The organism is Neobacillus cucumis (assembly GCF_002860255.1).
GTDB lineage: Bacteria > Bacillota > Bacilli > Bacillales > Cytobacillaceae > Neobacillus > Neobacillus cucumis_A.
The window spans coordinates 1-56,596 of the sequence record NZ_PGVE01000074.1 but is presented as its reverse complement, the minus strand read 5'-3'; the positions used below and the strand labels follow the sequence as shown (position 1 = coordinate 56,596).

Annotated in this window: 41 protein-coding genes and 1 pseudogene; 23 read left to right on the top strand and 19 right to left on the bottom strand. The window is 39.0% G+C overall.

All coding sequences use genetic code 11. The annotated features are described in order from the left end of the window. Positions 1-134: 134 nt before the first annotated feature. The 4 genes from CVD27_RS20415 to CVD27_RS20400 form a co-directional block, all read right to left on the bottom strand. Positions 135-1,709, bottom strand: a complete 1,575-nt coding sequence (locus CVD27_RS20415) for a PucR family transcriptional regulator (protein ID WP_257984446.1) — start codon at positions 1,707-1,709, stop codon at positions 135-137. Between the two features lie 174 nt (positions 1,710-1,883). After that, positions 1,884-2,687, bottom strand: a complete 804-nt coding sequence (locus CVD27_RS20410) for a carbon-nitrogen hydrolase family protein (RefSeq protein WP_180960384.1) — start codon at positions 2,685-2,687, stop codon at positions 1,884-1,886. Beyond that, complete coding sequence (locus CVD27_RS20405; protein WP_101649947.1) at positions 2,644-4,092, bottom strand: APC family permease; 1,449 nt, start codon at positions 4,090-4,092, stop codon at positions 2,644-2,646. Before CVD27_RS20405 ends, CVD27_RS20410 begins: the two co-directional genes overlap by 44 nt. Positions 4,093-4,106: 14 nt before the next feature. Beyond that, the gene (locus tag CVD27_RS20400) at positions 4,107-5,021 is read right to left on the bottom strand and encodes an acetamidase/formamidase family protein (protein WP_101649945.1); all 915 of its coding nucleotides are present in this window, start codon (positions 5,019-5,021) and stop codon (positions 4,107-4,109) included. Between the two features lie 1,101 nt (positions 5,022-6,122). Between CVD27_RS20400 and CVD27_RS20395 the strand changes: the two genes are divergently transcribed. Beyond that, positions 6,123-8,582, top strand: coding sequence for a bifunctional YncE family protein/alkaline phosphatase family protein (locus CVD27_RS20395; RefSeq protein WP_101649943.1), 2,460 nt, complete (start codon positions 6,123-6,125; stop codon positions 8,580-8,582). A 139-nt stretch (positions 8,583-8,721) separates the two neighbouring features. On the opposite strand, the gene CVD27_RS20390 is transcribed toward CVD27_RS20395, so the two are convergent. After that, positions 8,722-8,904, bottom strand: coding sequence for a hypothetical protein (locus tag CVD27_RS20390; RefSeq protein ID WP_101649941.1), 183 nt, complete (start codon positions 8,902-8,904; stop codon positions 8,722-8,724). A 46-nt stretch (positions 8,905-8,950) separates the two neighbouring features. After that, positions 8,951-10,339, bottom strand: a complete 1,389-nt coding sequence (locus tag CVD27_RS20385; protein ID WP_101649939.1) for a sigma-54 interaction domain-containing protein — start codon at positions 10,337-10,339, stop codon at positions 8,951-8,953. 248 nt (positions 10,340-10,587) lie between these two features. Here CVD27_RS20385 and ahlS point away from each other — a divergent pair, with 248 nt between their 5' ends. The 4 genes from ahlS (at position 10,588) to CVD27_RS20365 (ending at position 14,716) form a co-directional block, all read left to right on the top strand. Beyond that, positions 10,588-11,436, top strand: coding sequence for an AhlS family quorum-quenching N-acyl homoserine lactonase (gene ahlS / locus CVD27_RS20380; protein ID WP_101649937.1), 849 nt, complete (start codon positions 10,588-10,590; stop codon positions 11,434-11,436). Between the two features lie 14 nt (positions 11,437-11,450). Then, positions 11,451-12,575: a zinc-dependent alcohol dehydrogenase family protein gene (locus tag CVD27_RS20375; protein ID WP_101649935.1), complete on the top strand. Its 1,125-nt coding sequence runs from the start codon at positions 11,451-11,453 to the stop codon at positions 12,573-12,575. A gap of 29 nt (positions 12,576-12,604) precedes the next feature. Continuing rightward, positions 12,605-14,044, top strand: coding sequence for an NAD-dependent succinate-semialdehyde dehydrogenase (locus CVD27_RS20370; RefSeq protein ID WP_101649933.1), 1,440 nt, complete (start codon positions 12,605-12,607; stop codon positions 14,042-14,044). 207 nt (positions 14,045-14,251) lie between these two features. After that, complete coding sequence (locus CVD27_RS20365; RefSeq protein ID WP_101649931.1) at positions 14,252-14,716, top strand: competence protein ComK; 465 nt, start codon at positions 14,252-14,254, stop codon at positions 14,714-14,716. A 143-nt stretch (positions 14,717-14,859) separates the two neighbouring features. Here CVD27_RS20365 and CVD27_RS28320 read toward each other — a convergent pair whose 3' ends face one another. From CVD27_RS28320 to CVD27_RS20350, 3 genes are all read right to left on the bottom strand, one after another. Then, positions 14,860-15,138: a hypothetical protein gene (locus tag CVD27_RS28320; protein ID WP_180960383.1), complete on the bottom strand. Its 279-nt coding sequence runs from the start codon at positions 15,136-15,138 to the stop codon at positions 14,860-14,862. Between the two features lie 558 nt (positions 15,139-15,696). After that, positions 15,697-17,637: a PTS fructose transporter subunit IIABC gene (locus tag CVD27_RS20355; protein ID WP_101649927.1), complete on the bottom strand. Its 1,941-nt coding sequence runs from the start codon at positions 17,635-17,637 to the stop codon at positions 15,697-15,699. Between the two features lie 158 nt (positions 17,638-17,795). Beyond that, entirely contained in the window at positions 17,796-19,712 is a 1,917-nt protein-coding gene (locus tag CVD27_RS20350; RefSeq protein ID WP_101649925.1) for a BglG family transcription antiterminator, read from the bottom strand. 270 nt (positions 19,713-19,982) lie between these two features. Between CVD27_RS20350 and CVD27_RS28855 the strand changes: the two genes are divergently transcribed. The 3 genes from CVD27_RS28855 (at position 19,983) to CVD27_RS20335 (ending at position 22,881) form a co-directional block, all read left to right on the top strand. After that, positions 19,983-20,705 (top strand): cell wall anchor protein, encoded by a 723-nt coding sequence (locus CVD27_RS28855; RefSeq protein ID WP_257984445.1) that lies wholly within the window; start codon positions 19,983-19,985, stop codon positions 20,703-20,705. 4 nt (positions 20,706-20,709) lie between these two features. After that, on the top strand, positions 20,710-21,357 hold the full coding sequence (locus tag CVD27_RS20340) for a class D sortase (RefSeq protein WP_101649923.1): 648 nt from the start codon (positions 20,710-20,712) through the stop codon (positions 21,355-21,357). Between the two features lie 171 nt (positions 21,358-21,528). After that, positions 21,529-22,881 carry a hypothetical protein gene (locus CVD27_RS20335; protein WP_101649920.1) on the top strand — a complete coding sequence of 451 codons (1,353 nt, stop codon included), beginning with the start codon at positions 21,529-21,531 and terminating at the stop codon, positions 22,879-22,881. A 789-nt stretch (positions 22,882-23,670) separates the two neighbouring features. Here CVD27_RS20335 and CVD27_RS20330 read toward each other — a convergent pair. The 3 genes and pseudogenes from CVD27_RS20330 to CVD27_RS20320 all read right to left on the bottom strand — a co-directional run. Beyond that, positions 23,671-24,099 (bottom strand): annotated as a pseudogene (locus CVD27_RS20330) (L,D-transpeptidase family protein); the annotation flags it as partial. Between the two features lie 87 nt (positions 24,100-24,186). Next, positions 24,187-24,915 (bottom strand): CBS domain-containing protein, encoded by a 729-nt coding sequence (locus CVD27_RS20325; protein ID WP_101649918.1) that lies wholly within the window; start codon positions 24,913-24,915, stop codon positions 24,187-24,189. A gap of 55 nt (positions 24,916-24,970) precedes the next feature. Beyond that, positions 24,971-26,917: an NAD-binding protein gene (locus tag CVD27_RS20320; protein ID WP_101649917.1), complete on the bottom strand. Its 1,947-nt coding sequence runs from the start codon at positions 26,915-26,917 to the stop codon at positions 24,971-24,973. Between the two features lie 162 nt (positions 26,918-27,079). Here CVD27_RS20320 and CVD27_RS20315 point away from each other — a divergent pair, with 162 nt between their 5' ends. The 5 genes from CVD27_RS20315 to CVD27_RS20295 all read left to right on the top strand — a co-directional run bounded on the left by CVD27_RS20315 (position 27,080) and on the right by CVD27_RS20295 (position 35,849). Next, positions 27,080-28,282 (top strand): hypothetical protein, encoded by a 1,203-nt coding sequence (locus tag CVD27_RS20315; protein ID WP_101649915.1) that lies wholly within the window; start codon positions 27,080-27,082, stop codon positions 28,280-28,282. Positions 28,283-28,776: 494 nt separating this feature from the next. Then, entirely contained in the window at positions 28,777-30,144 is a 1,368-nt protein-coding gene (locus CVD27_RS20310) for a hypothetical protein (RefSeq protein ID WP_101649913.1), read from the top strand. 2 nt (positions 30,145-30,146) lie between these two features. Then, the gene (locus tag CVD27_RS20305) at positions 30,147-30,869 is read left to right on the top strand and encodes an ankyrin repeat domain-containing protein (RefSeq protein ID WP_101649911.1); all 723 of its coding nucleotides are present in this window, start codon (positions 30,147-30,149) and stop codon (positions 30,867-30,869) included. Between the two features lie 20 nt (positions 30,870-30,889). After that, positions 30,890-31,411, top strand: coding sequence for a DUF2304 family protein (locus CVD27_RS20300; protein ID WP_101649909.1), 522 nt, complete (start codon positions 30,890-30,892; stop codon positions 31,409-31,411). Further along, positions 31,395-35,849 (top strand): DUF4062 domain-containing protein, encoded by a 4,455-nt coding sequence (locus CVD27_RS20295; protein WP_101649907.1) that lies wholly within the window; start codon positions 31,395-31,397, stop codon positions 35,847-35,849. The genes CVD27_RS20300 and CVD27_RS20295 overlap by 17 nt, the downstream gene beginning before the upstream one ends. Before the next feature lie 34 nt (positions 35,850-35,883). Here CVD27_RS20295 and CVD27_RS20290 read toward each other — a convergent pair whose 3' ends face one another. Next, a complete protein-coding gene (locus CVD27_RS20290; protein WP_101649905.1) occupies positions 35,884-36,564 on the bottom strand; it encodes a hypothetical protein in 681 nt (226 codons plus the stop codon). 43 nt (positions 36,565-36,607) lie between these two features. Here CVD27_RS20290 and CVD27_RS20285 point away from each other — a divergent pair, with 43 nt between their 5' ends. Beyond that, complete coding sequence (locus CVD27_RS20285; RefSeq protein ID WP_101649903.1) at positions 36,608-36,985, top strand: hypothetical protein; 378 nt, start codon at positions 36,608-36,610, stop codon at positions 36,983-36,985. 2 nt (positions 36,986-36,987) lie between these two features. Here CVD27_RS20285 and CVD27_RS20280 read toward each other — a convergent pair whose 3' ends face one another. After that, complete coding sequence (locus CVD27_RS20280; protein ID WP_101649900.1) at positions 36,988-38,289, bottom strand: hypothetical protein; 1,302 nt, start codon at positions 38,287-38,289, stop codon at positions 36,988-36,990. Between the two features lie 79 nt (positions 38,290-38,368). Between CVD27_RS20280 and CVD27_RS20275 the strand changes: the two genes are divergently transcribed. The 4 genes from CVD27_RS20275 (at position 38,369) to CVD27_RS20260 (ending at position 42,175) form a co-directional block, all read left to right on the top strand. Continuing rightward, a complete protein-coding gene (locus CVD27_RS20275; protein ID WP_101649898.1) occupies positions 38,369-38,668 on the top strand; it encodes a RyR domain-containing protein in 300 nt (99 codons plus the stop codon). A gap of 62 nt (positions 38,669-38,730) precedes the next feature. After that, positions 38,731-39,615 carry a hypothetical protein gene (locus CVD27_RS20270; RefSeq protein ID WP_101649896.1) on the top strand — a complete coding sequence of 295 codons (885 nt, stop codon included), beginning with the start codon at positions 38,731-38,733 and terminating at the stop codon, positions 39,613-39,615. Positions 39,616-39,899: 284 nt separating this feature from the next. After that, positions 39,900-40,913 (top strand): lysophospholipid acyltransferase family protein, encoded by a 1,014-nt coding sequence (locus CVD27_RS20265; protein ID WP_101649894.1) that lies wholly within the window; start codon positions 39,900-39,902, stop codon positions 40,911-40,913. A 278-nt stretch (positions 40,914-41,191) separates the two neighbouring features. Beyond that, on the top strand, positions 41,192-42,175 hold the full coding sequence (locus tag CVD27_RS20260) for a hypothetical protein (RefSeq protein ID WP_180960382.1): 984 nt from the start codon (positions 41,192-41,194) through the stop codon (positions 42,173-42,175). Positions 42,176-42,340: 165 nt separating this feature from the next. On the opposite strand, the gene CVD27_RS20255 is transcribed toward CVD27_RS20260, so the two are convergent. The 5 genes from CVD27_RS20255 to CVD27_RS20240 form a co-directional block, all read right to left on the bottom strand. Next, entirely contained in the window at positions 42,341-43,954 is a 1,614-nt protein-coding gene (locus tag CVD27_RS20255) for a hypothetical protein (RefSeq protein WP_101649892.1), read from the bottom strand. 255 nt (positions 43,955-44,209) lie between these two features. Continuing rightward, the gene (locus CVD27_RS28315; RefSeq protein WP_180960381.1) at positions 44,210-44,371 is read right to left on the bottom strand and encodes a hypothetical protein; all 162 of its coding nucleotides are present in this window, start codon (positions 44,369-44,371) and stop codon (positions 44,210-44,212) included. A 539-nt stretch (positions 44,372-44,910) separates the two neighbouring features. Continuing rightward, entirely contained in the window at positions 44,911-47,328 is a 2,418-nt protein-coding gene (locus CVD27_RS20250; RefSeq protein WP_142384118.1) for a UvrD-helicase domain-containing protein, read from the bottom strand. A 1-nt stretch (position 47,329) separates the two neighbouring features. Then, positions 47,330-47,902 (bottom strand): YecA family protein, encoded by a 573-nt coding sequence (locus tag CVD27_RS28310; protein WP_180960380.1) that lies wholly within the window; start codon positions 47,900-47,902, stop codon positions 47,330-47,332. A gap of 144 nt (positions 47,903-48,046) precedes the next feature. Continuing rightward, positions 48,047-48,328, bottom strand: coding sequence for a hypothetical protein (locus tag CVD27_RS20240; RefSeq protein WP_101649889.1), 282 nt, complete (start codon positions 48,326-48,328; stop codon positions 48,047-48,049). Between the two features lie 180 nt (positions 48,329-48,508). Here CVD27_RS20240 and CVD27_RS20235 point away from each other — a divergent pair, with 180 nt between their 5' ends. From CVD27_RS20235 to CVD27_RS20215, 5 genes are all read left to right on the top strand, one after another. Next, complete coding sequence (locus tag CVD27_RS20235; RefSeq protein ID WP_101649887.1) at positions 48,509-50,461, top strand: cold shock domain-containing protein; 1,953 nt, start codon at positions 48,509-48,511, stop codon at positions 50,459-50,461. Between the two features lie 771 nt (positions 50,462-51,232). After that, on the top strand, positions 51,233-51,454 hold the full coding sequence (locus CVD27_RS20230; RefSeq protein WP_101649885.1) for a helix-turn-helix domain-containing protein: 222 nt from the start codon (positions 51,233-51,235) through the stop codon (positions 51,452-51,454). Between the two features lie 403 nt (positions 51,455-51,857). Next, positions 51,858-52,376, top strand: a complete 519-nt coding sequence (locus CVD27_RS20225) for a competence protein ComK (protein WP_101649883.1) — start codon at positions 51,858-51,860, stop codon at positions 52,374-52,376. Between the two features lie 889 nt (positions 52,377-53,265). Further along, positions 53,266-54,612, top strand: a complete 1,347-nt coding sequence (locus tag CVD27_RS20220; protein ID WP_142384117.1) for a hypothetical protein — start codon at positions 53,266-53,268, stop codon at positions 54,610-54,612. Positions 54,613-54,707: 95 nt separating this feature from the next. After that, complete coding sequence (locus CVD27_RS20215; protein WP_101649878.1) at positions 54,708-55,886, top strand: acyltransferase family protein; 1,179 nt, start codon at positions 54,708-54,710, stop codon at positions 55,884-55,886. Positions 55,887-56,596: the final 710 nt, after the last annotated feature.

Here is a 56,596-nt window from a genome sequence, read left to right as displayed (position 1 = left end):
CTTTAACCTTTTGGACGGATTGGCTGTAGACCATAGAGGGGCTAGGCGCTGGAGCTGGACAATTCTCAAAGTCGAATATTTTTATAATTTCTTTTCTCATTAAAAAAGTGAAACCAAGGAATGGTCTCACTTTTTCACTGGGAATTAGAATAGGTTTGATAGTGATAAGCCGTTATGGCAAATTCAATCGCTTGTCGCTTGTAGCTGCTCATAAAATCGTCTCCAAGGAGCTCAGATAATTTTTGCAGACGTTGGTAAAGTGTTTGGCGGACAATAAATAAACTGGAAGCCGTTTCTTTCTTTGACCCATTACACATAAAGAAAACCTTTAAGGTTTCTATTAATTTCCCATTATACTCCTGATCATATTTAATCAGCGGCCCAATGTAATCCTCAATAAAATCTTCAAGGACCCCCTGATCCTTAACAATCGAAATCAGACGATAAATATAAAGGTCCTCATAGAAAGATGGCAGGAAATCATTCGTCTGACTATCTTGAATCATCAACGTCTCTTCCGCGGTTTGGTAACTTTTTTTAACCTCCGTTAATTGGTTAACCATCCTGCCAACAGCGATTTCCACCTCCATCTCCATCGCTTTTTTCATTTCGTCGATTCCTGCTTGAACTCTTACCTTCCAATCCACTTTTTTTCGATGATTGACCAAGATTAAAATCAGCTGTCTTTTTCTTGTCGTAAAAAAGACAGAAAAACCTTTTGACTGGAAGATGGATCTCAATAGTATATTCAAATAAGGAAGGTCAAGGCTGCTTTCATCCGCTTGGTTTATTTTTAAAAGAAGAACCACACTGCCGTTCGTGATCATATCTGGATCAGAGGCTTTTAGGTATCTGGTTAGTTTGTCTTCACTATGTATTCCGTCCAGCCAGCCTTGTACCCACCCTGACTCACTGGCTTCTCTCCGTACCTCAAAATATAATTCACGTAAGGTGTTTTGTGCTAAAGCGGTAGCCGTCCGATCGACGATCAGTTTTTCATAATCAGAAATAGGAGCTGAATCCGAAATGATAATCAATTCAGCTAACTGTTGATTTAAAGCTTGAATGGTCTGCCGTACAATCCTTTCGTCATTTTTCCTATCATCTTTTAACTGGGGTAAGATTTGATCGATTATTTTTCGTGTTTGTTTTGAAAAAATGAGGGGTTCCCCTTGTTTAGGAATAAAAAGAACGGACATTTTTACATGCTCATGAAGGGACATTAAAATTTTTTGTTGAGAATTAGACGTTAATAACAGTTGATTTAACCGATTGGAATACTCCTCTAATTCGGAGATCATCTGATAGTGCTTATTAATTAATAGTGTATTGATATCTTGAGTAATATCTACAAACCGTACCTTCCGGTTAAAAACGATGATAGGAAAGTCATGTCGATTAGCCAATTCAATGATTTCCTTAGGAACAGCTTGGATATAGGTACCTAATTCTAAACAAATTCCCGCTGCCCCGAATTCAATTAATTGTTTAAAAAAGGAAAGAAAAAGTTCTTCATTTTCACTCATGGCAACCCCTGTAGAGAGGATAAACTCGCTCCCATTCAGCAGTTCTTCAATCGCCGTCACTTCCATAATATGAATCCATTTGACAGTGCGGTGTAGTCCATTCTTCCCTGCAAGCACCTTTGCATGTTGAAAATTTCTATTTTGTAAAATTTCTTGTACAGTCAATCTTACGGCAGGGTTCATCACTGGACACCTCCTGTTATTTTTCATACTATTCAAATAATTATCAAATCTATTTTACATTTTTACTAGAAAATATACTACTTTAACTTTTTGGAGATAGGAGACATTGGAATCAAACAAAAAAGCCAGGTGCCTGAATAAATTCTTGGCACTCTGGCTTATAGCAAGTAGCTTTTATTTAATCCCTTCCATTTCCTTGCTTAGGGAATAATGCTGTGGACGCCGGTCCTTTAAATAGAATGGAAATTTCCTAGATTCTTTCACCACATTCAAGTCCATATCCACCAATAATTCTTGTTCTTGATCCCCTGCTTTTACGAGAAGCTGCCCATACGGATCAGCTGCTGCACTTTCTCCAAAAAACAAGGTAGATTCTTCTGTTCCAATTTGATTGGTTGTCGCAACAAAAATTTGATTTTCTGCAGCCCTTGTCTGTATATAAAGCTGCTGAACATGTTGGAATGGGGTCATATTGGCCGTTGGAGCAAGAATGATTTCTGCTCCATTCACAGCAAGGGTGCGTGCGGATTCAGGAAATTCTGTATCATAACAAATCATGATCCCAATTTTTCCTATATTCGTATCCCAAACCGGAAAGGACGATCCGGCTTCAAAATACTTTGACTCTTCATCCCAAAGATGAACCTTCTGGTAAGTACCAAGAATTTCACCTTTTTCATCAATGAAACAGGCAGAATTATAGAGGCGGTTCTCTTTCTTTTCTGGGAAACCAAACACCACCTTGATCCTATATTGTTTGGCCATGTTCCTGATTTGCTGAATCGAAGGTCCATTCAGGTCTTCAGCCATTTCTCTTGTATACTCTCTAGTAAAATAGCCAGTTAAAAACAGTTCAGGAAACAGAACAAGATCTGCCTCTTGCTTGTAAGCACTCTTTATAAAACGTTCCATTGTTTCTAAGTTACTTTTTTTATCAAGTAAGCGGGGCTTCGCTTGAGCTAATAGAATTTTGGGCATCGAGTGGCTCCTTTCCGTATCCTTTTTCTGAGCCTGGGGTCGGTTGCTGTTCATTTAACACCCAGTGTGTTTGGCTCCGAGGTTTTAGATACAAATAATAATATAAAAGGGCAATGGCAAATGCAATCACACTTGTAATCAGATCTTTCCCCGCTTGTTGTGACAGGGCAGCAATCGACCCTATAATAGCGATGATGGGGATAACAGGAAATAACGGTGATTTAAACGGACGATAAAGCTCCTTATCCCGTACCCGACTGATCATCACGCACACAGCAATGGTAGCGTATAGCAAGACTATGGTTACGGAAGTAAAAGTAACCATACTTACCAAGTTCGAGTTAAAACAAGCAAGTGCCCCCAACACACCCATGAATATCGTTGCTAACCAAGGGGTTTTAAATTTGGGATGTATCGATGTAAGAAATTGATTGATTTTTTCTGGAAACGCCTTGTCACGGCCTGCACTATAATAGACCCTGGAAAACTGAAGAATGACGGCAAGAACACAGTTAATCATGGCAATGGCCGCTCCGATATTTAAGAACAGTGTCGCACTTTTACCCATATACATTTCGCCAATAAGATTAATGGGAGACGGCGAAGAAAGAAAACCCTTCACATCAGGAACGGACAGCAGGATACAAAGTAATGGAATAATTTGTGCAATAACACCAATGAAGGCAGAAGTAAACAGCGTCTTACCGATATTCGCTTTCTGATCCGTTTCCTCCGAGAAATTAATCGAACTATCGTATCCATTATAGGAAAAAAGAGCAACCGTCACAGCGGCAAAGAGTGTAGACCATGATACCGGGATCGTCGATGTTTGGTCAGCATTCAGTGCTACTGGATGGAAGAGACTATCAATTCCCTGGTTAAAATGAAAACTAGCAGCAATAGCGATGACTCCGACAACCACCAATTCTAATATGAGAAAAACTTCAACGAACTTCGCGTTCCATTTCATGGATAGAATCGTAACAATGGTGCAAGCAACCATCACTCCAAAAGCCGTCCAATTTTCGGTCCAGCTTGGAAAAATTTTAACTAAATAGTCTGCTGCCCCAAAGGCAATCGTGGCAGGAAGGAAGATTCCTTGAATAAGATAATTTAAAAGAGCAAGAAAACCTAGCGGACGTCCTAATACACGGTAAACGATACTGTATAATCCACCAGCACCAGGGTATAATGCTCCCAATTCGCCCATACATAAAGCCACACATAAAGCAATCATGGCTGCTGCAAGGAAAGAGAGAAACGACCCTGTTCCAGCAGTTAGTAATACGGAAGGAAACATTAAGAAAACACCTGTGGTTGGACTAATATCGCTGACAGAAATAGAAATGTTACCTAAGAAAGAAAGGGATCTCGTTAATTCCTTCGATTTATGTGCTTCAGACATCTACACACACTCCTTTAAACAAGTTTATAATGATAGTCTTCTAATACTGATAAAGGCAGCTCCATTCGTACCGTCATTAACGGATCGACCACTTGGCAAATCCTAAGGTCCCCCACAAGGCTAAGCAGCATAGCCGCTTCATTGAATTCCATTCCCAATTCATTCGTTAGAAAGCTATGCATTTGAATAGTGGCTTGCTTCGCAGCCAAATCTACAGTCTCGGCAGAAGCAATCGCCATAAGATGGTCCCCTTCCCTTAACATCGGTAATGGAAGGATCTTATCCTTAATCGCACTGACCCGTATGGTCACTTCCCCAGGAATTTCAAGTCCACAAATGAGGACCTCCCCGTCCCCCATCACTGCGTGCAGATCTCCCATAGATAAAAGCGCACCTGGAACATGAACAGGTAAATAAAGAGTGGCACCTTCCACAATCCTTTTACAATCCATATTTCCACCATGCTGACCTGGCGTACCAGTAGGGATTTCTTCATTAGCAGGGGCTGTTCCAATCACACCGATCATTGGCCTCACTGGTATTTGAATTCGTTCATTAAACAGCACTTTCCCATCTTTAATTCGAAATACCTTTGTTTTCTCTTCTTCTAATAAATCCCCAAATACGCCAAATTTAGGGGCAGCCGTCATCACCCCTTGATCAGCAATGTTAATTTTTAAAATTTCTACTTTTAATACATCCCCCGGCTCCGCCCCTTCCACAAACAAAGGGCCTGTTGCAGGGTTGATCTTATCCCATCCAACAGAACTGAACAGCTGATCCTCCTTTTGGATGAGATTACTAAAGCAGTCACAAGTTTCGAATGTAATCGTTGAACCGCTTTTGATTACCTGTACAGGCGGGTTAGATGGTGAAAATTTTAAGATAACTTGTTCTTTCGGAATGATAATTGGTAAACTCGTAGACATAGTACTCCCTCCAATTTTAAAATACTCTCAATATTCAGATATTTTTGCGTGTAAAACGAATGATGACTCTATTTTACTTTTCCTTTTATCTATTGTATAAAGGGGATGTCCTTATATACAATTGACATTTTGTTTAATAATCTAGAAAATTGCGTTACATTTTGTACTATATTAACTATTCCTTTATTTCCAACCAACGAATTAATAGTATAGTATAAGCACCGGACAGAACTATATTTATGTTAGGTAAACTTACATATTTTTCACATTGCGGACTACCGCCTGATGGCCTCTTATAAAAGAGGAAGAATAATACATCCAATCGCACTCGGGAATACATAATGGATCAAAATCCATGTCTTATCAAGTCATGGCAAAGGAAATTCGTCTAACTTCCTATTAAATTAAGAAGGTTTCTGCTTATTCGAGTAACAATAAAATATAAGAGGAAATTTTTCGGTTAAATGCAGAATGGGGCTTGTTTCGAGATGCATAAGCGGAGGTTTTCCGGTTAAATGCAGAATGAAGCTTGTTTCGAGTTGTATAAGCGGAGGTTTTCCGGTTATGCAAAGCAAAGCCCCCCATTTTCGCAGTTTTAAAGTCAATAGGCGGATTCTCTCCGTCTATTCAAGCTAATTTCAAGCCAATTTACTAATTAAGAGAAATTTTTCCGTCTATTTATTAGACCGGATGCTTAACCTGATCCCCCAACCGATAAGAGCAGACCCTTATGGTCCTAGAGCGGGAATCAGCATTTTCTTAAAACCCATTTACTTATGATACGGTTCACCGTAACGCATCACATATTTATTAAGAATTCAAAAAATATATTAATTTAACGTAAAGATTATAAACAGGGTTTTAAAAAATATAGGGACTATAGTCTGAATCTTCTTTCATTCCGTATCTCGTTCCATCCTCATTTCTTTAGACATCCTATTTTAAGTATTTTAAAACTAGTAAACAGGTAGGAAAGCGTTCTACTATAATAGTTCATTTCTCCTGAAAACCGGATTTTATACTATTTTAACAGTGGATTTACATTGTTCTGGTAGGATTGATGAGAAAGAAATACATATATTTTAGGGGGAAAATATAGGAATGAAGATGAAAAAAAAGATAGCAGCCGCTGTGTTGGCAACTACATTGTTGGGTTCTGGTACAGCTATGGCCTATTCATTTACCACAGCAGGCCCAAAGGCTGATGGCACAGGTGTGACTCCACATGGTTGGACCCTTACACCAGCAGGTAAACAGATGGCATTGGGTGACTTTCCGATGGGTGGTTCCATTAGTCCAGATCACCGCTATTTGGTCGTGTCCAATGATGGACAAGGCACCCAGTCATTACAAGTTGTAGATCTACAAAATCAAAAGGTAGTACAGACCATTCCATACAACAATGGAGAGGGTTTATATTACGGGACGGCATTCAGCCCGGATGGCAAGACATTCTATGCATCTGCAGGCGGGAACAATAAAATCCGTGTGTTCAGTTTTAACAATGGTACCCTTACAGAACAATCGCCAATCCTAATGAACAATCCAAACATTAAGACTCCAATGGGAATCTCCGTTTCTCCGGACGGAAAGTTCCTTTATACAGCTAATAATGAAGCCAATTCAGTATCAAAAATTGATCTTGCCTCTGGACAAATGATTGCCACCACATCTGTTGGTGCGGACCCGTATACCGCACAAATCACAAAGGATGGCAGTGCCATTTATGTCTCCAACTGGGGCGAAGACACTGTTACGGTGTTAGATCCCAACGATTTAACCGTGGTGAAAAGGATTCCGGTTGGATTGCATCCGAATGCGATTGCGGAAAATCCGGAAACTGGATTAATTTATGTGGCGGATTCGGACAGAGACACCATTTCTGTCATAAATCCTAAGAAAAGAGCGGTGGTTCAGACCATCTCTGTTTCTGCCAATAAAGATGCAGCACTGGGAAGCCAGCCAGTTGCCCTGACGTTTAGCCCTGATGGAAAAACCCTCTATGTAGCTAATGCCGGGACCGATGCGATTGCCGTTATTGATATTGGGAATGGCACCAAAACAGCTCAAGTCAGCGGTCTTATTCCGACGGCTTGGTATCCATCTGGTGTTTATACAAACGGAAATAAGATTATGGTCCTAAACGCCAAAGGTCTTGGAGCAGGCTCGAACGCTCAAGGTCAGTATATCGGCAACATGATACAGGGAACGCTGTCATTCATAGATGTACCAGATCAAAAGCAGTTGAAGGACTACACCAAACAGGTTGAAAAAAATAACCCAATGAACGAGATCAATGGAAATAGCTGGTTTGGAAAACAAAATGAGGAAGATGATTTCCCTATACCAAGGACTTACGGTCAAAAATCCCCTATTAAACATGTCATTTATGTCATTAAAGAAAACCGGACCTATGACCAAGTATTTGGAGATTTAGGAAAAGGAAACGGCGATCCAAGCTTAACCGAGTTCGGAAAGAACCTTACTCCGAACATTCATAAACTAGCCAATCAATTTGTTACCCTTGATAACTTCTATACAGATGCAGAAGTCAGCGATCCAGGACACCAATGGGCCATATCAGGTAAATCGAATGACTACTCAGAAAAGACATGGCTGCCGGATTATTCCGGACGTAAGGGGTATGGAGTGGATAAACCCGCCCTTAAACCTGAGGAAGGATATTTATGGGACAATGCCAAAAAGTATGGTGTATCCTTCCGTGACTACGGTGAATACATCAATTATTGGGAATCTCCAACCGATGGAAAGTGGGTTCCGGATGATCCGGGTATTGGTGATAATTATGATCCAAACTATCCTGGATGGGATTTATCTATCTCTGATATGACCCGTTACAACGAATGGGAGAAGGAATTTAAACAATTCGAAAAGAGTGGAAACTTACCCGAGCTTGAAATGGTTTATCTTCCAAATGACCATACAGCTGGTACAGCACCAGGATATGATACTCCACAGGCAATGGTGGCACAAAACGACTTAGCCCTCGGCAAGCTTGTTGACACGGTGAGCCATTCGCAATATTGGAAGGATACAGCCATCTTCGTCATGGAAGATGACGCGCAAGCTGGCCCTGACCATGTCGATGCACACCGTACTGAAGCTTTAGTGATCAGCCCTTATACGCAAAAGGGAACCGTAGACAGCACGTTCTATGATCAAGATTCCATGCTTCGTACAATGGAGTTGATTCTGGGAATGAAGCCAATGTCTCTATTTGATGCTTCTGCCGTACCGATGTTAAATTCTTTCACCGCTCATCCAATCTTTAAGCCATTTGATGCGGAACAAGAAAATTATCCAGTTGATTGGAAGAATGGACAGCCGGCACCTGCTAATTTAACTTCTGATGAGCAGAAGACACAGCCTGCTGCAAATGCTACTGTCCAACAGTCAACAACAGCTGCGCCTTCCTCTCAATTGAATTTTTCAAAGCCGGATACTGCAAACCAAGAAGAGTTGAACCGACAAATTTGGAAAGCCACAAGAGGACACGCCCCATATCCCGAAAAAGCAGGCAAGGGCTTAGATAAAAAATAATTGGATCAAGAAGAATTTTTATGACGAGAAGAAAGGACGGGGAACCCCCGTCCTTCCTTCTCTGTTTAAAATTACATAGCTTACTCCATCTTCGAATTCTTCTTTAGTAATTTTTAATGTTTCCATTAAGCTTTCCTCCTTAGGAAAGTTTCTTTTCCCAGTATACGCTAAGTTCAGAATCAAGATGTCTTGAATAAGCACCTTCACCATTAAGCACATTATCCCCACTTACTTCTAAGTGATCAAAATTTCTTGTTTGTACCTTTTCCTCTTTTATCCCGCAATCTATGGTGGGAAAACGCCTTAGAAACTCTGCTGTCAATTAATCGTTCGCTCCATTTTTTTCATTAAAATTGTTTCTTGTTCCCCTACTCAGAAGCACGAGAACCGTCCCCATGCTTCCAGTCCCCATGCTTCCACCTCTGCAGCTTTTTCACTAATGTAGTGTGATCAATTCCCAGGGATTTGGCTGCTTGGCGCAATGATGAATGGTTGGCCATCGCCTCATTGACGATTCGTTTTTCCAGCTGTTCTAATCTGCTTTTCAAATTTGATGTCGGTCCATTCTCGATCTGTTGAAGCTGATATGGTAAATGATAGGGTTCAATCGTTGACTCAAATACAGAAGTAACAAGGTTCTCCATGATATTCTTCAGCTCTCTCACATTTCCAGGCCAGCGATATTGAATGAGGGAACGCTTTACCTCAGATGACAAGACTTTTTGAATTTTGTACCGTTGACAATAATATTCAAAATAATGATCAACCAGTAACTCAATATCTTCCTTGCGCTCCGATAAGGCCGGAATACGCAGTTCAATCACCGATATCCTGTAGTATAGGTCTTCCCTAAACTTCCCTTGACTAATTAAGTTCCCGATATCCTGATTGGTGGCACCAATCACACGAATATTTACAGAAATGTCTGCCGTTCCCCCAATTCTACGAATCTTCTTTTCTTGCAGCGCACGCAGAAGCTTGACTTGCAGCTGGATAGGCATCTCCCCTATTTCATCAAGCATAATGGTCCCATTATTGGCCAATTCCAACAACCCGAGTTTTCCTTGCCGGCTTGCCCCTGTGAAGGCACCTGCTTCATAACCGAAGAATTCAGACTCTAAAAGATTCTCCGGGATTGCTCCACAATTCACTTTGATAAATGGCTGATCCTTCCGATCGCTGAAATCGTGAATCAGGTTAGCAATCACCTCTTTCCCTACTCCAGAGGGGCCGGTTAATAAAACACTAGTAGGAAATGGAGCAATTTGGGTCACTTTATCATAAATTTTCTTCATTTGAATATCACGGAAAAGAAATCTATTATCTTCTTCATCGGTTGTAAAGGTATATCGATAGTTTTGCATTTTTGAAAAAGTGTTTGCTTTGCTTAAATCCTTTTGCAAGGAATTTAGCTGGGTAACATCTCTTACACTCGTTACAACCATTTCAATGGTTCCATCCTCTGCAAGAACGGGATTTCCCGTTACAATTACTTCCTTTGTGTGAGCGATAGTTTGCAATAAAGAAATCTTTTTCTTCTCGTGGAGGACATTAAGGGAAACCGATTGATCAATGAAGTCGTCTTGAATTAAATCTTTCATATGTCTTCCAACAAGTTGTTCACGGGAAAAACCAGTGATCTGTTCATAGGCTTGATTGACGAAAAGAGTCATTCCATTCGAATCAACAACATAAATTCCATCCGTTGAAAATTCAAGAATCGCTAACATTTGTTTATTATTCAACGTTTCAACCATTAATCTTCACCCTCATACAAAATATAGGTGGTGAATTTTTCTTATTATGCTGAATTTTTTCACCATATGTTAAGTATGAGGTTCTATCGCTGTTTTGTAAACATTTTCACCATATATCGGTGAAATTCTTCACCATTCTAATGGATAAAAAACAAGTAAATCACCGTGATAATAGCATTTTATAAGTTGGCATGATACTTGCAATAAAAAAGATGAACGATTTTTTATGCAATAGAAGGAGGCTTAACATGGCAAATATTATCACACCAAAACCGAAGCTTTATGTAATGGACAATGGAAGAATGAAAATGGATAAAAACTGGATGATCGCAATGCATAATCCAGCAACTACTGATAATCCGACGATGCCTTCTGAAATGGTAGAATTCCCAATCTATACGGTCCTGATTGATCATCCGGAAGGTAAAATTTTATTTGATACTGCCTGTAATCCGAACTCCATGGGGGCAGAAGGCCGCTGGACAGAAACGACACAAAAAGCTTTCCCATGGCAAGCTAGCGAAGAGTGCTACCTTCATCACCGGCTGGAACAATTGAGAGTTCGTCCGGAAGACATTAAATTTGTCGTTGCTTCGCATTTGCATTTAGATCATGCCGGCTGTTTGGAAATGTTTACGAATGCAACCATTATTGTGCATGAAGATGAGTTCAATGGCACGCTTCAATCCTATGCCCGCCATCAAAAAGAAGGCGCCTACATTTGGGGTGATATTGATGCCTGGATTAAAAATCAGCTGCAGTGGCAAACCGTCAAGCGGGATGAAGATTTCCTTGAACTAGCCTCTGGTATTCGCGTCTTAAACTTTGGCAGCGGACATGCCTGGGGAATGCTTGGGCTGCATATAGATATGCCTGAGAAAGGTGGAATAATCTTAGCTTCAGACACCATCTATACAGCGGAAAGCTTTGGGCCTCCCATTAAGCCTCCAGGTATTATCTACGATTCCGTCGGTTACGGAAAAACCGTTGAGAGAATTCGCCGCCTGGCAAAAGAGACGAATTCAGAGGTCTGGTTTGGCCATGATTCTAAGCAATTTTCCAAGTTTATCAAATCCACTGAGGGTTATTACGAATAAAAGGAGAATGAGCGATGAAAATACGTGCAGCAGTACTACATGAATTGGGGTTGCCTGCCCCTTATGCAAAAAGTAAACCTATCAAAATCGAAACACTGGAGTTGGACCCTCCTGGACGCGGAGAAGTATTAGTACAAATTAAGGCCGCTGGTCTTTGTCATTCGGATCTTTCCGTAATTAACGGCAGCCGCCCCCGCCCCATGCCAATGGCTTTGGGTCACGAGGCAGCGGGTGTTGTGGTCGAAGTTGGCGAAGGAGTCACAGACCTTCAACCAGGAGATCATGTGGTTTGTGCTTTCGTTCCTAGCTGCGGCCATTGTCTTCCTTGTCAAGAAGGACGTCCTGCGCTATGTGAACCGGGGGCTAAAACCAATACAGAAGGAACATTGTTAAGCGGTGAACGGCGGATTCATTTAAATGAAGAAACGGTTCATCACCATCTAGGTGTTTCTGCATTCGCCGATCATGCGGTAGTCTCAAGAAATTCCCTTATCAAAGTCGACCCTGAGATTCCATTTGATAAAGTCGCTGTGTTCGGATGTGCGGTTATTACAGGAGTAGGAGCGGTAGTCAATACAGCACAAATCGAAATGGGAAGCACCGTGGCTATTGTCGGACTTGGCGGTGTGGGACTAAGTGCGCTTCTTGGGGCTGTCACAGCCGGAGCAAGCCGCATTGTCGCAGTAGATGTGAATGATGGAAAACTTGAGGAAGCACGTAAATTAGGGGCTACAGATACATTTAACTCAAAAGATCCTGAAGTGGTAACTCTAATCCGTGAAGCAACGGGCGGTGGAGTGGATTATGCATTTGAAACAGCAGGTGTTGTCCCTGCCATGAACGTTGCCTACGGCATTACGAAACGCGGTGGTACGACGGTTACAACCGGATTGCCACATCCTGATCATCTCTTCTCTTTCCCGCAAGTTACCTTAACGGCGGAAGAGCGTACGCTTAAAGGATCCTACGTTGGAAGCTGTGTGCCTGCACGGGATATTCCTCGGTTTATTGAATTGTATAAGCAAGGCCGTCTGCCTGTCGATAAGTTATTAACGGACCGTTTATCGTTGGATGAGATTAACGAAGGCTTCGACCGGCTTGCTAAAGGGGAAGCTTCTCGATTGGTCGTTGTATTTTAGTTCAACAAGAGGAGAAAGGCGGAAGCAATTTGAAAAAGTATCAGTTATTTATTGGCGGAGAATGGGTGGATAAAAAGGAAACATTTGATGTGATCAATCCAGCAACGGAAGAAATTATTGCACAGGTGCCAAATGCTGCACAAGAAGAAATGAGACTTGCCGTTGAAGCGGCTGTACGGGTTCAGACAGAATGGGCAGACACGGTTGCGTCCGAACGTGCCAATATTCTTTTGGAAGCCGCGAAATTGATGCGTGCAAGAACAGAGGAACTTGCGCGAATTATGACACTAGAAGAAGGAAAACCGCTTGATGAAGCACGTGGTGAAATCGGGTATGCTATTTCTTTTTTGGAATGGTTTGCTGAAGAAGCTAAACGTGTCTATGGGGATACCATCCCATCCAACTCTAAGGATAAACGGATATTCGTGCTCAAGCGTCCAGTTGGTGTGACAGCGGCCATCACCCCTTGGAACTTTCCAGCGGCGATGATTACAAGAAAAATTGGACCGGCGCTCGCTGCTGGTTGTACCATGATCGTCAAACCATCTGAATTGACGCCATTATCTGCGCTTAAGATTGCCAGTATTTTTGAAGAAGCAGGTCTACCCAAAGGTGTCCTATCCGTCGTCTCAGGAACAGATCCTGCTGAGTTGACACAGGTGTTAATGGAAGATACCCGTGTTCGTAAAATTTCCTTCACAGGATCGACAAATGTTGGAAAGCTGTTAATGAGACAGGCTGCTGATACAATGAAACGGGTTTCTTTTGAATTAGGGGGACATGCTCCGTTTATTGTCTTCCCGGATGCTGATTTGGACGAGGCCGTTTCTCATGCCGCATTGGCAAAAATGAGGGGGATGGGTGAAACATGCGTGGCGGCTAATCGCTTCTACGTGCATCAGGATATTCTTCAAGAGTTTACCGAAAAATTAACGGAACGCCTCCATGCAATGAAAGTGGGAAATGGTCTTGAAGAAGGAATCACGGTTGGGCCTCTGATTGAACCATCTGCCGTACAAAAAGTAGAAGAACATGTGCAAGATGCCATTTCAAAGGGTGCCAAACTTTTATTAGGGGGAGAACGTGAAGGTTTTGAAACAGGATTCTATTATCCACCAACGATTCTAGAAGGCGTTACTGAAGAGATGAAGATATCCTATGAAGAGACATTCGGCCCTGTTGTAGCCATCCTTTCTTTTGAAACGGAAGATGAAGTCGTCCACAAAGCTAATGATACTCGTTATGGATTAGCCGCTTACTTCTTTACACGGGATGTTGGCAGGATTTTCCGACTCGCTGAGCGTTTAGAATTCGGTATTATCGGTGCGAATGACGGTATGCCATCCACTGCACAAGCCCCATTCGGCGGTGTGAAGGAATCTGGATTAGGACGCGAAGGCAGTAAATACGGAATCGAAGAATATCTCGATATTAAATATTTATCCCTTGGTGGGATTTCTGTAAAATAGGTTATAACAACGAACAAATTAAAAAAAGCCGGTCCCTCATGCTGCTGAAACATGAGAACCGGCCCCTTTTATTTATCTATTAAGTATGCGAAACAATAAACTCTGCCTGCCCTTTCAACACATACTCCCGTACCCCATAAGGCAACACAACGATTAATCCCAAACCCTTAGTCCTGTTAAAAACTTAGAAGCACGAGAACCGTCCCCATGCTTCAGGTGAACCGGTCACCAATAGAGGTAATGGATGTCACATTGAAATACATAGGCTTCGATTTAAAAGGAGCTATTCAAGGCAGCAAACACATACTTGGCAAAATCCATATGTGCCCCATTATAGTCAATCCTTATAAAAGTATCTGTCTATTCCCATATAAATCTACCAGAAAAGAAGATTGTGTATGGTTTAATCCGGAACATATTGTCAAAAGCAAGGCACACCGCTTCAAGACAGAAGTGGAACTTAGCAATGGGGTATCCATCATTATCGATTTGAAGAGGTTTTATTTGATCAACAAGATCCAAGCCGCGCTTCAATTGAAAAAAATAGCTAGCGAAAGGGGAAACCATCCACATTCCCTCTCCGACTACCTAGCACTAGAAAAGGTGAAACCAATTACCAAACTAAAAGAAGGCAAATACAACTTTCAATCTTTAGTTGAATTTAATGGATAAGGTCCTTATATTATAGAGGCTCTTGTACATAGAAAAAATCTATCCACTATTTAATGACAAGGCGGAGAGTTTTTCTCCGCTTTACCTTGCTGTTAAAATAATAATCTGTTGTATTTAGCAATCAAAAAATAAATTCCTCTTTTTTATTTTCTTATAAGTTTTAGCGTCCAAGGAAGAACAATTCCAAATAGCAATAAATAAAAAGGAATTGAATACACAGGTTTCCAACCTTTCAATTTTAAAAACCCTAATTTTCCTAAGATATATTCAATAAGAAAAGAAAAGATTGAAAAGAAAAGAACCCTAATTAACTTTGTAGGAGTATTGTAGCGATTTAAAAACAAGATTGCTGTTGCAGCTGGTCCAATTACAAACATAAAAATATCAGGTATCTCACCAATTGCTGGTTTTCCTGAATCCATAAAGTCGAACAAATAAAATAAGATGATATCAAGCATCCATCCATAAAAACCAACCATCCCAAAAAGTAGAAACCACTCTTTTCTTGAAATATTTTTTGTTATTGTTAATGAGAGAAAAAGCAAAATGGAACCTATGATGTAAATAAACCACGATCCTTTTGCAAATATACCCATTCTTGTTAATACACCATTCCAATACAACTCATATCCCTCTTTTCTATATAAAACCTTTATTATTTTTTATTACTGACTTTTTTTTATGCAGAAAAGCATAGAAAGAATTACCAAAGTCTATATTTTGCTGGCTGTTAAATTTTTTTGATATAAGTGAAGAAGTAAATCAAAACGTTAACAATTATGTCAAAACTACGTGGTCAATTCCCTACCCAAATAATGTGATTGGGGTAAAAGGGGAATCTCCCATGGAAAACCATGAACTATCGGGCATTGGAGACTTAATCGTACAAAAAAGGCGAGTTATAAAAATGACGCAGGAAATAGTACAAAGGGACGGTTCTCATGCCTCGGAGCATGAGAACCGTCCCTTTGCTTCATCTATTAAATTGTTTCTAGTAACTGATAGGCTTCTTCTTTAGAGGTAACATTTAGTAATTGGTCTCTAAACTTATCATCCATCAACCTGCGTGATAACATTTGTAGAATTTTGAGGTGCGCATCTCCGGCCGCTTGTTCTGGCACGGCGATCATAAAGATCAACTTTGCATCGGTACCATCTAAGCTCTTCCAGTCCACACCACTTCGCTTTATCCCAAAAGCCACAGCTGGACGCTTCACCGCATTGGATTTCCCGTGAGGAATGGCAATATTCATTCCAAGCCCGGTCGAGCTCTCTCCTTCACGGTTTAGAATGGCTTGTTTATACTCTTCTTTAGAAGTTAAAATCCCACTTGCATCAAACTTGGCAATTAACTCATCAATGACATCATCACGAGTCGTCCCTGTTAACTCCGTTTCAATTAACCCTAAATTCATAATATCCGTTAACTGACGAATAGCAGCGATAGGAGCACTTTCTACTTTTGGTTCCAGCTTCTCAGGCACACTCCCCCTTGAAACGGGTCCTACACCAGCAGCAACTGGTTCCGCTTCTACATTCTTTTTCAAGGCTGTCACGAGTAAGGCCGTCACAATCACACCCACAATAACCGCCACAAAGAACATGACCACGTGATCCACTGCACCTAATACTGCAACAATCGGACCTCCATGGGCAACTCTGTCACCCACACCAGCAAGCATGGCAATCACAGAACCGACCATAGAACCAACGACAATACTTGGGATCACACGAAGTGGATCTTGGGCAGCGAATGGAATCGCCCCTTCCGTAATTCCGAATAAGCCCATCGTAAACGATGCCTTCCCCGCATCTCTTTCTGTTTGACTAAACTTACGCTTGTTAATAAAAGTCGCAAGACCAAGACCAATCGGAGGAATACAAATCGCTGCTGCAATCGGCCCCATAATTTCATAGTTTCCTTCCCCAATCATGGCAGAACCAAAAAGGAACGCTACCTTATTAAATGGACCACCCATATCGACTGCAATCATGGCACCAAGAATCATCGCTAATAGAATAGAGCTTCCTCCCTGCATTCCTGCAAGCCAGCTTGTTAAAGCAGCAAACACACTTGCTACTGGGTGGCCAATAACAAAAATAAATAATAATCCGACAATCACACTGGATAGAATCGGAATAAAGATAATCGGCATAACCGGTTGAACCGCTTTTGGTACTTTAATTTTCTTAATCCCCAGCGCCACATAACCTGCTAAGAAACCAGCAATAATCCCACCGATGAATCCAGCACCAGCTGTACTTCCATAAAAACTGCCATTTGCCGCAATATAACCGCCAATCATACCAGGTACTAATCCTGGACGGTCAGCAATACTTACCGCAATGAAGCCGGATAAAATCGGCACCATGAACATGAAAGACGTAGCACCTAGGCTTTCAATATGCTTCCAAAAAGATCCATCTGGAATTTTAATTCCCCCTGGCGTTTGCTCTCCCCCAAGCGTCAAGGCAATCGCAATCAATAATCCCCCAACGACAATGAATGGAACCATGTACGATACCCCATTCATTAAATGTTTATAAATAGGATTTTCCTTTGAGCGGCTCTTTTTCGAACCTGCCAATGCACTAGCCTCTGGTTTATAAACCGGAGCATCCCCATTTTGAATCCGCTTAATTAATTCTTCCGGGTTACGGATCCCCTCCTGGACGCCGGTTACAATGAGTTTTTTACCAGCAAAACGGTCCTTTGCCACCTCTTTGTCCGCCGCAATAATAATCCCATCTGCTTCAGCAATCTCTTGCTCCGTTAATGCGTTTTCAATTCCAATCGAACCTTGTGTTTCCACCTTTATATCGACGCCCAACGCTATGCCGGCTTTTTGTAAATTCTCTGCGGCCATATACGTATGCGCAATCCCAACCGGACAAGCTGTAACAGCTAATATTTTCGCCATCGTGTTTCCTCCTGCTCTAAAAGTAATCGCTTACCTATATAATAAACCCTGCTTGTCCCATTAATTTTTTATCTTTTTACCATATCCTGCGGTAAAATGAAATTATTAAAGCAGACAAAAAAAGGGTGAACATCGTATCCACCCTTTTCCCCTGATTCTTAATAATCGATCATTTTTAAAAATTCCCGATAATCGCTTACAGCCGATAACGCGTGAACAAGTAACGGAGTCTCACTAAGTGAAGCAATCTTCCCAATAATCCCACGAACCTTACTTTGGTCTTCCTTCGCGATGGCCAGCATAAAGACAAGCGATACCTTTTCATTCCCCCACTCCAGCCGTTCCTTCAAAATGGCTGCAGCAATAACGGACGTATGAACCATGGAAGGATTACCATGAGGAATGGCAATTCCCCCGCCAATAGCTGTAGCAGAGCTCCGTTCACGATTGACGGCACTATGGATATAGTCTTTACTCACATACCCTTTTTGAAAAAGGGCGTTAGCAAGCCTCTCGACCACTTCATACCGGTGGGCTTTCTCCACATGAGGAAAGAAAGTCTCTTCATTTAGAAATTGCGAGAAAACACTTGGCTCGAGAAGTTTGTCCTGCCTTTGCTTGAATCCCTCCACAAACTGACTTAATCGGTTCTTTTCCTCTTGTCCAAAAAGCGGCGAAATCACGATGTGTTCAATGTTGATTTTTTCAAGCGGAATCGTCGAAATAATAAAATCGATCTTATGCTCTTTTAAATAATCCTTTACTTCTGCTTTGCCGATGCAAGCGATGATCTCAATTTCCCGGTATTGCTGTTCAATCTTTGCCTCTAATAAATGAGACATGCCAATCCCCATATGGCAAACAATCAGTGCTTTCCTTGCCTGCTTCTTTCCCAGTCTTTCCAGGGAGGCTTGAAAATGGAGAACCATATAAGCTGCCTCATCTTCCGGTATCTCCATCTGAAAGGTCCTCTTGATATCATGGAGTGCCATCATTACCATATTGAACATGTAGGGATACATCTTTTTAATATTCGTCAGTAACGGATTCGTAATCGGAAAGCCAAAGTTAATTCGGTTGATAACAGCCTGCATATGAACAGTAAGACCATTGTTTAAAATAGGATCACTTTCATAGGGAGCCGATGTCAGCTTTCCCATTTTCTCCATAAGAACACGGATCATTCGAGTGATTTCTTCATCCACCTCTAGGAGCTGGTCCATTCCTTCTTCCGTTCGCTTACTGCTGATCAGGTGCCAGGTAAAATAGACCTGTTCCTCTTCAGGAAAGGCTAATCCAAAAGCCGATTCCAGAACCTCAAACAACCAAGTGGTATATTGATATTCTTTTCGCTTACAGGCCTCTTCCTTTGCGTCACCCTTTACAAATATAGGTGAACGCTGCCGAGTCCTTTTGACCATAATGAGCGCATGAACTAACAAGCTGTCCATCGAACTGTCGCTAATCGCTAGAGAAAAAGTATCCTGCATATCATTCAGTGCTTTTCTGACAATGGAAATCTCATAGGGTAAAAATAAATCCAAGACCACATTCTTTTCTGGTGAAAGGGAGGAATGAAGTTCAGATAAATGCGCTAGGGCATTTCGCTTTTGTAACTCCGTTCCTTCAATGATATTGCCAACCCGCGGCTTGGAGACAAGCTCCAGTCCATACCGTATAAACCAGTTAGAAATCAACTCAATATCCTTTTTAATAGCCGCCTTTGCGACATAGTAACGTTCCGCAAAATATTGTAAGGTAATGGCCTCTCTGCTGGTTAAGAGCTGATAGGCGATTTCAACCAGCCGTTCTTCCTTGGTTTTAGGTTCACTAGAAAGTAAACTCCCCAGGATGCTGGAGCGTTCCGCTTCCTCCATTTCAATGGTTATTCCATAGCCAGGTTTTCGGATTAACCCTGCACTAGGATAGTCCAACAGATATTCCTCTAAACGGTCTAAATCATTTCGAACTGTTTTTTCCGCACACTCGAGCCGCTCTGACAGGTCCTTAATGTGGAGAAATCCTTCTTTATGAACAAGGAGGATTCTAAGTAATTCTTTCTGTCTATCATTCATCTATTGCACCTGCTCAATTTCAAACATATATAAGATTTTATCTTTATTTTTCCATGTAATCAATTCGATAAAATCCAACAATTAAAACCTTTATCCTACAAAATCATTTTGCGTTCTCTCTTTTGTTCAGGGGCTTTTCTAAAATTATTTACAATTCAAATTATTAAATTTTACATTTTTCTATTTTTTGCAATTCCCTATTCATGTATTTATTGGTAAAATAGTAGGATACGAGGAAAAATTTACAAAAAATAATAGAAGGTGGTCACAATGAATTTTAAGTCAGCATTAAAAAAAGGTTCAATCATTTCTGTACTTGGTTTAGGGCTTTCCGTATCTGCTGCAGCACTTCCAACGAATACAGCCCTTGCAGCTGGAAACACCAATACGAATGCACAAAAGTTAGTAGATTCCCTAAAGGCATTAAATATTGATCAAGTCGATTATTTATATGCTTATTTACAATCTATTACTTTAAGTAACAGTGAGTATAATGGGATTCTATCAAATGCGAAACAAGTTAGTAAGATATTAAATGGGAAGAATCCAGAATCCCTCCCATCAGCACAAAAGGTGAAAGTTTTACGTTTATTCCTAGACAGTGTAAAATTAGCCCATCTTCAGGCGTCTGTCGTAGATGAGCAAGGAAATCCGATCGATATCCTTACATATAAAGCTGGTTCTTCCACACTCGTCATTCAATTAAAAGATCTAAAAGGCAATGTTTTAGCAACCATTGACCCTAAAAAAGAAGACTTAAATCCTGGTGCGATTTTAACTAAAATCAATGCACTAGTGACAGCTGTGAATGCAAAAAAACAACTCGACCAAGAGAAGGGCTTTGTCCCAATGCCAGCAGGTGATCTCCCAAATACGGCTACAAATGATCCTGAATATATTGCCCTTGGTGTTTTATTAATGTTAATGGGTGGAATCGCTGCTGTCCCTGCCGTACGTCAGATAAGAAAATCAAATGAGGTAGTTGAGGCATAATTCAATGGAACAAAAAAAGCGTAAAAGGCGTAGAAGGCGTAAGAAGAAACACGTATGGGCCCTTCTGAGCATCCCTATTTTCTTCATCCTCTTAGGAGGCGGCCTTGTCCTATTCTTCGGTTTAGACCTGTCTAAACAAAGCGTCTTACTTGCTCATACAGCTGTTAAAGAGTATAAACCAGAGTTACCCAATAAAAAATTCAAACAAGTTTGGCCCGCGCTGCCTGACCCTGGTACACATATAGGAGATTTAAAGTTTACTTCTGTCGATTTAAACGTTCCGATTGTTCAGGGGACTCATGATAATGAGCTAAAAAAAGGGGCAGGACATTATGCTGGAAGCGCATTGCCGGGTCAAGGCGGGAATGTGGTTCTAAGCGGACATCGTGATACCGTTTTTAGAAAGCTTAAGGATATCCACACTGGTGACAAAGTTACATTTACCACTCCTTATGGGGACTTTGTATATCAAATAACGGGTACAAAAATCGTTCATGCAGATGATAAAAGTATTATCGTCCCAACAGACTATGAAACTCTTACATTAACCACTTGTTATCCCTTTAATTATATTGGGAATGCACCTGATCGATTCATCGTCTATACCAAGCTGGTTTCACAACCTGACATGCTAGAGACAGGTAATATTTAGTTTAAGAAAGGATAGATAGCTTATAAGAGCATCTATTCTTTTTTATTTGTGGTCACAGGGACGGTTCTCGTGATTATAAGGAGGCATTTGTCCCCACCAAACGCACCGGAACCGTCCCCATGACATACCCATGACATTATTTTAAATTTCAAGAAAGTCGGTGACTTTAAAATGGTGAGTCAATTTTTAGCCTTGTGTAAAGGTTATTATAGGAATCTATGCAGAAGTGCTTTATGGAAAGGGGTAACCTTTTTCATTTATGCTGCCATTCTTTTTTCTATTCATCTTTGGAAAAAGAATGATGTTTGGGCAGCAAACACCAAAATTCCTGAAAACGATATTGGGAGCATAGCGACGATTATCTTTGGTATTACAAGCGGGGTTTTAGCCTTAATTGGACTAGTGGCCATATTTGTTTCGTTAAATAGCCAGCATAAAATCCAAAAATGCAGAGAGCTTTATTGGGAGATTATCAGTCTTTCAAATAAAAAAATGGACCTGTTGGAATTATCCTCTCAAATGACAGAATTATTATGGCATTATACGAAGATCTCTGCTTATGATGACCAAGACTTTATAAAATCGATCATTAAACGAGCACAGTGGACGATTTTAATCGTTTTAATCATGTGGTCTTCCTTTGTTCCATTTATTCACTACTCACTGTTAGAAGAAGTCATTACTTGGATAGGCTTTACCGGTGGTTTGGCTGTATTGTTATTTTTTCATAGTATCCTTGGACGGCTAGACAATTTAATTGAAATTGGGAAATTAAAAGAGCCTAAGGACATTTTTAATATAATGGAAAATAATGATTTTCGAGGTTTGGTCCTTCTAATACATAATCTGCAACTGCAAGTCTGGAAAATGTCTAGAAACAGTTTTACCATTAATCTTAATTTAACTGCACCCTTACAAGGAATCAAAGCGACCGTAATGGGGGTTGGGTTTATAACTTGGAGCAGTGCGCACAAAGCCGTAGATAAACGTATAGGAGTGAATGTCGATTTAATCCCAAAATACACATCTGACACATCCTATACTCTTGGTTTCAGTGAATTAACAGAAGTAAATTTTGATATTTCAAGCATCGATACATCCCTAAGCGAATGGGTTGATAGCGGGATATTCTGGACCATGGAATCGGAAGACATTCTTAAAATTAAACGGACTGACGATAGATTTGGATTTTATGATCCAAACGAAAAACCAGGTTATACAACGATCTCCCTTGATCATGGTTCAGAAATAACGGAAGCGGTCGTTCCTCATGATACATATGCTGTCAGAATATACATACTTGCCAGCTTAAAGGAAAGTACAAATCAAGAAGAACAAATTAAAATAGTTTGGGAGATTCCACTGGATCTAGATGTTGAACCAAGAATTGTCAGCATTTCTATGGAAGGCAGCAACGGAAGACAATTAAAGGTAAACTATTGGGAACTAGCTCAAATAGAAGAAGACTTTGAAAACTTTGAACGTAAGCAAAGAGAGAAGGACGATAGGTGGGCACGAACCTGATTCGTTTCAGCCACAGGCTATATACGAAAAACCAACAGAAAAATACTTAAAGGATTCCGTTTTCGGGTGTTTATTAAAAGAAACAAGAATTGACGTATGAATTGGCATACGTCTTTTTCTTTATTTATCAAGGTTTCTACGAAATTCCATTAACTTTGACATAGCAATTGACATCATTATTATATGTACAATACGTATTGTACAATTAATAAAAGAGGGTCAAAACTACTGACATTTGAAGGGCCGTTTTGAATACCAATTTTATTGATCTTTATAAGCTGGTCGATAAAAAGCTGCTGATTCCCCCTTTAGGTTCAAGAGGGTGCGCACTTAACGGTTGGGGAATCAGGTTAATCACCCGAGCTAGTAATAAACGGAAAAAATCCGCTTAATTAGTAATTTTCATTAAAAAAAGCTTAAATAGACGGAGAGATTCCGCCTATTGCCTCGAAAAACGTGAAAATGGGGGATTTTGTTTTGCATAATCGGAAAATCTCCGCTTATATACCCCGAAACGGGCTCCCTTCTCCATAAAACCGAATTATCTCCGCTTATTTTACTTTTGCTGGTTATTCGATTAAGGACTACCGTATCACAAGTAAGTGGGGTTTAATATAAATTATTCCTAATAAAGAAACTCGCCAATTATTACTATGGCGAGATCTACTTTTTTATATACCAATAACAATGCCAATACGACTGTCATTTCGTTACATATTTTAAGAAAAGCACCTCAAAACGGAACCCTTTAAAAAATACTCTGTTGGTTTTTTGTTTCTAAATGGAGAATCAATATTTGTTTAGCTCCTGAATCGGAGTTTGAATGATGACTGGATTCTTTTTAGGATCCAACCATTTCAAGATGTTTACAACATTCGTTTGAGAAGTGGACGTACATCCCAGCGTATAGCCACTTCCAATGTGGAAGAAGATCGCACTGCCTTTATACGGCGTTCGTTGGGTATTGTAGTTAATAATGGAACCGTAGGTATATGCAGCGATATTCATGTTTTCAGCACTCTTCCATTGACCTTGTGTTTTCCTTCTTGATTGCCAAGTGTTGTACAGTTTTGAAGTTGGATCATCTACCCAAACATCATCGCTTGTGATTTTTCTGTAAGGCATTTTGGTTCCTGGATTTCCATAACGTCCAAATGCCGTTCCAATGGAATACTTCCCAATGGGAGACCTTTTACCGCCTTCACGCATACTTGTGGCAGAGGCAAATACCTTTTTCAACATTTACTTTACCTCTCCATTCTTGTCATGATCCATTATCTATATGAAATATCCGATTAACAAAAATTAATCAGCCGTATAATCAATTTCAATTAAATCCCAAGCCGTGATTAGCCCGATTGGCGTTTCATTGCACTTGCCATTTTCCGTAATGATGACAGCTTCTAGATCCTTATTTTCAAGATGCTCTTTTTCAAAAATACTTTCCACTTCAAAAATATTAATACTTTTTGGTGCAAATTTCACAGGGAGAGCCTTCTCAGCCTGCAGTATATCGCTCACAAGAATATTCGTTAAATAGATCGCACTGCTTTGGACATTTGCTGCCATCCATTTCACAATTGCCCCCGTTGATAAAAGACCGACACACTCTTTGTTTTGATAAATGGGGTATTGTGAATAACCATACTCTTTTATTGCATGAATGACATCTAAGATTTTGTCATCCATATTAAAATAGACCACTTGCTTTGTGGCAATCGTTAGGGCATAATTAGGCCTTCCCATAATCGACGCAATTTTTTCAATTCGTTCCACCACTGAACGATTCGGCTCGGCAATATAATAACCGATCTCTGTCTTCTCATGCACGATGGCATTTCTCAGCTTTGCATACTGCTCTAATTCTTCTTTATATGTATCCACAATTTGAAAATTTCTAGCCCCTGCTTTAACTAAAACAACAAATCGATCATCTTTAATTTGGACTATTTTCCTAAGTGATTCATGAATTTGATTAAACGCCACTTCAAATCGCTCTGATAAAAGCGGCGTTTGGTTCCTCTCTAACAGCATATAACTCTCCCCGTTTCGTACTCTAGATCTTATACCCAATTAACAATAAGGAATATTATTTCCATGAGTCTTTCACGATCTTATACCCTAATCTTTTCATCGTATCATGCAAATCCAAGACGACGTCACGATCATATTTTTGATAATCTTCACCCGTAAGCTCATATATTTTCATTAGGTCGTTATAGGTAACCAAGCAACCATGGAGCTTCTTGTCCGTATCCTTTATTCCGTTAGATATATCTTCAAGAATGTCCCATCCTCTTAAAAAATGGAAGATATTCCAGCGTTTATGCTCCGCTTCGGCAATAGGTTCCAACAGTTTTTTGGCTTCTGCTTTAAACTCTAGTTCAGTCACTGCCCCTAAACCGCTTTTACTTTCCTCGTACACCGGTACTGCTTTCAAACCCAGAAGCATAAGCTTGGTAAACGCATGGGTAATCTGATTGCGATTGGATTCCTTTGTGAAAGTAGAAAGCTCACGCCACTCTTTCTGTTTTGTATTGGATTCCAATTCTTTGCTTTTTTGATAGCTTTCATGAACCTTTTTCGCCAAATCTTCAAGCTGATCATTAATCACATAATCGTAAGTGAGAATCATATCATGATTTCCAAACAAATGGAGATTGTGATACTTCCCCTCATGGCGATGGAGCCATAGGCTAATTTCCGCTTCCTCATTTACCTTTAAAAAGATGGGAATATCGGAGATTTTCTTTGCTAGACGGATTCCTTCCTTGAGGTCATGCGAATCCTCCTTCAGGCAAACAAATAAATGGGTAAATGCCAGCGGTTGTTTTTTCAAGAAATCAAAGGTGGACTCGATCTCAATATTCATGGAATGAAATTGAATATCCACCACCATTTTGCTGTTCGGGTAATTATCCTCCCACTCCTTCTTTACCCTCCCTGCATTCTTATCCAAGACAGTAATCTTCAATAACTTCTTCGTCAGAAAAGCCGATCGTTCAATGGCTTGAACAGCAAGCTGCTGACCCGTTTGGCCAAACCCGATGAATAAAAGATGCAGCGGCTCTCCTTGAGGGTCACGGACCCTTTTCTCGTAGTTTTTATACAAAGGAATTTGATCAAACAATTCATTCGCAATCAGTCGGTGAACATTAATAGGTTTTAAGGATACATTTGTATGAAAATCTAATTCCTTTTCAAGGTCTTCAAATAGCTCCATCGATTGATGAGATTCAAGATGAAAGATGACTTGCTTCATATGTAAGAGGGACCTTTTGTTATTCACATAATGATTTAATGCGAGAATCTCATTTAAGTTTCTAGAGTCATCCTCATGATAGATAATAAAGTATTCAGCCCGCTGAAGCTTGCTTTTTTTATATAACGAGGGGTCTCCTTGCCGGCCGGCAAAAACAATCACACCTAACTCCTGCAAATAGCTGCGCTGAGCTTCAGAGATTTCTTCTGCCAATAAAACCACTTTTTTGTCCTCTTTTTTTAGATTCTCGACCAACGTCATGCTTTTCTTATGAAAACCAGAAACCACAATATGTTTTCCGAGAATTCCATACCAAATTAATCTAATCTTTTGATTAAACAAAGAATAAATGATGGAAAATAGGGTGGAAATCGTATACGCTGCGGCAGACCAGCGGGCAATTTCCACAGCAAGTGGATATCTAGTAAACACACTTCCATCCTCTGGAAATACCGGGTCCAAATCTAGCAGGAATAATCGAAACGTTGAGTACATGGAGTTGAGTACCGAGTACTCCTTAATAGCTAAAAATTTAAAACCATAAAACCCTGTGGTTACCGCCACCAAAAACATTAACACTTGCAATCTATTTTTCTTAATAAGCCCGGTATAGAAGACAGACACGTACGCAACCAAATCGATGGTTAACAACGCGGTTAAAGTCAGACTTGGTGTCCCAGATATAAAATAAAACCCCCAGATACATAGTAAAATGATGATAGCAAAGGCCGTAAAGATTACTTTTGCTAAGTGCTGATCAACCAATTTTTTCATTGATCTTTTTCCTCCAATAATTATCAAATGAACCGACTATAGTACCATATTATAACAAATCCCCTACTAATTAGTACTTTTTTTCTAGCCTTATTTACATATTCTTGTTACTATTTTAATAGTGTATTGGAAAATTTTATCAAGTGGATGGAGAATGACAGAATGAAAAAACGATTATTTCCATTGCTTTTCATTTTAGCAATGGTACTGGCAGCTTGTGATAATAAGGTCACTATTACTAAACAGCAGGAGGATAAAAAAACCCCGAAAATACAGGCGGAGAATAAACAAGCTACCCATAAACTAAAAGATCCGAAAGCCTTTATCCATGCCTCCTTCTTAAGGAACCCTAAGAAAATATATACCTATCAATATAGTGAAGGAGTTACTTCAACAGAAACCATCGACCAAGATCATGGCAGTGAACAAATATGGAATATGAACTTCGGCGAAGGTGGAACACAGAAAAATATTTATCAGGAGAGTAAGAAAGAGCTTTTTGTGGGATTTCCCGATAGCGAGGGGTACACAGCGATTGTTTATCCTATTAAATTAGGGACTGTTTGGAAAGTCTGTACGGACCCGGAGACATGTACGAATTATAAAATAGCTGAACTACTAGACTCCTATGAAACACCAGCTGGCACGTTTGAACATGTTGTAGTGATTGAATCTGACACGGGCAGCCGTACATACTATGCGAAAAATATCGGTCTACTTGCCCAAACAGATGAAAATGGAGAAATCATAGCACAATTAAAGTTGTTGGAAGATGCGGGGACCATAATTGATCCCGATAAAATTGTCTATAACTGGGATCAAGTAAAGGATACGAATGGGGACATTTCGAACGTGAAAATCGTGGCAAAGCAAGATAAGGCGTATCCATCAGATATGTCCTGGGCAGGGGCACAAGAAGGTGACACTCTCCGTGAAGGTTCTTATCAGCTATATTTGAACAATACTCCTCAAGAAGCAGAAATTGGAGATTGGTTGTTTAATATGAACAAAGCTAACAGTGGTGAGGTTATTGGGAATATTCCAAATCTGATGGTTGTAAATCAAACGGAGTCTACTAATACCTATAGCAGCAAGATCTTTTATATTCATGATAAAAAAATGGTGGAAGTGAAAGGCCCTGATGGAACGAGCGGCTTCGGACATAGCGGAAACCATATTTATCCGATTAGCAAAGATACCTTCATCATCGCCTGGGACAATAATGCGGATGGCGAAATCTATTATGAGGTATTTACGTATCAAATTGTCGATTTCAAAACGGGAATAACGAAATTGGTAAAAAAAGAAAAAGTAAGTTTAGCTGATTCTGAAGACTTTTTTGCTCCTCTTAAAAAATATAGGTAGTCTTGAGTATCAATTTTATTGATCTTTATTAAAAGCTGCTGATTCCCGTATCTAGAATCATGAGGGGCGATTGGGGGATCAGGTTAAACACCCGATCTGATAAATAGACGGAAAAATTTCGCTTAATTAGGAATTATTATTAAAAAAAGCTTAAATAGACGGAGAGATTCCGTCTATTTACTCGAAAAACGTGAAATTGGGTGATTTTACTTTGCATAATCGGAAAACCTCCCCTTATATACCCCGAAATGAGCTCCATTCTGGATTTAGCCGAAAAATCTCCGCTTATTCTACTTTGCTGGTTACTTGATTCAGGATAAGACATTTACCGAGATTTTTTTTACTATCATAAAATTATTTTCTATCTATTAAAAAGAGGTAAGAGTACCGTCCTCATGGTTCCCATTTCTAAAATTATCCTTTATAATTATTTCCAACAAATTAACTATTACTATAGTAATAACTAGATAGAGTTTTTGGGAGGATTTAGGGAAATGGAGATACAGCTCTACGATGTGGAAGAACCAATAAAGGCTGAGGAACAGGAAATAAGTCCTGCTGAAACAGCCAAAGTAAATGAAAGAATTTCTGTTTTACAGATCATCCGGGTTATTCCCCCATCCGTCATGACTGCCTTTACCGCGGTATTGATCCTGGCCTTGTTAGCCTTTGCCCTCAAGCCCTTATCGGAATTACTGACGGAAATGTATAAATCGGGGCTGGATCAGTCACATGTATCGCAGTTTTTGGATGAATATAATTTTGATTTCCAAACAAACTGGCGGGATACCCTGTTGCTATTCCATTTACAGACACAAACAATTGATTTCAGCCTTACAGAAGAAGGAGAGCCGGTATCCGTCAGCGTCCACTATGCTTTGGGATTCATTCCGCTGCTGCTTCTCCCCTTTTTGGCCATCCTTATTAGCCAAAAGATATTTATAAAATGGATAAAAAAACCTAATCTGGCACTTTTGAATGCTTTCACGATTATAACAAGTGTCGTTTATACCATCATTATGACAATTGTCGCCGCAGTGAGCGGCACCACCATTCAGAACGAAACCGGAAGTTTGTTAATCAAACAGTCATATAGTATCGCCAATACGTTTACGATATCGTTCATTTTTGGACTCCTTTTTTCGCTTATTAGTATCAATCTCGGCAGAAAAAAAGCGCAGTCTTCTGAAATGGGGGTGAATCCTTTCCTGCGTGCCTTTAAGCTCCTCCTCCTCCTTTATGTGATATCGATTGCCCTGATGATCATCTTGTCTCCGGCAGTCACGAAAAAATTTAATGAGGCAGCTTTGGAGGAAAACGGCCACATCTACCTCCTTTTGGTCGTTTTCGCCTTTTACCTTACCTTTTTACTCTTAATGGGCAAGATTATTTTTAATGGAAGCACAAATGGTGAAGTGGAATCGCTCGAGTATTCCATTTTGGAAAAACTAAAAGTTTGGGGCCATTCTAGTGATTTGGAGAGCTTTCATAAGATATTCCAGCCGTTTGTGGATGGCCCTTTTTTAAAATTCGTGCCACTCCTCCTGCTTCTAATACCCGCAATGCTGCTGGTTCGGGCGGGATATCAAATGACAAAGCATTCCAAAGGAAATTGGATTTGGGAATCTTTTATATTTTGCGTTGGAATGGCCTCCTTACTGGCATTCCTTGCTCATTTTTCAAGCATTGGCAATACCATCTTAAGCACGGGGGAAGGCAGCCTTAACCAGATAAACATGTTAGTAAAAACCGACGAAATGTCATTATTAATTAATGCCTTTATCTTCAGCTTACTTACAACATTTGTTGGGAATCTGCTCTATCTTTGGAAATGGCGGAACCCAAGCCGCCCGGAGGAATGAACGTGAAAAAATCAATCCTATTCTTGGTGATCTGCTTTTCTTTAGCTGGCTGTTCGCCAAATCCTAATCAGGCAGATTTGCTGCAGGCCATCTATGATCATAATGAGGATGCACTGAACCAGCAATTAAATGCTGCCAAGCTTCATCATTCCACACATTTAAAGGCTCTTGCTTATGCAGCCAGATATGGCAACGCCGAGATCGCTAATCTTCTTCTGCAAAATGGTGGGGAGAAACTGCTTCAAACAAAGGGGGGCATTCGGAATCTGACCCCCATTCAGGAGGCGGTCATCTACAACAACATTCCCGTCTACCAGAAATTTATAAAAAAAGATCCCGATCACCAGTATCTGACAACCCTAGATAACAAAGGAAGATCACTTTTACATCTTGCTATGGGTGCAGGAGCCATCAAGATGGCGGAGGAGTTGCTGGCTGATGGGCTCGATCCGAATCTACAGGATGATGCGGGTAATACACCGATGATGACCTTGTTAAAAGCATTGCAAAAAAATCGCAGTGAGCTGAAAAAGTTTCAGATTTACCAATTATTCAAATCCTTCCAGGACTATGGAATGAACCCTGACATAGTAAACCAACAAAATGAATCCGTTCGTTCTATTGTGGAAGGGGCAAAAACCGTTTTTATTGGGTCAGATGATTCGGACAAGCGTACATTGCTCGATCAGTCTTCATTAGACTTAAAACTACTGCTTAGAAAATAGACGAGAATGGGGGGATCCAAGTGGAGGGCTTTAAAGCGTTTTGCTTCACCATATTATTTGCGGGATATGTTTATTTTTTGCCCCGCTTTTTAAGGCAGCTGTTTTTTTTAGGAAAACGCCGTATGACTTCAACCATCCTGTTATTTCTTTACATAGGATTAGGACCGTTCATGTACAGTATTTTTGCCGTTGGATCGGTTTCAGTGATCTTTCTTGGACTTGTAGGAAAAATGCCTTTCCAGGGGCTTATTGCTATTTTGTTTTTGATCTGTGGCATTTTTCTTTGTATTATACCTATTCGACACTATTTTTCCAAAAAGACGCTGGAGATCGCCGGTTTTTCCGCCATTTTTATGGTTGCGGGATTGATTTTATCCCTAATAAATCCTGTCTGGAACGACCAATTGGAACAATCACTTGGGATTCCAATGCCATCACTCGGGTTGTTCCTTGTCATCACGAATGCTGTTTTATTGATGGTCATCTTATATCATTTTGTTCAATTGAAGAAGGCGGTGAAAGGAAATGCCAAGATCGAGTAAAATTTTCCGCTTATTTATCAGTTCTACTTTTACCGATTTAGTGGAGGAACGCAAGGCCTTGCAGAATCGTGTTTTTCCAGAACTGGATAAGCTTTGTCAGCGATATGGAGCGAAGTTTCAAGCGATTGATTTACGATGGGGCGTCAGTAAAGAAGCGCAGCTTGACCATAAGACACTTGATATTTGCTTGCAGGAGATCAAGCGAAGCAAGGAATTATCCCCAAGACCCAACTTCCTGGTGTTATTGGGAAACCGGTATGGGTGGAGACCGATCCCCAATAAGATAGAAAGAGAGGAATTTGAATGGATCTTAGCCTTTCATCAGAACGATGAAGTTCTTCGTAAATGGTACCAGCTTGATTTGAATTCGGTCCCGGCATCCTATTATTTACAACCGCGGACCGACGAATACATAGATACGGAACTTTGGAATCCGGTTGAGGACCATCTTCGCTATTTATTTGACCAGGCTCTCCCCCTCCTGACTATCAGTTCGGAGGAAAAGGCAAAATACCGGCTTTCTGCCACAGAGCACGAAATTCGGGAGGGAGCATTCAAGCAGGAGGATGCGGGTGATCACGTATTTGCTTTTTTCCGTGAACTTGAAAACGTGCCCACAGACACAAGGAAAGCGGATTTTATTGACCTTCTACCGGACGGGACGATTCATGAACATTCAAGAAAGCAAATTGAAAACTTAAAGAACGACCTTCGAACCTTTCTGCCAGAGGAAAATATAAAACAATATTCCGCCGCATGGATAGATAATAACGTCGACCCACTCTACATTGAAGATTTTTGCAAAGACGTTCTCTCCAAGTTAAGTCAGGTCATTGAAAGGGAATGCCGAAATATGGAGGAAATTCGATTTGTTGATAAAGAAAAAGAAGCCCACCGTTTATTTGCCAAAAGCAGAACGGATCATTTTATCGGACGGGAAAAGCTTTTCCGCGAGGTTTTCAAAGACTTAACCTCGAACATACGCCATCCGCTGATTGTAACAGGTGAATCGGGTTCCGGAAAAACCGCCTTTGCCGCAGAACTGTCGCAACGGCTGCTGCTGCAGCTGCCTGCGTCCAAAGTCATTTCTCGATTTATTGGGGCTTCCGCATTTGGATTGCATGCCCTGGAATTGATGCAGTCGATCCTACTGGAATTGGCTCCGGATGAAACCGAATCCATCCTGCAATATCAAGAGTTAGATGCTGCACTACACAGATTAAATGAGGAATTTCAGAATAGAAAAGATCCGCTGATTCTGATTTTGGATGCCATTGATCAAATGTCGGACAGTCATTTGCTTCCGAAATGGTTTATGACCCAACTACCGGAAAACGTTCAAATGGTGGTGACGGTTGCCACGGATAAAAAGGCCTTCACCCTTTTAAAAGGGATGCTTGAGAAAGAGTGTTTCCGGTTACTGGAGCCTCTGGACGAAGAAGAGGCAAGAATTTTAATGACAAACTGGCTGGCCGACGAAGGAAGAAGGCTGACTTCCGAACAATTCACGCTAGTGATGAATGCTTTTAGAAAATGCCCCCTGCCCCTATTCTTAAAACTCGTATTTGAAGAAGTGAAACTGTGGCATTCCTATTCAAACCAGGCCTCTCTGCCTGAGACCATTCAGGGAATGATTGATTTATTTATCGGGCGCCTAGCGGCTGAATCGAACCATGGAACTATTTTGGTCAAGCATGTGTTGGGCCTCTTAGCTTCATCGCGAAACGGGCTCGAGGAGGGGGAAATTTTAGACCTCCTTTCTGAGTCAGAGCAAGTGATGAATGACTTTTATGAGAGTTCCTATTACGAATTTCAGCATGACCGGCTGCCGATTGTGTTTTGGGCTCGGCTGTTTAATGATCTTGAACCCTATATGATTGAACGGAATGAGGGCGGCCGTGTTCTTTATAATTTTTACCATCGCCAAATTGAGGAAAAAGTAAGAGATGACTTTGAGACGGTTGATTTTCATGCGAGAATCGCTGCTTATTTCGAAAAGCAGTCGATTTATTTTGAGGAGCATCCAAACACAAGAAAATGTTCGGAGCTTCCCTACCAACTCAGCCAAAGCGGGCAAATTTCGGAATGCATTAACACGTTGTCTGATTTCCTATTCTTACAGGCAAAATTCCATGCCGGGATGTCCCATGATTTGTTAAAGGACTTCCTTCAGTTAAGGAAGCGGTGTAAGTTGCCACCAGATTCAAAAGATCTTAAAAAGTTGAATGATTTTGAGCACCTTTGCCGGAGCCGTCATGCGATTTTACGAAAATATCCCGAGAAAACCCGAATGTTTGCCCTGCAATCTTCACAGCAATCTGCCCATGAAGCCGCCAGTAATTGGTATGAAAAACATGGGCTCCCGATGATGATGCGGAAAAATCGGCTTTCTGCACAAGATCGCTGCCTTCATATTTTTGAGACAGGCGATACGGACATCAAGGCTTGTGCCTGGCACCCGAATCAGGATGCGATCCTGACCATCAGAGGCAGCTATATTAAGGTTTGGAATATTCATACTGGAGAGGAAATGGAACAATTTAATCCCAGTATCGGTGAACTCGACAGCCTCGCTGTCCACAAGCGGGATCAGTCGGTTGTCGTGACGAGCGGAAACAGGCTGGAGATGATGGATGTTAGGTCCTATGAGACCATTTATTCACAAGAAATGGAGCACCCTATTGTCAAGACGGTTTGTCATCCCCGGGAAAGTCTGTATGCCTTTATCTTTCAAAATGGCCTTGTCTCTTTGTATGACCGGAAAAAGGAACAGACCTACCTGATTCAGACCCTGCATGGGAAAGTACGGATGGCTGCTTGGCATCCATCGGAACCGGAAATCGCCATTTGGTTCAATAATGATATCGTGGAGCAATGGCGAACAGGCGAAACCATTCCTTTTCAACGTTTGTATTCGAGTTTTCGTTTGGAGAGCCTCTTTTCCTCCAGGCATCGCGATTTATGCTTTGATGCAAAAGGCGAAAAACTATACATGGCCCAGGATCATAGTGTGACCATTTGGGATGCCGTTCATAAAGTTCGTGAAGATAATACGTCATCCCTCAGAAAAGGAATCCATCTTCTAACCCCGGAATTCGTTGTATCCATTATGGAAAACGGTGAAATCAAACGCTGGCTGCCCGTGGATGGAACGGTTGAAGTAAGTTTCCAGCAGCAGCAGTACCAGCTAGCCAAGCTCGCTATGGTAAACGGGCCATTGCTTGCTCTCATTTCGCATGAAGGAAAAATCACGATTTGGGATATGGAACCGGATCGAGCAGCTGGATGGATGAAGAAGCTGGAGACAGTTCCCTTGATAAGTCAAGAGGGTCTTTGGGTATTTCAAATATTGCCCACCTTGATTCCAAGAATTTTGCATGAATTGAAATTTAGCGAGTCGAGTGCCCTAAGAAAGGTTGGTACCTCCGCTGAAATTTGGGATTCCATTATTCTTTCATCGGCCATTTCCCCCAAGCATCAGTGGATTGCGACAGGGCATTACGGAAAATATATACAGCTTCAGTCTTTAACGAAACAGGAAACGATCCAATACAAGCCTGATGGTACCGCCCCCATTTTGTTTTCAAAATGGGCCCATGATGAAAAATACCTTTGCTATGGAACAAATAATAAGGCTTGGGTTATGAGCGTACCAAAAGGTACTGTGAAGAAGATCGTCCGCTCGGAGTACGATATCATTACCTGCACTTTTTCTCCAACAGAAGAAAAACTCCTTGTGTTATTTGCCAATGGAATGGTGGAACTCATTGATTTAACAAAGGATTGGGAGGAAACTTGGAATTTGGAGATCGGGGATGTTGGTCATGGTGAAGGGGTTGCAGTCTGGAGTCCCAATGGCCGCAGGCTGGCGGTTTATGCAAATCAGGCGTTGTTCCTCTATGAAGTTTCCAGTGGCCAGAGGCTCATTATGAAGGGCGAATTAAATGAGAGAATCATTGAGATGGGCTGGAGTGCCAATCACCAGTATGTAATCCTAATCAACGCTAAATATGAAATCTCTATTGTTCATATCGGAGAAAAGCAAGTGGCTTATAGCGGTCCTCTCCTTTCCTCCAAGGAAAAGGAGCAAGAAAGTGAATACTTTGAAAAACTATTAAAGAACTCATCCGAAAATCTGATAGATTTAGAGAGTTTAATGAAGGAAGGAAATGAAAATCAGGTTAACTTGGCAGAGGTGGAGATGCTGATTAAAACAGCCGGGACATCGCCTTTACTGGCAATGAAGCCGAAATCAAATATCATCGCGATTTCACTCGGGAACTGGCTGAAGGTCCTTCAGGTTGATGACCTAAGTAAATCGACTACATGGTATCTGGAAAACTCTGCCTATGATCTAAAATGGAACGGGGAAAAGCTATTGATTTTCACAGGGGGAAAAGGCTTGGAGGAATGGGAATTTATCCATAAACAAAACTAAAAAGGGCCTGACCGAAAAGGGTCAGACCCTGAACCTAATTTTCCTCCGGACCCGTACTTGTATACAGAGGATCCTGATAGAGGAAGTAACCAGGCTGGTCCATTGCTTCAATCGAAATAATTCGTTTTGAATGAGGCAGCATCGTGAGGATGATTGGTTTACCTACCTCATTGGTCAGTTGACTTTTATATTGCTTTTGAGTGTCTTCATAGAAGAAATCAGCCGTCCGATAGGTGGCAGAGCCGTCTACTGTTAATTTCAGGACGAACCGATAGGGATTTCCTTCAACGTCTGCCGGGATTTGTCCATACTTGCTGAGGTCCCAGTCGCTATTATAGGTATCCTTGTAGGCAGTCACTCTTGTTAGTATTACCTGTTTTTCGATGGGAGCTTGATCGATAGCCGGAGTTGCGTAATTATAGCCAATCATCGTTCCATCCACGAAAAAACCAACGATCAAAACGGTAAGAATCCCGATCAAGGCCCATTGATTCCACTTTGCCGGCGTTTTCTCATACTGGAACTTACTTAAGACTAAGCTAAGGGCAAAGCTGATAAGGATAGGAAAGAAAAATAGAATCATATGCGCTTTGAAGTATTGCTGGTAGTATTTTGCGGAATCATCAAAAAAGTAGATGGCCGCTATTATCAGAGGATAAAGGAAAAACGTAAAAAGCAGCGACAAATGATAGATGGTTTTGTAATAGAATTTCATACCTAATCACACCTCTATAAGTTTGAACAGGAGTTCGATAATTATGATTGCAGTTCGGAATATCATTGAAAGTCTTTATTGGATCATCATGTTTTTTCTTATTATGAATATCACGATTTCCTTAACAACCAGGGATTTTGGCAATCTTATTGTCATCATTGTTGCTTCATTTTTCTTGGTTTGTTTATATCTGTTAAGGAAAAAGTTTCTCAACCGCACCGTCCGGTATCGCTATGTAGACAGCCCCTTCCGTAAGAAGGTGGATATTGGTTTGAAATGGGGAACGGCTGCCGCTATCGTCGTCAGCATGACCCTATTGCCAACCTTGATCTCCAAAGAAACAAAGGTTGCTTACATTCTTGGTTTTTTCCTACTTTTTTCAATTACCTTCTTTATCCGGCTGTTTCGGAAATGGAAGTAAGGCTATGGCTGCTGCTTGTTAAAATAGAAGTTTAGTTCAAATTCTGTTTCATCGGCACGATATTCTCTTTTGTTTACTAGGGAAGTTTTACCGGTGTTAAAATCAACCGCATAGGTTTCAAGGATGATCCCATCTGTTTCATCATGAAATCGGGCTGTCATAAATCGGTTACCGGCAAGTGCCCGAATCGCGCCATAATTAAAATCAAATAGATCTTTGCCATCTGGTGTGAACACCTGCATGACTCTGCCGTGATGGAGATAGAACAGCTTGGCCCTCCACTCTTCCTGAAGCTGTGAGGCAGCGATAATAAATGGGTCCATTCGGCGGATATTTTCACTCGCTTGCGAATACGACCAGTGCCCGATTTTGGTATCCTGGATATAAAGATCATCCGTGCCTGATTCTAATAATCCAAAACTAAATTCACCTTCGTGTATCTGCGTCTGTTCATCTGTACCGCTAATTTTCTCTGAATCAATTAGAATACTCATGGGATAATCCTTTCCCTCTGTATCAAACATGTCCCAGGAGAATAAAGCTTTCTTATTCTTCACAGAAGTTTTTACACCGGCTGTAATTTCCCCGTATCCATAGGTATCGCCGGAGCCTTCGGTTTTAGGGTAAAGTGTTTCTTCTAAGTATCCATGCTCGGAACGCTTTGAAAAGATTAAATCATCTATTTTGCTGTCTAATGGCTCACGGTTCTTGCCAGCAAGGCCGGCATAATATTGCAGAGCATAAAGTCGATACAAATCACGGCCATAGGAAAGGAGCGTCTCGTGAAAATCCTTTCGATTTTCCGGATAACGAACGTCTTTAAGGGCCTTAAGAAGCGCAAGCATGTCATTTTGTGGATTGTCAATTAGTTCCCTTTTTACATAGCTTGAGTATTGTTTTGACCGCACCCCTGCTTTCTTCCCCTTTTCGTACAAGTGCTGGTCAGCTAAATCGGCTTCAAATAAATAGGGATATACATATTTCCTGTATGCTGCATCATCACGAATGGTCAATGTCTTGCTATCCTTTTCTGCGGAGGCGATGGTGGCATCGATTTGTTTTAAGGCAAATTCGAGGCAATTTTTTTGATTTTGCTCACATTGTTTCTTTAATACTGCCCGTTCATTGGGAGAACCGGGGTTCAATTTTTTGAGTTTAACCGCTTGGAACTTTTTCGTGTTTTCCGTTTCCATTTCACTATTAGTTGTTTCAGCGGGCTTTTTATGAATCGTTTGATGCCCGCCGCATGCGGTTAATACGAGCATGAGAGGAATCACCGTTTTTAGGATAAATCTATTATTCACGTAAACACTCTCCAGGAAATTATTACTATATATGTATTATAAACTATAATTAAATAGGAAAGAAAGGACATTTCCCATCATGTATAAACCAAGACCAATAGATACAGCAAAGGCAGATTTGCCTAAGGAAATCCTTGAACTGAAGGAGGAACTGGCGGAACATATCCATGAAATATGGGCCTCCCAGCGTATGGAACAAGGCTGGCGATATGGGCCAAACCGTGACGATACGGCTAAAACCCATCCCAATCTGATACCATATGCCCAATTAGCGGAAATAGATAAGGATTATGACCGCAGTACAGCGATGGAAACATTGAAAGTGATTCTCTCACTCGGCTATACCATAGAAAAAAAGAATACGAGGAGTGATGAATGAAATGATACCCTCCCATCATTTGGTGATGGGCATAAGACAAAAATAGCAAAAGGGGATTAATAATGAAGAAGATTTGGGCAATTGTGGCCACTATAATTGTGCTAGCAGTAGGAGGATTTTTTCTTTTTAAACAAAAGCCTGAAGTGACCTTGCAATCAAAGGAGGAAACGACAGAAAAGAAAGATCTCACTAGTAAGGAAAAATCTGTTTCTGAGAATAGCGTACAAAGGGCTCCCGGAAAGATGTGGGAGGGAAAATGGACCCGGGTTTCAAGCCGTGATACGGGGATATTGACCATTTCGAATGAACAGGAAGGATCGTTTGATTTTAACCTGAATGTGACAAGCGGGGCCAATGTCGGGTATTTGGAAGGGACGGCAAGCCGTTCGGCAGATGTTGGCGGCTATAATGGCGAGAATAAATGCCAGTTAAGTTTTACAGTGGAAAAAGAGTCAATTTTTATTGCACAATCCCCTGAATGCAGTGTGGCCGGAGGGATAGGTACGACATTTGATGGTGAATACCAGCTTTCAGAAGCAAAAACGGCGGCCGAGAGGAAGGAACAGACGTCCACATCCTCGACGTTAGCAAAGTTAAAGATTGTCAATGCCCTTCATGATAAGGTGATTCAGAAGCTGCTAGGAGATGATTACCATCTACTGGTAGAAAGCATGCAGATACTCCGGACCGAGAGGGATCAGGATCATCTTGGAACGAACGCAACATTTGGCGCGGTACGTGGCTTGTTCACCATTATGGAGGGGGCTGTCATGGTGGATCCAAAAGGATATGTTTATGTCGCTTTTATTTCTGACAGCCAAATGGTGAAGTTCTATACTACAAATCCTGCTTTTAAAAATAAATTGCCTAATACATTTAATCTATGGAGAGAGAAATTTTCAGAGTACCCGGTTGAGTTTCATTATCATTCTGGTCGAGGATTATGATAAGTTATGGAAAAAACAAGCCATGTATAGAATCAGAAACCACAGGGACGGTTCTCACGGCCCTCTTTTTTTGCTTAATCCCAGTTTATAAGCCACAGGCACAGTTAATCTGAAAACCGCAGCCACTAGAACCGTCCCCATAATAAACTGCTTTTTACTTTCCCTAAAAACAAAACAATTGATAATGAATATTTAGACATGTTAAAATTTACCCATAATTCCAAATAATTGATATAAAAGAGGGCTACGATAGTCCTAAAGGTTGAAGGATTGGAGGATTAAAGGTGAATACAAGAATCATTGAAGCAACATATGAAAACATGTCTTCAATCATTGACTTTTGGAGCGGAGTTCATGGGGTAAGTGACTGGATTGTTGAAGATATTTATATAGGATTAGCCGAAAAATTTATTAGAAATATTGTTTTAACTGATGTCAAGAATTTTGAGACATTAAAAGGGAAGCCGGTATTATATCTTGCGAATCATCAAACTGCAGTTGAGTCATTACTCTTTATCTATATGGTAGGTGGATTATCTCAAACACTCGTTACTGCCATTGCTAAACAAGAGCATACAGAAACATGGCTTGGAAAGTTACACAGTCACTCACATGAACACCCGAATGGTACTCCTCATAATGCGTTAATGTATTTTGATAGAAGCAAACCAGTTTCTTTTATTGAGATTCTAAGGAAAATAGAATTAGAGATGAAAAATAATCATACTTCTATTTTGATTCATACCGAAGGAACTCGTGCGTTAACTTGCAGACAAGAGACAACAAAGGTTAACAGAAGAATGGTACAATTGGCTATTCAAGCGAACATACCGATCGTTCCAATCCGTTTTATAGGAGGGCTGCCCATTGAAGAGTCAGATGAAAGGACCGAATTCCCCATCCATTTTGGCACTCAAGATTTCTATGTTGGGAGTCCTATTTTCCCGGAAGAGATCAAGGATTTAGAATTCTCTCAACAGAAGGAAATGATTTTACAAGCGATAAACCATTTGGGGATGCTAGCAAATTGTGAGAAACCCAATAAACCTGATCTCGATTTTTCAAGAAAAGTAGAAGTTTGTATGAACCAATTTGGAGTGCCCGTAGAGTTTGCGACGATCCTTAAAGTATGGGAAATGAAATCTCATCCCAGTCCAGAACTTTTAGATTTTTTGGAACGCCTTAAGAAGAGCGAATTAACGTTTGGCCAAAGCCCGATGGAAAAATGGCTGTCCGGTTTAGCAGATTGCCTTCAAATGAATCATGACATACATAGAACAAAACAGGAAGGTTTATAAAAAAATTGAAGATGAACACGATTCTTAAAAAACTAAATTTAAGAAGTATTCCTCAACGTAGTGTGGTTTATTTCTTTGTATCATTCTTAGGTACAGGAATACAAAATGTCGTTCCCCAATACTTTTTCGCACAAACTTTTCCGGAAACAAAAGCCATTTGGTTGTCTATTTGTTTAATCCTAGGGTCCTTAGGCAGTATTACCATCATATGGTGGGTCAATCTTTCAAACTTCTATATAAGTAGATGTAATAGGGGTTCTGTTAAATTAATCCTTACAATGACAATCTCACTCATTCTGATTGTATCCATCTTCTTATTTAAAGTTTCCAATGTATGGATTTTTGTTTTGTTTTTTATCATTACTAGAACGGTAACGCAATTTTTGGTTAACGTCATGGATCAGTATTTTGTAAGTGTGACACCAAACCATATGGTAAGTTTTCACTCCAAGATAACAAGCTTGTTTCAATTGCTTGGAATTATGATTGCTCCTGTGTATTTTGCATTCATACTTCCTAGTTTTGCGATAAATAGTACCGTGCTGGCATTACTCTCTGCTTATACCTTGCTAATTATTCTAGTAAATACTCAATCGCCAACAAATGTAGCACAAGAAAGATTTGGCACTCTATTAAAAGGAGAAAAATTAACATTCCAAGATATTCTTTTTTTAATCTATGTCATCTCTTTAGCTTCTGCTTCTCTACTATTTTCAAGTAACACGGTTTTCCTATTGGCAGATTATTACCAGATGAAGAGTTCTGTATTAAAGAGTGGAGTCCTGCTCACTACAATGAATGTCTTTGCTATTGTAGCAGTGATGAGAACAAAATCAAAATTAAAATCTACTAATGGAGAACTATTGGCGCCTTCAAAAATGATTCACTTAAAAATTTCGATTGGCTTGTTTATTGCTATGATCAGTTTGTTCTTAACAACTGCAATCACATTTTGGATTCTATTATTCTTAGGAGCATTGATTGGCTACATATACGGACTATTTTATTTATTTGCTAGACAATATGCTTCTTATTATTCAGTAAAAGAAAATAAGCCCTTGCTTATTTCCCTTTATAATAACAACTCAAGTTATGCGGTAATTATTTCTTCTATTGCTCTTTTCGCTACAGCCATTACCACACATATACTTGGTGTAGATATAACCAAGTATATAATAGGTTGTATCGGCTTGTTTCTTATTATTTCAATTGTAGCCTCCACTTGTTTCATTATTAGCCCTTTGAGGAAAGTAATTTCTTAGGCTTCACTGGGAGGATTCTCATGGCTTTTTGTTTCTCCGTGGAGAATCAGTATTTGTTTAGCTCCTGAATCGGAGTTTGATTGATGGCTGGATTCTTTTTAGGATCCAGCCTCCAAATCATTAACCTTTTTTCTATATTATTTGATAGATTATAAGAAATTTTAATTATAGGGATCCCCCATTTTTTACCCTTTTACTAATAAACTGTAAATACTCCTTTATCGGATAGGACATGATTTTTTCAGGCTGTTGATATTTGATTCCTTGCTCTTTTATTTTCTCCAGCAACTGTGGTATTGAAATTTTATTGTGATTTACAAGCTCATACGAATGCAGCACAATTTCTTTCCACTTTCTTTGATCGCCCAAAAAGTAAGCTTCCCCATTTACATAATGATTTAAAATCTCATCCACCTTCCAATTGGGAAGTTTGGATGCTAGGTTGTTCTTTCCATTCATGGATTGATTGTTTTCAAAAGCTGCTTGTGAGTTCTCTAATAGATTTACTGGACTTCTGTGCTCACTTGCCACTTGCCCGACTTCGCCTTCTATTCCATAATATTTCACCAAGTTCTGTACCACTTGTTTGTATAAATAAGATTCCTCAGATAATTTACTTCTTTGTAAGAATTCCATATCTCTTTTCATATCAACATCCATTTGCTGCTGGGTACGCCCAATAAAAGGTACAGGCGGGGTGCTGTCATAACTTGAATTTTGAGCTGTTCTTTTCTTTCTCTCTTCTTCAAGCGTTCTAGCTAATTCTCTTTGCTTACGCGCCTCTTCTTCTTGTTTAGCTCTTTCTAATTCTTGTTGCTTTCGAAGATGTTCTTGTTGTTGATGGATTAGTTCAAGTTGCCTTTTTAATTCCTGACGGTACTCCTCTTCAGTATCATTCGTATAAGTAAAATCGGATTGGTCATGATTAATAGTTAAGGCTTTGTCTAACGGTACGTTGATTGGATGGTATACGGTCCTCGTCTTCCTGGGGTTATCACTCTGTTGTAAAAATCGGATGATATTAATTTCACGTTCATAAGGAGCAAAGTAAGCCATACTTTTTACTTGAAGATTGAAGGGGCGTTGAATAAATAGAGTATCTTTCAGTTTTGTATCCAACCTTCTTATAAAATCTGTCCATAAATAATCTTGCTGGGTTTGACCCACACACAATAATTCTCCATCTACTAAAGAAACATGGTTAATATCTGGCTCATAAGCTAACCAATAACTATCAAATAGAAAAATAGGGGTGAAATGATGCTGGATGTATGTATTCCTTCGCTTATGGAGGCTATTTGCATACTTTTGATCAGTTTTTAACCCAGTTAAATAATCAACTGCCCACTTTTGACCACTGGGGAATTCTAAAATAAAATCAGGAACATAAGATAAGGTGCTCTTAAACCGATATCCATCAGTTAATCTTATCTTATTGACTTTACATGTTCCTTCTAGGTAGGTTCTTAAAATGGCTTTACCTGCTCGGTGTTTGGGCATATCTTCTAAACTTTTTTGGCTCTTGTATGTTTTGTGATTTTCGCTATAAGAGCATGTTTCCTTATCATAGTGCCTAAAGAAAAAAACCTTATCGTCTGGTAAAACCATATCCACTCTTTCATCACAACAAACACAGCGAAAGTCACCTTTTTTTGAGGCAACTCTATAACGCTTATTAAGCTGTTCAATTACTTCATATCGTTTGTAGCCCTGTTCTTCTAATTCTAAGCCCACCCTTTCAATGTCGATCTCGTAATCATTTAATAATGCAACATTCATTTTCTTTCCCCCGATTTTGAAGTAACACCTTTAAATACAATAACAATTAGAAACCAGCTAAAATTAAAAATCAGATAAACAGGGTAAACAAAGAAGGATTGCCACAATTCATAAGACAATCCTCCTAAAATTATTTTCGTTATGTAGTTTGAGTTGGATGTCTATAAAACTATCACATTAACTTTTGACATTACATTTCACCCGCATTGATAGCAGTTCTATTTTGTGGGAGAACAAATTTTCAAGCCTATGATTTCAATTTTTATTTTGATTTCTTTCAGCTTCTTTTCGGATCGTGCCAATTTTTTTATCACTTCTTGTATCCCTTCCATCCGCATTTCTAATGGTTCCAGGCGGAAGTCCATATTTTTTTTCGAATGTTCCTACCGTACAGTCACTTCTTGTTTTTCGTGCCACTTAAAAGATCACTCCTAAAAATGAAATTGATTTCGATGAGAGAGAATCCTAATACCCCAATCCATAAGTTACCTATATGATTTCCTTCAGAAATTGATTTTTTCTTTTGAACTTCTCTTTAATCTAATTGATAGATTACATGATTATAAAGTCCCTTTCTCATTTTCTGTATTATACGTAAATATTACTATATAATAGCATAATGGTAAAATAATAGAAATTTTGAGGAAGGCTAATAAATGTGAGCGATTTGTGATTTTGAGTGGGGTCTGACCCCTGAATTTCGATCTTTGCTATGAATTCCATGAGCTAAAGAAAATAAGATTAATACTTTTGGACATCATTATGGTTTTAAAGTTACCACCGGTGTTAATAATCAGATTCAAGTAGAACACGTATGATAGGTGTATTATGCAAGGTGCCCAAATTGAAGTTGTTCGAAATGCCATTAGAGTATGAGGTATTTTATAGGCTCATGAAAAAAGGATTCGGCGAATAATCCAAAAAGTCGCCAAATCCTTTTTCATTACATGAATTTCCTACCCAAAAATATCATTCAGAAAATCTTCTGCAGTTTCTTTCTTCTTTCCATTTGCATTTACAATGACAACATCTACATCAAAGCCTTCTAAAGCTTCCAGGACCGTAGGTTGCTTTTCTATTTCAAAGTCCATATACTGCTTCAATTTCTGCCTTGACTCGGCTAGATGGGTAAGTTGATAATCGATTTTGCCGTTCTTTACAAAGAATCTAATATCGTTTAGCTGGCTCTTACCAAACTTTTCCGATAGCAGAATGGGCTCATTCTCATGATAAAATACACCCGCTACACAAAAGGTAAATTTCGCAGCATAAGGATAATCAATACGACGGTACAAATCTTGACTGATTTGCTGAATTTGCCTACCAGGTTCGATGAAGAATGGATTAAATGTCATAACACCATTAGTTTGAGAAATTAAATACGTTGTTCGACCAATCATTTGTATATGATGATCCTTTAATAGTTGAAAAGCATCCTCAATTTGTTTTGGACTCTTTATATCAAAATCAAAATAAATAAACGAAAGATACGTTCCCAGATGCTGATAATTTCTTGAACGTAATAACAATGCCTGACAACGGGTCTGTCCTTCCTGATCCTGTGCTTTTTTATAAGCATCTAAGGCTTGTTCAAACTTTCCTAATAGCTCGAGTTTTCTAGCTTCCTGCAGCCATTCAACAGAAGACGTGCTGCCATATTCCATTTCTACTAATTGTTTATAATCATACTCCTCGAAATAATCATCCCTAATATTTTTGGGTGACTGTCCCTCCAGAAAATAAATATGTTGCGACGTACGGGAAGCAGTGACATACATCAGATGGAAATAAGTTTTATAGATTTGGTTTTGAAATCGATTAACATGAGAGAAATTCTGCAAAATATCTTGGCAGTATATATTTTTATATTGCAATCCCTGAACCTCTGAAACAACAAACACACGGTGGAAGCCTTTCATTTGAAACGTTTTTTTCGCTTCAGGCGTAGCAACAATGATGATACTGTTGGCATCTTTGTCCAGCTTTTGCAGCAATACATCTGTAAATTCCTTCTGAACGACCAATTTTGGGGTGGAAGTAGATCGTATCGCGATCTCATCCATCCGATTGGTTGTTGGATAATGGGTTACCTCTTGCTCTTTAATATAATTTAATAGCTGGACCACTTGATGTCCTGAACGGAAGTTTTTACTTAGAATATATTTTTGATACGGAATATCTCGCCTTGATAATGCTTCATATACTTGCTCTGGTTGAAAGGCGTAATTGTCAATAGCCTGGTATGGGTCACCTAGTAATAAATGATTTGCTGGCGATTTTGAAACATGCAGAAAACTTTCAAATTGTTTGCGTGTCAGCTCCTGTATTTCATCGAACACAACACTTTCAAGCTCTTGTCTATCTCCCTGCAGGATCAAAAAGGCCAAATCATTTAAATCGAAATATTGATTTCTATCAAGCCATTTCTGATAAAGACTGGCAACAAAATAAATATTTCTTTTGTCCTGAATGGAAAAATCAGAAGGATATCTTTGATACTGCTCCTGTGTCATTATTCTTTGCAGTGTCTGGCCCTTAATAACCGTATTTATTTCTATGTACAACTCATCAGGTGTGAATTTGCTTTGTAAATTATTTTCTTTGCACCAAAGAACAAAATCCTCTTTCGTAACCAAAGTTAACGATTGCTTTAACAGGTATTCATACAACTGGTGCATAGAAAAAAATTGTATGGATTGTTCGCTAGCAGCTCTTTTTAAAAATTGCGTTTTAACTTCATTCATTAAATAAGGAGAATGACTCACGTATAACGTAGGAATTTTGAGTTCCTGATGCAGCAATAATCGACGAATACCAATATTGGTTTTTCCACTCCCGGCACAGCCAAATACAATGGTCAATTTAGATGGAGTATTCAATGCTTCATATTGCTCACGTGTTAAAATGTGCTCAGAATCAAAAAGCTCATCGTCCTCAAGCAGTAACGTAACATACTCATCTTCCATTACGTCCTGTTGAGAAATAATGCTTAACTTGCCCATTAGCTCTTGTAATGCATAACGATCGATTTTCTCATCTATTGGCTCTTCGTCATATGCGGTTTCATCTATGACAAACTCAATAAATTCTTCCTTGTTCATACGCTTGGCCGCTTGAATTTGCTTATCATGTGTCTCAAAGCTTAAAAACGTGATGGAACCATCCTCTTGAAACGAAAATAAAATACGGTCCCCCGAGTTGACCCGGAATTTATAAATATTCGTCCCTGCTATTTTCCGAATCCAAAATCCTTTAGGGATTTCATGAAAAACATTCGTCTTTGTAATCATCTTAGAGAATGTCTCTAGTTTATCGTGAACAATCTCTTGCTTTTCTATTGGTACATGCTTAAAGAAATCTTTAGCGATCTTCATACTATTCATTTGCTAATACCGATTCCACATACTTTCTTGCAGCTGCAGCACACTTAGCATCATATTCATCTATTTCCCTTTTGGTCGGTTTTTTATAGGTCAATCTCTTAAATGGATCAATAGATTGAAGATAATTGTTGATGATATGCTTTTCTGCCTCAGGTGCTTGTTCATCCAGTAATGCATGCCCTAAATGACGCATCACGTCACCAATTCCGCCATACCCCAGTTCCAATGCCGTTTTAAATGACTTGACCGCTTGCTTATATTCACCAAGAATATACAGCACTTTTCCTAGATTATAATACGCCTGAAAATGTTTTGGATTAACCTTAATCGCTTTGATATATTGTTCCTTTGCTTTCCCATAAGAACCAATTCTTTTATAGTGAATTCCCAGATCTAAAATGGACACATAATCATTTTGTTGTTGAGAAGAATCAAATGGGCTTACAAAAACACGTTCTCCTGGTTGAAATGGTGTAACATAAGGCGTCGGATTTGATACCTTATTTAAGCAACATTTTTTATATTTTTTCCCTGAACCACAGGGACATGGTTGATTTCTGGACATAGTATTACACCTCAATTTTCATTTTGATTTTCTGCATTACTTAAAGACTTCTTCTTTTCTCTCATAATCTATGCTAATCGCAGTTTAGTAGAAATATTCAAAAAAATTATATTAAAACAACTATATTGTGATACTTGTTGAATCTCATCTAAGCCGGTTATTATTGACACCTAATAACCATGCAAAAAGTCCTATAGCAATAGTGATAACAAATAAGCCCATTTCGAAAAAATTATAAACCGTAAAATGGCTTGTAAAAAATAAAATCATAATAATCATAGTATTGACAACAAATAAGAAACCCAGCGAATTGATTAACAAACGGTCGCTTTTTTGTACCTTCTCATATGCTTCTTCTGATATTTCACTTGCATCCTCATAAAAGAGTCCAATCAATATATTTTTAATTTTATCTTTAATCCTCATATCATCCTCCGTTGAATAAGCATTTATATGCAAAATATCCTAACTTCTATTTCATATTACTTCCATTCTAGTATATTTTCCCTATTTAGCAATGACAATTTGATAGCTTTTTAGAATAATTATGCCATAATAAAATTACTTGGAAAATTACGTAAAATGGATTGGTTGGAGGAGTAAGGGATGCGCGATCTTGGAGTTATTAAATGGTTTAGAACAGAAATTGATTATGGTTTCATCATGCGTTTCGATGGAGACGATTTGTTTGTTCATAGGAAAAACGTTCTATGTTCTCCTTCTTTATTAAATACTGGTGAACTCGTATTATTTGATATTCATCACAATAAAGGAAAAGACTCCGCCAGTAATGTCACGTTACTCAAACTAGAAAATGATGTATCAGTAGTAAAGAAATGGGCAGACTCCCCCGAGTCCCATATTTGGAAAAGGGCATTCCCCCATTACCTTGAAAAATTGCCGCGTCGAGAGGCGGTTGACTATATTCTTAACAAACTGCAGCTAGCATCAAGTTCAAATGAATATGATTTTTTAATAGATCTCCTAACAGATGAAGAATTTCTTTTACATTTTGATATGGTAAAAAGTCTTGCAAGTTCAAGTACATTGACTAAACGTTACGCATCCCTTCTTTCTCGTAACGGGGAAGCTCCCCTTCCTGAGGAATATCACCTAACGATTATGAATGAATTGCGGAAAAATCCATATCTTTTTAATCCTTGGCATGTTCTCCCTCTCTCGTTGTATAAAGAAAGAGCAGACTTGCGCGCGGCCATTGCCGATTTATACAAAGGATCTATACTGATTGAATTGCTGAAAACATACGATGCCAGAAATCTACAATGGATAAACGAGCTGGTAGAATCTATAAAACATCCACTCGGAGTTATAAACTGGGATACCGTGCCCGAAGAAGTCCTTCTCGATGAAAGGATCAATGCTCTTGCACCGGCGGAAAAGAAAATCGTAAAGCTATTCCACTCCAGTTTTTCACAAGAGAATGTACAAACAGCTGCCAAATGGCTTTACTCCCTGAAGTACTATTCCGACAAACAACAGTTTGTGAGAAAACTTCCAGAATCATACAGAAAATGCAAGCCATTTTTATCGTATTTAGATGCGAAAGAACAAGTGGACGTCCTTTGGGACGATTTTCGTCTCTCACCGATAACAACCTGGCCGCTGTTTTCAAATAAGGCGAAAACAATGGCCATTGCTCGATTATTAAAAGAAAATGCTATACCGAAACAATTAAACGAACTCGGAAAACTGGAAAACGAACCCCAAATCAAGGCCCTGCTGCTGCTAGTTTGGGCAAAAGAACAACCGGAAGAAAAGAAACTTAAAGCATTCACAACTGCTCATCGCTTAATACAGGATGACCTTCTCCGGCAAGCAGTAAGTTCTTCAAAAAAGCTAAATATTTGGTGTGCACTTCCGGGCTGTTCCTACACCATGTATTCGAGGGTTCCGTATTGTGAAGGAAGACAGCGGCAATCGAAGGATGAGGATGGAAACACCTACCATTACACCTTTTGTCCAAGAGTAGGATCCTGCGAATACGATATGACGGAGAGTGAATACGTGGGTGCACATACAATGGCAGTGGTCAATCTTGCCTGGTCACAATGGACATTACTAGAAATACTGGATGCATGTGAGGTTACACCAAATCTTAAAGAGCTAGAGAATCCACAACAGTATGTGAATCGACTTTCCGGTTGGGTAAATCGCCTGGAAGAAATACGGGAGCGCTTAAAATGTTCGAAATGTTCTCAGATGATGGTCAATAACTTTCGATATTCAAGAGACATAGCGAGGTACAGTTCTACGATCGTTTCCTGTATGAAAGGTCATCCGCATGATCAAGAAGTTTACTTGAACCATTGCTGGTGCTGCCAAAAAATCATCGACAGCCGGGAAAGCAAGGCAAGGGTGGAAGGATTATATCTTTGTTATCATTGCGGTGCGGGACCTTGGAATAGTAAAAAATATAAAGTCGGGGATATTTGCCCAAGAGAAGATAAGGATGAAAAACACCACCGCCCGATGATGTATGAAGGGAGCGGGCAATACCGCTGCTTGACATGTGATCATGTCATTCAAAAGAAACATTGAAACACGCTGAATCCGGGTATATAACCCGGATTTTTTATGGATCTCGGTGCTGAGTTAGAGTGGTTCACATGGATGAATGCTTTTTAATTCATCCCCCGGCTCAAGATTGGTTTTTGTTCCCTATTTAGAAGCACGAGAACCGTCCCCATGAATGTTTAAACTTTTTCAGTAAACTTACTGATGCTTACAAAGAAGCAAAAGTTACAGAAAGAGAAATTGCTAAAATTAATGCACAAAAGGAAGTACTTTTAATAGAAATCGGAAAGCGATATGAGCTCTACCACAAAGTTTTTGACCGTATTTTTGATGAAAGAAAGATTGCTATAGCAAAATCCTTTGAGATTATTGATCAAGGGTTAAAAGAGGGAGATAAAGACTTAATTAGTATTGGTATGCAAGGCCTCAGCAGTGTAGTGTCCTCCTCCCCATTCGCGAACATAGACCAACTTTCAAGAATGATTGAGGGAAATAGAATCATTGAAATTTAGACGTTTTAGAAAAAGCTCATCTACCTTTTTAAAGTAGATGAGCTTTTGAAGCCTTTATAAATAAATAAGGTGCCATTTCTAAAGATAACACCTCTCCGCATTCAAAACAGTGCTCTTTTGTTCGATCCCCTGAGTGAGGGTCTGACCCCTTAACATTATTCTACTAAAATTTACTTTTTTCTCCATAAACCAACTTAAATGAGACGCTTAAGCGTTCCACTTTCCATTTTTTTGTATGGTAATTTTTCTATAGAGTTAATAAAAAGTGGGTGAACAAAGCGTTATGGGGAAAAAGGTTGTTGTAAAGCTACATGAACTAATAGATAAACATAATATATCCATGCGCGAACTATCACGTAGGGCAGATGTTAGAACAGAAGCTCTCAATGAACTCGCTAACCAAAAGAGGAGAAATATTAACTTCGGTCATCTTGAGAGAATTGCGGAAACATTTGATACTAACGATATGAATGAAATCTTAACGTTAGTAGATACCGATGATTGAGTATTAAATTCCATTCATACCGATATACAGTTCAACAAAAAAGATTCATAGGAAAAATTAATGGTTTCTCACTCTATGATGCTCAAGGCCTACTACTCCTACGATCTCTTCCTTCCTTGACCCTTCATTTGTGTAATACTTCACAATTCAACTTCCGATGTTGCGAAACCCTTAAGAAAAAATAACAGCTTTCCTTGTATTTCATGATTTGCCGCAAAAAATGTAACCGTTTTATCGAAATAACTTATTTGATAGGCAAGTTATTTCTTTAAATATTTATAACATTTAAGAGGAAGTGAACAAGATGTGAGGTAAAAGAAAACAAAGCAAAAAGCTACATAAGCATAAAAAAGTTCTACCTAGTATATGATTACATAACTGAGTGTATGGGGAGTTGGAGTTTTTGTATTTAGAGAAGAAATATATTATTAATCCAAATTTTTTATATATGGTGGGTTACTATGACCGACACGCTAAACTTTGCACACTTGTAAAGGAACTACATCGAACATTCGTGGTAGATCGATCTCCTTTAGAAATACTAAATGATAGCATCAAATGTATTGGCTTTGATTTAAGAGGAGCAATGGAGACAGCCAAATGGATGCTGGGTAATAAGTATATGTGCCCTATCATGGTGAATCCAATAAATAAAATTTGTGTTTTCCCAGATAAATCCGTTAAAAATGCAGATACAATCTGGTTTAATCCTTGTCATATTGTAAGGACAAAGAGTGCTAATCAAAATGCACAGGTAGTTTTTACAAATGGACAAACTATCACGCTTCCACTGAAACTTTATACGTTTAACCAAAAACTCCAAACAGCAGAACAGTTTAGGAAAATGTTCATCGGAATGGACAATGACCCCTTTTCGTTCAAGGAAGACCCGAAAAAAGGGGCATGTTTGACCACTAGATAAAACTCAATACATATTTGATAAAAGAGTAAGGACAAACCATCTTTGATCCTTACTCTTTTATCATTCTTAGAATCATAATATCTTCTTGTTTAGGCACTGCTTCTCGATTATTTAATATCCTTTTTGCCTTTTTACTAATAAACTTTATATACTTTTTTCTACTTAAGTGGGGGTCTGACCCCTAAATTACGATAGAATCCAACACTAAGAACCATTATCTTACAAAGATCTTCATTCACGAGACCTACAGATATTTTTGATAATTTAAATTTGAGCCACTTTTATACGATTTGATCACATAAAAAATGATCCACTCAATTTCCAATTCTAGTAATTTCTCTTATGATAGAAAGTGACCAAACTTACTTCATTAGAGAGAACGAAAAGGGTGATTGACATGGCTCAATTTTATACTATCAAATTATTAAAAGAGGTTGGAGGTTTATCACTAAGGCAACTTCCAGAAAAACTTGGAAAGATCGCCTACTTCATCGAAATAAAATCCTGACATTTAGAGAGAGGAACAAGACAGTATTAGGATGAAATACAGAAAAGCATTATTTCAAATCAGAAGGCCGAATCATAGAATAGGGAGATACATACAATGAGTGTTTTAAAGCAGAAGAAGCTATTCATTTTTTATAATCCTACGGATTTAGAGCAGATGATTTTACTTTATTATATAACTCGAATGATATAACAGCAGGAATGGATATTGTTAGAATTTACAAATAAGAGTAATGTCTTAATTCTATTAAGTAATGTTGGAATGAAGTATTATAGGTAATATGAGGTGATTATTTTGAGTCGGAAGAAATTCATATTAAACTTTATACTTTGGATCCTAGCTTTCTTTTTTGGATATACAATCAAAAAGGAAGGTGAGAACATGAGTTTAACTAAAATAGATAACAGAATGGCAGTAGACAAAGATGGTAATAACATTTCAAAACTTTTGTCGGAAAATACGAAGAAACTACCTTGGGTGAGTGTTACTAATTTCGGAGCTAAATCAAACGAAGAACAAGCCAACTTTGATAGTACACAGGCCTTTCTTGATGCCATAACAGATGCAAGATCGAAAAATAGTGCTATTTTAATCCCAAACGGTACATTTAACATTAGCCAACAATTGAAATTTGAGGACGCGCCTGTCTATGGGCTAGGGGTAGATGTTTCAATCATTAAATTCACTGTTGGATTAGGTACTGGAGTTCCTTCTGTTATTGTAGGTAAAGCTGGAAAAGCATACAAAGGTGGTTTATTTCATTTATCGGTTAAAGGTGTTGGTACAAGACAATTAGGTGTCAAAACTGCAAATGGTGATGGTATTCGTATAGATGAACAAATAAAATTAGAATATGTCAAAGTAGAACAATTTGATGCAGGGATTATTTTCAATGCTCCAGGAGGACATATTTCTTTAGAACGTGTTTTATCTACAAATAACTATTTTGGTGTTTATCAAACTGATGATGGTGGAGATTATCACATCATTGATTCAGCTTTAAACGGTAACACAATGGCTGGGTTCGGGCTTTCAGGGGATTTAGGAATGAGTTCTGCATCATTCATTCGTACACATATTGGCTATCAACCTTATGGAATATATCAAGAGGTTGGGGCAACTACAAACTTTTTAAATGACATAACGTTTATTGATACACGATTTGAGTTAATAGGAAACGGGGCAATATTTACCGAAAATTTAACATCTAACTCAAATCATTTACGTTTTGAGTCAGTGGGTTTCAATTGGGAGCCGTCCTTCAAAATAGCAAGTAGAGATAAAGGTTATGCGGTAAAAATGGGGAAATCGGGCGGACAAAATGTTTATATTGCTGGAATGTCAGGGTTTAAACAAGGAGATTTAGGCAGTTGGTATATAGATAATAATTTTGGAATTTGGGAAATGAAATTGGGTACAAGTGAAAAAATTGTAGTGAATTCAGGATATAAAAATATGTTTAAATGTATTCCAGCTAACAATAAAAATCAGATGAATGATTTCATTCCAAGTGGCTCAACTTCACGAACATTTACCACATTTGGTTATGCTGGACCTACGGAGTCCGTCTTCCCAATTATTACCCCAACATCTAGTGGAGGTTTATCTAATTTTATTTTAACAGTAACAGGTGTGACCTCCGATCCAGTTGAACAAACAGTTACTTTTACTGTTAATGTACTTGGTGGAACCCCTACATCTTCATTGTTTTTTAACTGTAAAATTTAACTAGAAACAAAAAAAGTAAAACGTTTTCGGTTATAGATAAAAAAAGTAAAATATAATATACTGAATTTTGATATTTAGTTTATGAGGTGTAAAACTTGGATAAGCCTAAAATGATTTTTACTGGAAAAGTATCATACTATTTTGATCTATTTCGATGGCTGGCTGCTTTAATGGTGTTAATAGGTCATATTAAAGCTTTATTTTTTGTTGAACTATCTAAGGTTCATGAACCAAGCCTTATAATAAAAATCCTTTATTTTATTTTCAGTAGAGGTCATCAATCAGTCATTGTATTTTTTATTCTGAGCGGATTATTTATTTCTGCAGGAGTAATCAATTCTCTCAAAGGAAATACTTGGAATTGGAAGATCTATTTAATAAATAGATTAGTAAGATTATATACTGTTTTGATTCCTGCTTTAATATTAGGTATGATATTGGACAAAGTGGGTATGAGTTTATACTCAAATACTGGAATTTATCAAGGACACGCTTCAGATAAATTTATTTTAAATTATTCTATAGAAAATAATTCTAATTGGCTTATTTTAATAGGAAATTTGTTTTATCTACAGGGTATTTTAATCCCTGTGTATGGTTCAAATTCTCCTTTATGGAGTTTATCATATGAGTTTTGGTATTACATTATTTTTCCGATAATCGCTATGACATGGTATTCCAAATTATTTAGAAATAAAATAGTTATGGGGTTAATAACCTTATTGCTTTTTGCTTTTGTCGGGAAAGAAATAGGTTTATACTTTTTTATTTGGATACTAGGATTCATAGTTTTACTAATACCTCAGAATAAAATTAAGAGTATGAAAACAAAAATCGCTTTATTAGGAATTTCAGTGTTATTTTTTGTAATTTCGTTACCTCTTGATAGATTAATACACAAGGCAATTGCTGATTTCATGGTCGGAATTAGTTTTTCTTTTATAGTATATACAATTTTGTTAATATTCAATGGAAAACAAATTCAAAAGAAAAATGTGGATAAGTATGTTAAAAATATGGCTGGTTTTTCTTATACCCTATATTTAGTTCATTTTCCTATTTTAGTTTTTCTTCACGCTTTGAATTATTCCTTTGGTGAAAAAAAATGGCAACCTGATATAATTCACACAACATTTGGAGTTCTGATTATGATGTTTGTATTATGTTTTGCTTGGTTAATTTCCATTTTTACAGAAAGTAAAACTTTAAAAATAAAAAAAGCGATACTTTCTTCGTTTTTCAAACTTAAGAAAACCCACCAAAACGTAGCTTAAAACCAGTTATGTTATTAGTTAGATTAAAGGAGAGGTTGAATTGAATATTCTAAAAGAAGTAAAATAGCTTAATTGAGAAGATGAATCTTACAAAGTTTGCGAGGAATGTGCAAGGAAGTAGAACGGAAGATGCATTTTGGGATTGTAAAGTTTGTAAGGGGACAGAAATAGTGTGTAGAAAAGTTTAGAGTGAGGAAAAAAATGCACATAAATAACAAAGAAGAAAAGGTTATTGTATTTATGAGAAGAGAAATAAAGTAGAAGAAGAACAGTTTAATTTGGAGATGGCAAACAAAATTCAAGTATTTACTGACCTTGCTAATGATGTATTCTTTCTAAAGGCAGAGGCTTTGTATCATTAGAAAGCTTGTTAAACAAGCCATAGTTGGAGAAAACTCCGACTAGCCGGTGGCTTATCAGTCCTCATTTTATTTGGAAGAGTTGTGAAAACTGGCTAATTATGAGAGATATTAATGGAATCTCTACTTTTGCAGGAATAATGCTACTAATAGCTTTTTCAAGATTAATGGCAAATACTACAATACGCTGATAGAATTCAATTTTAATATTAATTATTTACACAATAATTTTATTCATAAAAAAAAACTTACAAATCTTCCTATCTTTGCATCTCTTCTATTCAGTCTTATTTATACTGTTATAGTTATGGTTTAATGATACCATTTATATTTTTTCTAAATAAACATTTC

Coding starts and splice junctions, on each gene's coding strand:
- CVD27_RS20415 (WP_257984446.1), bottom strand. CDS start 1,709: ATGAACCCTGCCGTAAGATTGACTGTACAAGAAATTTTACAAAATAGA.
- CVD27_RS20410 (WP_180960384.1), bottom strand. CDS start 2,687: ATGCCCAAAATTCTATTAGCTCAAGCGAAGCCCCGCTTACTTGATAAA.
- CVD27_RS20405 (WP_101649947.1), bottom strand. CDS start 4,092: ATGTCTGAAGCACATAAATCGAAGGAATTAACGAGATCCCTTTCTTTC.
- CVD27_RS20400 (WP_101649945.1), bottom strand. CDS start 5,021: ATGTCTACGAGTTTACCAATTATCATTCCGAAAGAACAAGTTATCTTA.
- CVD27_RS20395 (WP_101649943.1), top strand. CDS start 6,123: ATGAAGATGAAAAAAAAGATAGCAGCCGCTGTGTTGGCAACTACATTG.
- CVD27_RS20385 (WP_101649939.1), bottom strand. CDS start 10,339: ATGGTTGAAACGTTGAATAATAAACAAATGTTAGCGATTCTTGAATTT.
- ahlS (WP_101649937.1), top strand. CDS start 10,588: ATGGCAAATATTATCACACCAAAACCGAAGCTTTATGTAATGGACAAT.
- CVD27_RS20375 (WP_101649935.1), top strand. CDS start 11,451: ATGAAAATACGTGCAGCAGTACTACATGAATTGGGGTTGCCTGCCCCT.
- CVD27_RS20365 (WP_101649931.1), top strand. CDS start 14,252: ATGCTTCAGGTGAACCGGTCACCAATAGAGGTAATGGATGTCACATTG.
- CVD27_RS28320 (WP_180960383.1), bottom strand. CDS start 15,138: ATGGATTCAGGAAAACCAGCAATTGGTGAGATACCTGATATTTTTATG.
- CVD27_RS20355 (WP_101649927.1), bottom strand. CDS start 17,637: ATGGCGAAAATATTAGCTGTTACAGCTTGTCCGGTTGGGATTGCGCAT.
- CVD27_RS20350 (WP_101649925.1), bottom strand. CDS start 19,712: ATGAATGATAGACAGAAAGAATTACTTAGAATCCTCCTTGTTCATAAA.
- CVD27_RS28855 (WP_257984445.1), top strand. CDS start 19,983: ATGAATTTTAAGTCAGCATTAAAAAAAGGTTCAATCATTTCTGTACTT.
- CVD27_RS20340 (WP_101649923.1), top strand. CDS start 20,710: ATGGAACAAAAAAAGCGTAAAAGGCGTAGAAGGCGTAAGAAGAAACAC.
- CVD27_RS20335 (WP_101649920.1), top strand. CDS start 21,529: ATGGTGAGTCAATTTTTAGCCTTGTGTAAAGGTTATTATAGGAATCTA.
- CVD27_RS20325 (WP_101649918.1), bottom strand. CDS start 24,915: ATGCTGTTAGAGAGGAACCAAACGCCGCTTTTATCAGAGCGATTTGAA.
- CVD27_RS20320 (WP_101649917.1), bottom strand. CDS start 26,917: ATGAAAAAATTGGTTGATCAGCACTTAGCAAAAGTAATCTTTACGGCC.
- CVD27_RS20315 (WP_101649915.1), top strand. CDS start 27,080: ATGAAAAAACGATTATTTCCATTGCTTTTCATTTTAGCAATGGTACTG.
- CVD27_RS20310 (WP_101649913.1), top strand. CDS start 28,777: ATGGAGATACAGCTCTACGATGTGGAAGAACCAATAAAGGCTGAGGAA.
- CVD27_RS20295 (WP_101649907.1), top strand. CDS start 31,395: ATGCCAAGATCGAGTAAAATTTTCCGCTTATTTATCAGTTCTACTTTT.
- CVD27_RS20290 (WP_101649905.1), bottom strand. CDS start 36,564: ATGAAATTCTATTACAAAACCATCTATCATTTGTCGCTGCTTTTTACG.
- CVD27_RS20285 (WP_101649903.1), top strand. CDS start 36,608: ATGATTGCAGTTCGGAATATCATTGAAAGTCTTTATTGGATCATCATG.
- CVD27_RS20275 (WP_101649898.1), top strand. CDS start 38,369: ATGTATAAACCAAGACCAATAGATACAGCAAAGGCAGATTTGCCTAAG.
- CVD27_RS20270 (WP_101649896.1), top strand. CDS start 38,731: ATGAAGAAGATTTGGGCAATTGTGGCCACTATAATTGTGCTAGCAGTA.
- CVD27_RS20260 (WP_180960382.1), top strand. CDS start 41,192: ATGACAATCTCACTCATTCTGATTGTATCCATCTTCTTATTTAAAGTT.
- CVD27_RS20255 (WP_101649892.1), bottom strand. CDS start 43,954: ATGAATGTTGCATTATTAAATGATTACGAGATCGACATTGAAAGGGTG.
- CVD27_RS20250 (WP_142384118.1), bottom strand. CDS start 47,328: ATGAAGATCGCTAAAGATTTCTTTAAGCATGTACCAATAGAAAAGCAA.
- CVD27_RS28310 (WP_180960380.1), bottom strand. CDS start 47,902: ATGTCCAGAAATCAACCATGTCCCTGTGGTTCAGGGAAAAAATATAAA.
- CVD27_RS20240 (WP_101649889.1), bottom strand. CDS start 48,328: ATGAGGATTAAAGATAAAATTAAAAATATATTGATTGGACTCTTTTAT.
- CVD27_RS20235 (WP_101649887.1), top strand. CDS start 48,509: ATGCGCGATCTTGGAGTTATTAAATGGTTTAGAACAGAAATTGATTAT.
- CVD27_RS20230 (WP_101649885.1), top strand. CDS start 51,233: ATGGGGAAAAAGGTTGTTGTAAAGCTACATGAACTAATAGATAAACAT.
- CVD27_RS20220 (WP_142384117.1), top strand. CDS start 53,266: ATGAGTTTAACTAAAATAGATAACAGAATGGCAGTAGACAAAGATGGT.